Raw genomic sequence first — 40,924 nt, 5'->3', positions numbered from 1 at the left:
ACACTTGTAAAATCCTTATTTATAGTTGGCTTTCTCTTCATATAAGTAAATATAAAACCTGCATTATATAAAATTTTCTATGTCGTTAACTATAAACCTCAAATCATGTAAAAAGATGCTAGAAACATTCATTTCAGAGCGTCCTGAACTATGGAATGAGGATATTTGTTTACAATACTAAAATGATTGGTCATGATTTTTTTTACATTAAATTGATTATTTAAAATAACAGAAACAACAGATCAATAATTACAGATTATTCACTATTCAATAGACAAATATTCTGTAAGTTAGTCAAATGGAAAACCTGGGAAAATTAAATCTATGATGGAGGAATGAATAATGGTAAAATGGGGACCTGTAGTTGTGGGTTTTATTCTGGCAATAATTTTGGGTAATTTGTTTGGAATTTATGTGAATCAGTATTGGGGTGTCAACCTTGGTCTGTTCATAGCCGGATTTATAGTTGGATATTGGGTGCATGATGGCATTATAGGCGGTTTATGGAATGCTACAGTTGCCGGTGCCTTTGGATCCATAGTTCTGGCCATACTCCTGATTGTGGGAGGAACCATCTTTGGAGGAGTAGCTGGCCTTGCAACAGGAGTGGTGACTGGATTTACAATAGTAATTGTTTCACTAATTGTGAATATAGTTTTGATGGGTGTTGGCGGAGCTATAGGTGGTTTGTTAAGTGGAAGTGACTAAAAACAGATATAAAATCATTGAGATACTTATGATTAAAAAGTTCTAGAGATTTTCCAGACATTCGTCCATTAAAATCTGAGCATCTCCATTGTTGGGGTTAATGATAAGGACTTTCTTGAAACACAGAACAGCTTCTTCAAAACGGTTTAGTTCCATGAATGCCACTCCTTTATTACTTAAAAAAATTTCATTATCCGGTTCCATGGAAAGAGCTTTATCATAACACTCCACAGCTTCTTTGAAACGATTTAACTCCATTAACGCATTACCTTTGCGGTTCCAAGTGGAAGCATCAGGTTCATCTTCCAGGCAAAGCTCTAAAGAATGATCATAACATTCCAGAGCATCTTCTGCCCTGTCAATTTGGGATAAAAGGTTTCCTTTGGCATTCCATGCTTCTGGATCATTGGGGTTTAGATCCAAGATTTTATCATAACATTTAAGCGCATCATCAAAACGTCCTAACATCTCAAAAATAAAACCTCTCCAGTACAGAACAATTAAATTATTTTCATCAATCTCCATGGCATTATCACTGGCTTTTAAGGCATCTTCTGGCCGGTTAGAATTCAAAAGAGCTATTGCTTTATTATTCCAGATATATCCATTATCAGGTTCCATTCGCAGGGCCTGATCGTAACATTTAAGGGCTTCCTGAAAGTTTCCTAGTCGTGAAAGGTTGTCTCCTTTTTTGTTTAAAATGTAAACATCATCAGGATCAATTTTTAGGGCTGCAGAATAACATATCACAGATTTATCAAATTTCCCAACATCAAAAAGTATATCTGCTCTTTTAGTGATCATGGCTTTTTCATTGATTTGCGCTCCTTCCCATTCATTCATGGGGAGTTTATGGAATCTGATAACCTGAAAGAGCGACTCATCACTGGTATGCTCCGGATACATTTTCTTGAATTCGGATTCTAACTCGGAAGCATCATTAAACCCTTCTTCACAAGCCAACTCATCGTTTTTAACCAGATCAGCGAATTTGGTCACCTCCACATCGGTTACTTCCGCTTCAAAAAGCTTTTTTCGCTCCTTGGAAACTAGGTTCCAGTAACAATGCAGACGATCTCCCTGGGATAATGGTTTTTTCCATATCTTTCTGATGGTGGTAGTCTTTTCGCCAGTTATAAGGTCTAGGTGACGGCTTCCAAACAACAGGATAGGTATTTTACAACCTCCACTTGGTTATTAATATGATTAAAGACGTTACTTGACATATATTTGATTTATTTTTTTTATAACTAAATTTTTATAACTAATTCATCTAATAAAATAACTAATTATTTTTCACTCAAAATATCTCGTCACCAAATTCAGATGTTTTAACCTTTACTTTTCCCAAAATGGGCTTTATTTGTTTAGCAATTTTGTAAAGCTCCTTTGGAGAAGGATTGGGTGTTTTTTTTAGTTTTTCATCAAGGACGATCTTGTTTCTAAACTGTTGTAGGGTGTAAATATCACATTGGATGCTTTTAGCAATTTCTGTTATGTCTGATGGTTCCAGGAGTCCAGGGACATAGGTAGTTCTACATTCCAGGTAACAGTCAGAATCAAAAACCAGGTTCATACTTTCGGTTACTTTATCACCAATTTCTGCACCAATAACTTCCCCATACTTGTAGAAAGGAGCTTTAATATCCAGGGCAATGTAATCAACAGAGTCTATTATTTTGGAAATTCTTTCAGGGTAACATCCATTGGTGTCTAATTTTGTTTTCAATCCCTTTTTCTGAGAGTAGTTTAATAACCCACCAACTTCTTCTGCCTGCATTAAAGGTTCTCCTCCAGTGATAACCACTGCATCAATAAAGTCCAGAGCCTCATCAATCTCTTTTTTAACATTTAAGAGTGAAGCATTTTCTCCACCCTCAATGATCTCAGGGTTATGGCAGTAAGGACATCGTAACAGGCAACCACCAGTGAATATAACCAGGGACATTTTACTGGGGTATTCAAGTGAAGAAAATATTGTACCTCCAATAATCATGGAATCTTTCATTTTACCGTCCTAAAATATTTCCAAGAACACTAATAAACTTTTCATCCTCTTGTAGGGTTGCCACACTTACCCTTATCCAGTAATCATCTAATCCACGGAAAGAACTACAATCTCTAACTATAATGCCATTTTCCATAAGTTTTTCCGTGATTTGTTTGGAAGTCATCCCTGTATTACGTATATCAACCAGTATATAGTTGGCAAATGACTTTAATACATTTAATTCCGGAAATTTGGACATTTTGTTGTATAAAAAATCGCGACTTTCAATGGATAGTTGGGTGGATGTTTTAATATATTCTGTGTCATTTAGAGTGGCTAATGCTGAGATATATGAAAGTTTAGTGAGGCTAAAAACAGGTTTAACCCGGTGCATGTATTCAATAAAGTTTTCCTGACCTATTCCATAGCCGATCCTCATACCGGCAAGTCCCATTACTTTAGAGAAGGTTCTTAAGATAAAAAGATTATCATATTCATCAAGGAGATCCAGATTGTTGACACCAGAAAACTCCCAGTAAGCTTCATCAACCACTACCAAAGCATCAGTACTCTTTAAGATGGTTTTAATATCTTGGGTTTCGATTAATCCGCCGGTGGGGTTGTTAGGGTTGCACAAGAAGATTATTTTTGTCTTAGGAGAGATGGCTTCCAGCACAGAATCCACATCCAGACGATTTTCCTGAATATCCCAGCGGGCATAAACTGGCACTGCCCCGTGTATGTTGAATGTAAACTCATAGTACATGTAAGATGGGGGATGGACAATGTACTCATCACCAGGCTCAATCAATGTTTTGGCCAGAACATCCAATATTTCATCTGCACCATCTCCACCCACAATCACCTTTTCAGGACTGACATGTGCATACTCAGCAATACGACATTTTAAATCGTCGATGTTGGATTCAGGATAAGCGTTAATTAGGTGAAGATTTCTTTTAAGGACATCTATTGCCATGGGTGATGGTCCCACAGGATTTTCATTAGATCCCATTCTGATTATAGTTGTGGGATCCAGACCATAAGCACGAGCCAGATCTGCATTTGATCTGCCTGGAACGTAAGGATCAAGTTCTTTAACTGTCTTATTTATTTTAACCATTAAATCAATCCATCCTATTTCAATTTTCAATCCTAATTTTTTATTCAATCTTTATTCATCTTTATATTGAACCTATTTATTAATTTTAAACTCTTTTAAACTTCCATCCTGAAAATATTAGTCATCAACACCTTTTTTTAATCTATGGTTCTAATTTAAGATTGGAATAACGTACAGCATTGTCTTTGATCTTTTTAAATTCTTCTTCACTGAGTTTGCGCACTACCCTGGCAGGAACACCTATTATCAAGCTACCTTCAGGGAAAACTTTACTCTCGGTTACCACTGACCCGGCAGCAATGATACTGTTCTTTTTAACATGGCTACCATTTAGAAGTGTAGCATTCATTCCTATAATGCAATTATCATCCACTTTACAACCATGAAGCACTGCAGCATGTCCAACCGAGACGTAATCCCCTAATTTCATGGGAAAACCTTTTGAAGAGTGTAGTACGCAGTTATCTTGCACATTAGAAAAATCACCGATGGTTATGGATTCTATATCTCCCCTAATCACAGCATTATACCATATAGAAGAATTTTCACCAATGGAAACTTTGCCAATGGTATAGGCCCCTGGGAAAATTTGGACAGTAGGATGTATCATACCTAAACTTATGCATTTAATTCATAAAAACATTTCATAACAGGAAAAACTTATGTTGAAACTTAATTTGCAAATTACATCTATAAAATAATTGATGAGGGATGAGGGGTAAGTGATAAAAGATGATGGGAGCACTATTCCAGGCCAAGTCACTTTTTATCTTTCATCTCCTGCATTTGGTGATGTATAACCACTTTATTGTCAGGTATGTCCCGGTAGATTATGGCACCGGAACCCACTGATGAATTTAAACCAACAGTCACTCCTGGGTTGAAACTGGTGTTGATGCCTGTTTTAACTCCATCAGCGAATATAACACCCATTTTACGCCTTCCACTGTTGATTCTTTTCCCTTTAACTGTGACTTTAACACCTCCATCATCGAAACGGAGGTTGGCAATATTTGTACCTGCGGCAATGTTACAATCGGCCCCAATAATTGAGTCACCCACATAAGAAAGGTGGTTTACGTTGGTTCCGTCCATAATTATTGAATTTTTAATTTCAACAGCGTTACCAACGTTGACGTCATCACCAATTGAAGTGTGCTTACGGAGGAAGGTGTTGGGTCCAATATCACAGTTTTCCCCGATGTAAACTGGCCCCATTATGTAGGTGCCAGATCGGATAATACTCCCCTCTTTCAGTATGATGGGGCCGTGAATGGTAACACCATCTTCTATTTCCCCTTCAATCACAGATTCTGATTTTTCTAAATAATGTTCATTCAATTCTAAAAATTCCCAGGGACGCCCCACATCGATCCATTTATCATGGGATATGAGGCCTAAAACATTATCACCTTGACTGATCTGAATTTTAAGGGAATCTGTTATTTCATATTCTCCTCTTTCTGATTTTTCAGTCTTTTCTATTGCCTGGAATATGGTCTGATCAAAAAGGTAGATGCCGGCGTTAATCAGGTTACTGGGAGCCTCCCCAGGGGATGGTTTTTCCATTATATCTTTTATATGATCCTCCTCAATTTCTACAACGCCAAATGAAGAAGGATCATCCACTTCTGTTAAAACAAGAATTGATTGTGCTTGAGATTCATTATATTTGCCAATCAAACTTTTTATCAGGGAATTAGCAAGAATTATATCGCCATTGGTCACTATAATAGCATCATTATCAGTACTCACTGTCTCAGCCGCCTGTCCTATGGCGTGAGCCGTACCTAAACGTTTTTCTTGAGTTATATAACTAATATTAACTCCTAATCTGCTTCCGTCTTTGAAATATTCCTCTACAGACTCTTTTTGGTAACCAACCACCATGATAATGTCTTTTATTCCGGCTTCCCGCAAAGCTTCGACATTGTATTCTAAAAGTGGTTTTCCACCTACGGGGAGCATAGTTTTCGGCCTGGTGAGTGTTAATGGCCTCATTCTGGTCCCTTCACCTGCGGTAAGTATAACTGCCCTCATAAGAACTCCTCTTCTAATTTTTAAGAATTTTTTTTTGTTGTAATGGCCAACAGTCACATAAAAATATGATAGTCAGGAATATCTAAAAATAAAGTTCTATATGAACTTTTCTATGAATCTTGCGGATTTTTCATGTATTATCTGAGCTTTATCCTCTGTCATTCCCTCTAAAGTTATTCTGATGAATGATTCTGTCCCAGAAGGTCTAACAAGAACCCAACTTCCATCAGAAAAAGAAATTCTAACTCCGTCTTTAAGGTTGACATCCACCACATCATCAAAAAGTGAGGAAAGATCAGTTTCTGCCATTTGCATGATTTTTTCTTTCTGGTAGTCCTGACAATTTATTTTATCTCTAATTGTAGGATAACTTACTATATCATCCAGAAGCTTTGACAGGGGTCCTTTATTTTGAACCAGTTCTATAACCCGGAGGGCAGATAATATACCATCAGGACACATGCAAAACTGTGGATGTAACCATGTTCCAGATGGTTCGCCTCCAAAAGTTGCATTTATATCATGGATCATCTCTGCCACGTGCACATCACCCACTTTAGTCCTTTCCACGGTGCCCTCTACTTCTTTCATAGTACGGTCAATGCAGGCTGAGGCGTCCACGGTGGTAACCACACAACCACCTATTTCTGCTGATACCAGGGCTAAAAGTTTATCGAAATCTGCCATTCTACCCTCATCATCCACGGCCACCATTCGATCTGCATCACCATCATGAGCTATTCCCAAATCCGCTCCTGTGGCTTTCACTACTTTCATGAGTTCTTGCAGGTTGGCAGCGGAAGGTTCTGGTTTTCTCCCTGGGAAAAACCCATCTGGTTGTGCATTTAAACTGACTACTTGACAACCAGCTTTTCTAAGGATCAAAGGAGATAGATAAGAAGCAGCACCATTTGCACAATCAACAACTACCTTAAGACCTGGTGCAATATTCACTGAATCCAGCAGATCTTCAATATAATCATTGACTACAGCACTCACATCTCTAATCTTCCCAATATCTTGCCAGGATGCATTAAAAAACTTTTTTTCGTGGATTATCTTTTCAATAATTCTTTCCTGTTTTTGAAGATAAGCCATACCATCAGGATTCCACAGTTTAATTCCATTGTCTGGGGAAGGGTTGTGAGATGCAGTAATCATTACTCCAGCATTGGCTCCAAGTTTCATGGTGGCGTAACCTACTATTGGTGTGGGAACCATTCCCACACTCAAAACATTACACCCTCCTTGCAAGATACCAGCACTAACCGCTCTTTCCAGCATCAGATTTGAAGTTCTGGTGTCATATCCCATAACCACGTCATGTCCTATACCAAGATAGGTTGAAATGGCTCTTCCTACATTTAAAGCTAGTTCTGGAGTTATTTCGTCTCCTACTTTCCCCCTTATTCCAGAGGTGCCGAAGAGTTTTGGAATGTTAGGTTCCAATGTCTCACGCTCCGAATTTGCTGGATCGGTTCATGAGATCCATAAGTATGTTCATAATGTCACTACCCCTAATCCTGCACATACCCCCCTGGGTAGCAGCCCTCTCATTGAATTCATCAACTTGATCCACCCGGACATCTGGACCTTTAATTATCAGGGGAACCGGGTCTCCAGTGTGATCCATAACCGAAATTGGGGTGGAATGATCCGCAGTTAGGATGAAATAAAGATCTTCAACTTCCATTACTCGCCCTACAACATCATCCACTTTTTCCAGGAACTGAACTTTTTCATTTAGGTTTCCATCGTGCCCAGCTTCATCTGCCCCATCTATGTTGATAAGAATAAAATCATAATCAAGTGTTGCATTTTTAATAATGCTATCTGTGATATTGTCCAGATTGGTGTCCACTCCACCAGTGGCTCCTTCAACTTCTATGATGTCCATGCCCACAATATTTGCAATTCCCTGTATAAGTCCTGTTTCAGCAATACACGCGGATTTAAGGCCATATTTTTCATTAAAAGGTTCTGCTTCAGGAACTGCACCTGCACCACGAGGTAATATGATGTTGGCAGGGGGTTTTCCAGTTTCACTTCGCTTTACATTAATGGGATGGTCCTTTAGAAGATCATAAGACTTCTGGATTACTTTATTTAAGATGTTTGCAGTTCTATTGGCATCGGGGGAACCATCCAATCCCACCACTTCTTTCACTTTTTTACCATCATGTTTGGGATCAGCATCTGAAACCTGGTCAGATAAACCTTCACCCCTTAAAACTAGAACTGCACGGTGGCCGGTGGATTCCTTAAATATGACTTCAACGTCTTCTTCAAGTTCCATAGAATTAAGCGTGTTTGCTAAATCAGCTGTACCTTCCCTTATCCGCCCGGCTCTTCTATCAGTAATTATAACTTCTTCATTGGCAGTGGAAAAATTACATCGAAAGGCTATGTCTCCAGGAAGTACATTTACTCCGACTCCAGCCGCTTCAAATGGGCCTCGTCCAGTGTAAACCTTATAGGGATCATAACCAAGTATGGATAGGTGGGCTGTATCACTCCCAGGTCTTATTCCTGGTTTTATGGAGTCCATAATTCCATTAATCCCTAATTGAGCCATTCGATCCATGTTAGGAGTTTTTGCTGCTTCTAAAGGGGTTTTATTCCCTAATTCCTCCAGAGGACGATCTGCCATCCCATCGATTATCATTATAATTCCCTTCATTTTATCACCATACTATCCATACCATTAAATTACCCAATAAAGCTCCTGCTAAAGTGGCAAGGAGATTAACGTGTTCATTGTTAAGGTAACCTTTTATTTCCAGCCCAGCCCCAAGTATACTGTCAACAAAACAGCCAAAAGTTCCTGCTACCACTGCTATTGTCATGGTTCTCCATAAATCAGGATACACTCCTAACATGTAGGCGGCTAAACCGATTAATCCGGCTCCAAGGATTCCTGCTACAGTTCCAACCACTGAAATTCCTCCATCAGTGCCTGGAGGAACTTTTTTAAAGTTAGTTATAAGGCGTGGAGTTGTAACCACTCCTACTTCACTAGCCATGGTGTCAGCAGTGGCAGTGGCGATGGAACCTATAAATCCTGCATAATTACCAAAGGCAGCCATAACGAATGCGACAATGCCATTGGAGATCACGTTTTTAATGGTTCTGGTTCCTTCGCATACCCCGATCTCTTTTTTATAATCGTGTTTGTATCTGGTGAATCCAACTCCCAGAATTAAAAATAAAAATATTAAAAAAAGCCAGTTTGCACCGGCTGCGAAGATGATGATCACTCCCATTATGATCATGAAGATGGATCCCAGGAGATCCAGGGCTTTTTTAGCATAGGTAATAAGCCCTATGATCACCAGGAGAACTACATATTCCCAGATAATCATCTATCTCCCAGTTTATGCCTTTTGTTCGTCAACTACTTTGGTCTTGATAATTTCCACCCTTTTAAGCGGGTAGATCTTCTTGGTTTCATGGTAAACATAGGAGGCCAATTTTCCACCTATTATTTCTTCCACCAGTTCTACAAAGTTTTTCTCACTAGCAGCATCCTGTACTAGTTTTTCTATGGTTTCGCGGATGTAACGCTGCTGGGAGGATTTGGCCCTTTTGATGGTGATAGCCAGAACATGGATCTTCATTTTTTGCCCATCCTGGGTTTCCGCACTGACTATGGAATCTATCCGGCTGGTTCCTCTCCTGATCATGCTTCTGACATAGTCACTGGTGACCTGGTGACCTATAAAACGGGTGGTGGCAGTGTCTCCAGCCACTTCACTGATCTGGAATTTAAGTTTCACATACTGTTTACTAAAGTCACCGGTAAGCTCCCTCATAGTAGATTCAACCCTTCTTTTCAGGAGCATTTCAGGGTCCCGGGCAGGGGTGGTGCCTATATTGGCATCTCCAAATTCTTTAGGAGTAGTAATCGTGTACCATTGTTTATCTTTCCAAGTATCTCTAACTCTTCTACGTCTTGCTTTAGCCATACTAATCACTTTACTGTCGTACAATTGTAATACTCTATATAGAACTCATAGTTCTAGATATAATATGAAAAATCATAACCAATCTAAAAGTTTAGAATCATTTATTATAACTCTCATTCATGGTTTATAAATATTGTCAAAGGGAAGAAGGGGAAGAAAAAAAATCATTAGTTGGGGTGAGTTCTTACAGATGTTGTGTTTTCATATATTCTTTTGATAATTTTATTAGTATTATTATTTTTGTTGTAATCTCTTTTGGTAATTTCGTTTAATTCAATATTATTTAATAATTTAACCGACAATTCATCCACAGATGAGGTTTATCTATAACTTGAAGGTTATTTACAACCAGGAAGGTAAAATATTTTTGGTTAAGAGTTTTTTGAACCGTTCTTCACAGTTGTCTCGGGTTACATAATCTTTCACCAGAAGGTAACCTTCTGAGTAGATGGTCATATAGGATCTGAAAAGGGGCATCATCATCATTTCTACAGTAGATGATGCAGTGTCTCTGCTTACCAGGCCGTACTCCTGAAGATAATCAACTGCTTCTTTTTTATCTAGTTCTCCACTGTAATATTTAATGGCAGTGTTGGTCACAATGCTGAAGGAAAGGCCTGGTATCTGGAGTTTATCTACCGTTTTCAGGGCCTGGTAAAATGTTTCAAGTTCATCTGGTTTTGATAGAGGCATGTTCAGTTCAGGTAAAAGAAATTCTCCCATCCATTGATAAAGTTCATCATCTGAAAAAATGATTTCTGCTGCCAGATTAGCACTGCCTTCTGCAATTACATTCAGAGGAGATTGTAAAGTGCACACCGCTGCATCCAAATATCCTTTTTCTTTGTAAAGAATTTGTTCACGAAGCTGCAGGAGAAGATGATGCCCAGGATAAGTTTCATGGGCCAGGATACGGGGAATTTCAAAAGCATAATAGGAGTAGTCAACATTGACATCTATTTTAGAACGAGCATTGCCTAAAAAATAATTGTAAGCCTTCCAGGGCTGGTTTGAAACGTAGTTAATCTCAACATTTTCCCCTTCAACCAGTTCAAAAATTTCCTGAGATCGTTTTCTAACTTCTTCCAGGGTTAAATTAAATGTTTTAATCAATTCAGCTTCACTCAGGCGAAACTTTTCAACCCAGTTCATGTAATTTGAGTATAGGTCTGTATCATTTTTATCATCCTTTACAGGGGGAAGCAGTTCTTTAAGTGGTTCTGTTATTTGAAAAATCTCATTTTCACCCATAATTCTGGGGCTGATGTCGAAAATGCCTTCAATTTCATCGTAAAAATCAAATATTTCACCATCAAGCATCCTCAAGGTGAAATCAATGGATTGCAAATTCTTTTCCAGATATTTTCCCCTTTTACCATCTTCAGGGATCAAATTAACTAATTCATTAAGATCATCTTTTAAATTACAGATGGGCTTCTTTTTTGAGTTTTCAACCTTTTCCTTTATGGAAGGTGGGCCGAAATAGGAATCCACGTAACCTTCAAAGTGTTTATTTATCTCTAAAACCAGTGTAAGATATTTTTCTCCAAAGCATTCCATATCTGAACCACCTTTATTCCACAATTATTCATTTCACACTTATTCATTTCACAATATTTATCTTCACAACCTGATTTCAATAAATAATCGTGATTAATTATCTGTAAAAATGAAATATAAACCCAGTATTAAACCATTAATCTGGCCAACATGGGCTTTGGGGAAATGTTTTAGGTTATTGTATCAGTTATTAATCCCATCCTGGGATTTTAACGTCCTTAAATTTTTCTGAAGCAGGTATTCCGCCGATACCCCAATGCGATTGTGGCACTTCATGTATTAGGATTTCCACAGCGTCTGCTGGAATACCCAAATCTACAAAGACTTTAGTCAAATTTTCAATTAAATATGTGACATTTTCTTGTTTGAAACCTTTCCATACATTTACATGAACTGTAGGCATTTTTACCACCTTCCTATTTTCAACTCCAAATTATCTAAAAGTCTTACTGTAAATTATCTAAAATTCTAATATTTTATATGATCATTATTTCAATTAATAAAAAATAAAAATATTACAGATTATATGCATTGAATTGGCATAGGAAGTAGTTGAGGTAACTGAATAACTAATTTAACTTTGACTGAATCAGTAGCATGTCAATTAAAATAGACTCAAAACTTAGTGTAATTTTGGAAACTGTTAATTTAATATTAAATATATAAAAATTTTAGGTAATGGATTAATAACTGGTAAAATATCGATTATGAAGGTAGGGGGGAATGTAATGTGGAAAGTATCAAATAAAATCTGGATAATAACTACTGTTCCTATGCTGTTGGTTGGTGTGGGAATGATTGTTTATGGGATGATGGTATCTCCTGAAGCCCTTACTGATGATGGTTATCCACTCAATACTTTTTTATTTGTGATGGGTGGTGCATTCATAGTTTTTCCACTTTTGGGGGCCTTTGGAGTTTATTACTACTACAAAAGAATCAATGATCGGGAAACTTTCCTCATCAATGATGGTATAAAGGGCGAAGCAGAGATATTGAGCAGGGAACAGACTGGCACTTACATCAATGAGCAACCGGAGGTCAAATTCAAACTTTTAATAACCACTCCCTTTGATGAACCCTACGAATTGGAACATAAAGAAATCGTAAATCTGCTGGATATGGGTTCAATCCCAGTGGGTAGAAAAATCCAGGTTATGGTACATCCAGATAATCCTAAAGACATTATCCTGGTTTTATGATTGGAAAACATGTTCCTGGATTGATTTTTAATGGAATTATTGTTAAAATGTTGAGTATTGACTCAGATAGGTTTATTCATAAACATTTCATGATCTATGAAACGGTTTAGGACTTCTTCAACAGTTCCTTCATCCTCAACCAGCTTCAAATTAGCCTTTTTAATCCCATATTTGGCGGTCATTCCAGCTTGGGCGGCAATTACAACTTCACAATCTCCCAAAATACTGAGCCCCTGCTGCCACTGATGTTTGGCTTCAGGGTCGATGTTAGTTTCAATGTATTTGATATATTCTGGATCATCCCCACCCCACTGATATATGGTGAATCCTTTAGTTCTGCCGAAGTGATCGACATTGACATGGTCGGACGTTGCAACCGCAATTTTCATGATATGATTCCTCCTACATTTTGAGAAGTATGAAGATTTTTCTATCTTAAATAACTTATTTGAACAAATTAAACTACATATGAACTGCGTATTGAACTATTTTTTAATACTGACAAAAACAGGTCTTTCATCAGATTTTTTATCCCAGGGAAGATCATTGTAGCCATTGTAGATGTGATTTTCAAAACCAGTTTTTTCCAGGATCTTTGCAACTTCTGAAGTGGGAAAAACCCCAATCTGGTGCTGGTCAATTTCAAAATCCATTTTACCATCCTCTTTCACCAGGAAGACGAAGTTGGCATTGAAAACTCCATGATATAATCGACTTTGTGATATTCGGGCCAATTGCAGATCCCCTTGGACCACTGCATCCACCAACATCCTGCCTTCTTCCCAATTCTCTGTGCAAAAACCCAGATCAAATATGAGAACACCACCAGATTTCAGGTGCTCATAAAATCTTTTGAAAGTTCCCTCAAGCTCATCCATGGTTGTGTGGTAATTTATGGCTGAAAACAGGCAGAGGATAGAGTCAAATTTGTGGGGAAGATCCATTTTTTTCATATCTCCCTCTACAAATTCTATTCCTGGAAGTTTTTCCTGGGCAATTTCCAACATTTCATGGTTTATATCCAGCCCTACTATGTTAAAGGAATCCTGAAGGTATTGGGCATGGCCTCCGGTTCCACAGGCTACATCCAAAAGATCCATACCTTCAGAGGTTTTATAATCTTCAACAACCATTTTGATGAATTCTGATTCGCCCTCATAATCCATCCACTGGTAAATGAGATCATAATAATTGGCAAATTTACGGTAAAGTTCTTGTTCTGGCATTTTATCTATTTATCAATCAGGATATGATTCAATATTTAATTATTCATTTCAATCAATCATCATTTATTTTTTTAATGAGTTTCGCAACGTTATCTCCAAATCTACGGATGGTTTCGACACCTTCTAGGTCTTCTTCAACCTCTCCGGGTTCCAATCCAAAGGCCATGTTCCAGTAGGTGCTTCCCGGGACGATCATGTCGTTGATGAAGAAAAACATGAGCATTTCCTGTATTGTGGCAGTGTGTCCCCCTCTCCGGGCCACAGCAATTGGTCCTCCCACTTTCCATGATAGGAAGTTTCCGGATTTCATACTCACCATCCCAATCCTCTGCAGGGCTGACATCAGGTCTCCCCTGGCAGTTCCAAAGTATACGGGAGATCCGATAATGAAACCTTCTGATTCTTTAATCTTTTCGATGATATCATTAACACAGTCTTTAAGAGCACATTGATGTAATTCTGCGCATTTTCCACAGGCAATACAGGAACGGATCTTCTTCTGCCTTAAAGATATTATTTCGGTTTGAAGACCATTTTCTTCTATCTTCTTTGCACATTCTTCCAAAACATGCATGGTGTTACTCTCTTTTCGAGGACTGGCACATAACATCAGAACTTTATTCAAAAGATTACCTCCCATACCAACTTCTTCTGTAAACTTGTTTTAATAATGGTTTCTAATAATAGTTTTTTAAAATCACCAAGTTATTTTGTGTTGTGGTTATGATTTCATAATCGACTTGGTCTAAAAAGAATTCACTTACCCCTTTTTTATTCCTTATCAATGTTTCCCACTGGAGTTAAATAGATGGCAAATTCTTCTTTACCATCTAAATGTAATAAATCATCCAGGTATTCCTGATCATAGGCTCCTATAGCACATGTTCCTGCTCCAATTGCTTCACAGGCCAGATACATATTCTGCCCCACATGTCCGGCATCCATGGCTATCACTTTATGAGAGTCCAACCCATATCTCCATTCCATACGATAGGGGATAGCAGTCCATATGAAAGTCACTGCGGATTGTCCGACGAATGTTTGACCGAAAGTGGCTTTGATCATCTTTTCCTGAAGATGGTCTTTTTTGAATTCAAAAAGCAGTTCATGGGTTAAAGGTAGGTAACGATATATTCCTGGTTCAAATTTTTCTCCATTTTCAGTTTTTTCCACATTAAAAATCGCCAAATAAGTTTCCAGGGTATGACGACAACCAGCTGATGGAACATTGCGGAAAGCATAATCACCAACATGTTTGCGCACCCCTTGAGTTGCCCAGAGGAGAAATGATAGTTCAAAAAGTGTTAACGGGTGTTTTTTATATCTTCTGCGGCTTTCCCGATTTTTAATAGCTTCCGAAAGAGAAATGTTAAAATGTTTGCTCCAATCAGCGTTAACAAGACCGAATTTCTTCGAACCTGGAGAATAAGGTTTTTCAATGGGCGGAGCTTTGATTCCTTTGCTTTGATCTGTACTGGAGAAATCTATGGTTTTCCTTATGGAGTCCTTTAGAAAATAACGGTATTGTTCCAGATTCATTTTTCCTCTCCCCTATCTATTTTTAGCTTCTATCTCTTTAAGTTATATTTATGTCGTGATTTTATCAAATGATTATTTTTGTGGGACTTCTCCTGATATTTCCTTTATAAATTCACCTATGCTCCTCACAGGTTCGTCGGCTCCAGGTAGGTGGGAATAAAAAATCTGCCAGCAGTGAAACATGTCCTGCCAAACTTCCAGATTCACTTTCACATCTTTTTGGACTGCCAGGCCTTTGAAACGATTAATATCACAAAGTAGAAGTTCTCGACTCCCTGCCTGAAGCATAAGGGGTGGGAAACCATCTAAATCTCCGTAAATTGGTGAAGCAAGAGGATTAAATGGGCTTTGTTCCTGTAAATACAGTTCCTTAACTTTTTCAAGTCTTTCATGGTTAATCCAGTCTTTTACATCCTTCAAATGGTTGTAAACAACTGGAAATGTGAGGTCTACTGCAGGGGACATACAAACTAGGCAGAGTGGTAATTCTTCTTCTATTTTCTTCAATGCAATGATGGTGGAAAGAGCCAGGTTACCTCCGGCAGAAATTCCAGATATAACTATATCATGGGCCTTGAATCCTTCATCCAGTAGCCAGAGATAGGATCGGATGCAGTCTTCTACTGCCGCAGGAAAGGGATTTTCCGGTGCCAGACGATAATCAACACTGAAAACTGAGTAACCGGTGTGTTTGGATAATCTCTGGCAGAGGTCCTGATGGCCATGGGTGGAACCCATGTTAAAACCACCTCCATGGAAAAATAGAATAATTTTGTCATGACTGCTTTTAGGTGTAACAATCCAGTAGGAAGGTGCAGGGGACTCTTTTTCTTCTACTAGTTTTAGAGGGCCATTGGAACTGAAGGAAAGATAAAACTCATCAAATTCCCTGCGTAATACTCCCAGATCGTCCTCTTCAAGGTTAAACTGATTTTTTATAATTTTAAGAAGATCATCAGTGTTTTTGTTCAAATAAAAACCCACCTGGATTGCTGGTAAACATTTTCCTGTTATTATTTGTTTTTTGATCTTAATATTATAGTGCTGTATTAAACATAATTTTAATGATTTTATACATTTGGATGGTATTTCTACCAACCCACGATTTTTAAAGGGGTAAAAATTGATTTTTAAAATTTTTTTTGGATTTATAGTATTTTACAGTATAGTAATAGAATAACATACTTTACTTTTAGTAAAGTTTATATAACATAATGTTAAGTACTATTTACATGGGTGGAAATGAAATGGATATTAACTGAAATGGATATTTATAAAATAAACAAAAAAACAGTTTTCATTTTTTATGCTGTACTTTGCATCACACCTATACTACACCAGAAAATATTAAACCTCTAAAAAGACTATTAAGGTGATCTTATGAAAAATTATCAGATTTTAAGAATAATTGTTACCCTATTTGTGGCAATAATAGTGGGACTATCTGTTACTCTTGGAACCATCCTTCCAGCCATCCTGGCAATTGTAATTGGGACTATGATATCATATATCTACAAAAAAAGCACTGATGAGGTTTTGGAAGATGAAAGAATAATTAAAGTTAGTGAAAAGGCATCTCGAATTGCCATAGTTGTTTTTTCTATTTCTATAGCTTTTATTGGAATGTTTCTTATTATACTGAGAAATGAATATCCTGATTACACACAGGCAGGTTTTACTCTTTCTTACGCGGCAGTTGCCCTTTTAGCTATATACTACATTTTCTATGGATATTACAATAAAAAATATGGGTCCTGATTCACATGAAGAATAATCTCAAGGTATACAGGGCTGTGCAGGATTTAACTCAAGAGGAACTTGCCAAAAAATTGGGAGTAACCAGACAGACCATAATCGCCATAGAAAAAGAAAAATACGATCCTTCACTGATTTTAGCTTTTAAAATAGCTAAATTCTTTAAAATACAGATTGAAGATGTTTTCATTTATCAAGATTAACAAAGTTACTGTAAAAGTATCAGTTTATAATAAAACACCCAAAAATCTTCTAACATATTCATAGTATTGATAAAACTATGTAAAGGAGGAAATAAATGAACATGGAAAAAGTAGATGAGATGGAAAGATTTCAAAATGAGAAGTCAGCAGTTTATGCCTTTGTGTTTTATGATCTAGCCTTATTAGTCTGGGCACTGTTCGACTTTTTTAGTAAAGGTGAATTGGGTCTGCAGTTCACGATTTTGTTGGCAGGTAATGTGATTTTCTTAGGATCAAAGTTGATATGCAACAGAAAAATGAGATAAACTGCAGGATAAGTGCATAAATAGCAGATGTGCTTATCATTAACCTTTTTTTAAAATGGATTCTTTAAAGTATGGATTGAGGATATTTCGATTTATTAAATGATTAACACAAACAAAAACAAATAAACGAAATTTTATGGAACTATTTAGCACTATCAAAGACAGGAATAACTTTTTAAAGTTGGTTTTAAAAATTGTGGTTGTATTAGCTATTATACATGTTTCAAGAGTAGCCATTTTTGAATTTTTGTTCGTCACAGTAAAACCAGGTGCATCGTTATTCCTGATTTTAAGAGGATTAGACTTTATAATTGTAGGTATAATCCTACTTTTATACTTTAAACCATCGTTAGATGATCTTGGGCTTAGATGGAATAATATTCGACTAAAAAACAAGATAATTTATATTATGGGGTTTTCATTACTCACTATTCTCATATTAAGCCAGTTTGTCTTTGAATGGGAGTTTTATATTCTCATTTACCTGCTCTCATATGCCATCATAACTCCTGTATTTGAAGAACTAGTATTCAGAGGTTATATCTGGAGTAAGATACGTGCATCTGAAGGAATGATCAACCAGGATGGTTTAACATTCTTAACGGTTACACTACTTTTCAGTGTATGGCAACTGGGTTATGCTGATGTTTTAATCCGATATTCAAATTTGGGTTTGATCATGGCCTTAAAAATGATGGCTGGTCTGGTTTTAGGTCTTTTTGTAGGCTATCTGCGGTTAAAAACAGGCAAAACTTATGCTTCAATTATTTTCCATGGTCTATGGAATCTTTTTGAGCCATAAAAAACAAAAATGTCTTTTTAATATTCATTAATTTTTTAAAATTGGCTATTATTTTTTAGAGTCTAGAAAGATCCTCTCTTATCAGGATCCGTACTGCAGGAGCTTTTTGGTGCCAGTTTTTTGGCTTCTTTGAGTTTAACACCCATTTTTTCCAGAACTGCACGGCTATCCACTTTGGTATTAACACAACCATCTCTAAGGAGGGGCACGCCCTGACAGGAGAACTTAGAAAGTTCCATCATCCCCAAATTGAGGTCCTGGAAGCAAGCAACACCTATAACTCCCTTAAACTTGTTTTGTTCCACTATCTTCTTGAGGAAGGTTGAACCAGGGATTATGAACACTTTATAGCCCATTTCTTCCCCTTTAGTCTTTAAAACTCCGATTACGCAGCGGTTACAGTTTTCGCATACCAGGCCAGAAGTTTCCAATTTTGCCTCGCAATCCAGGTGTCGCAGGCAATGGGGTAAAACTATAATTGTATCTTTGGGTTGTATTTTTTGGAAAATTTTTTCATTAACCTTATTTCGGACTTCTACACCAATGTGGTCCACAATTTTCGCATCCACACCCACACTTTCTGAAAATTTTTTGAAAAGTCCGTAAAAAACATCCATAGTAAAAAGGAGTAATTTAGGAAAGATCAAACGGTCTTTTTCAATTAGCATGCGGCCTAGTATGAGGGTTACCGATAGCAGAACCAGTAGAAGGATTCCTGCCACGAAAACAACCTGGCCAAATATCTGGTAAAATTCAGCAATAGTCATGTTAATCATCTAATAAGTAGTAACACTTTTTTTATTAATATCTGGAATTCCTGGTTAAACTGAGAATATCCATCTGTTTTACCTTTATTTTAATGAGAATGTTAAGTGCGTATAATCTATATCATGTTATATATTAAAGTGGTTATTAAATTGCAACTTTTTTTTCATATAACTGTGTTGTGAAGATATCACTCCTGAAATTTCTCTATTTTAAAATCTTTGAGGGATCCGTGGATTTCTACCCCACCAGCAGTGGCTTTCATCAGGATTCCCGATAGATCTTCACAGGCGCATAGTATATTCTGTTCGGGATGAGTTCCTGGAGTTATGTTACAATCCAGACGTATTGTTTCCCCACAACTGGCTACCATTGGCAATCTTTTTGAAGTAGGGTGATCTTTAGGAAGGACCACTAAGGGAGTTCCCATATCTCTCAACAAAAAAATCAATGATTTTATCCCTTCTTCTGTTAAAGGACCAGAGTTAAGTGCTGAAACAGCAATGATATCATCTTTTTCAAGGAACATCACAACTTCTTCTTTATCAGGGGTGCCTATGAATATTTGTCCATTTTTTGCGAATTTGACCACACCAACAGTCCCTGATTTTCCTTTTAAAAAGATAATTTCATTATTTTCCAGGATAATTTTTTGAACCATGGGTTTACTCTAATTCTTCTACATTATCAGACTGACAGGATGGGCAGACTATTCTCCTTCCAATACCTTTAAACTCATTTTCACAATCTAAACAACGGTATCGTTTGGTTTTAAGTTTTTTCATTTTAAGATCAGCCATGGGGCCGCCTACAGAACACATTACATATCACCACTAACTTTTGTGTACGTGATATTATTTACTTTTTGGGGATTAAACTTGATACAAAATAGAAACTCTTGGGAATTCAAGAAGGTGATATATATGGATGCATTTTTGGATTAAATTTAATGATAAAATACCAATGAAAAGTGTTATTTGTTGATTAAGGATGGCACATTATTTATTCTATAAAAATCTATATAATAACACTTTTAAAAATCCATAAACTAAATTAGTAGGGACTATATTCCGATTGAGATGGTGAGACTATTGAAAAACTTGATTTTCCCATTTTCAGCTATTGTTGGTCAAGAAAGAGTTAAAAAAGCCCTGGTGTTAAATGCAATAAACCCATCTATAGGTGGGGTGTTGATTAAGGGTGATAAGGGAACTGGCAAGACCACGGCAGTACGTGCATTGGCAGATCTTTTACCTCCATTAAAAGTTGTAAAAGGATGTCCATTCAACTGCGATCCAGATGATCAGGGGTCTCTCTGTGAGTCATGTAAGACTGAAAAATCTGAGGATATCCAGGTCGAGGAAAAAAAGATGAGGGTGGTTGAGTTGCCGTTGGGAGCCACCGAAGACCGGGTGGTAGGATCTATTAACATAGAAAAGGCTCTTAAAGAGGGAATGAAATCATTAGAACCAGGTATCCTTGCAGATGCTAACCGTAACATACTTTATGTTGATGAAATTAACCTTCTGGATGATAATTTGGTGGATGTGCTATTGGATGCTGCTGCTTATGGAATAAACACTGTAGAAAGGGAAGGTATATCTTTAACTCACCCATCTAACTTTATATTGGTGGGAACCATGAATCCTGCTGAAGGAGAACTCAGACCCCAGTTATCTGATAGGATTGGATTGCAGATCTCAGTTGCAAGCATTATGGACATCGATGATCGTGTGAAGATCATGGAAAGAAGGGAAGCCTTTGAAAAGGATCCTTATTCTTTCCGAGAGAAATTCCAAGAATATCAGGACCAGATACTTGAAAATATTATCCAGGCCAGGGAACTTCTCGATAAAGTAGAAGTGTCAGAGGATATGATGAAAGTGATTGCCCATTTATGTGTTGATATGGGAGTTGATGGGCATCGGGCTGACATTGCTATTTTAAAAGCTTCAAAAACCCTTGCAGCGTACTATAAACATAATGCGGTTGAAAATATTGATGTGGAAGAGGCAGCTGCATTAGTACTGGGTGAAAGATTCCAGAAAAAATCATTAGATCAGGACAAAATTAAAAAACAAATACAAAATGCTGTAAATGAAATTTCACAGGAAAATAAGGAGGATGATAAAAAAAAGCCCCAAGTAAAATAGATGAAAACCAGAAAAAGAGGGGCATGAAACTTAAAACTCTCAAAAAGGATGAACAGAATGTTGAGGCCCAGGAAGAAGAGGTTGATGTGGAAAAACTTCTTAAGATGAAGGGGAAAAAGAAAAATCGTCTATATGGTAAAAGAGTCGATTCAAAGACACAAAAAGGACGTTATATTAAGAGTAAGCTTCCTAAAGACTCTTCGGGTGATGTTGCAATTGATGCAACCCTCCGAGCTGCTGCATTAAGTTCTAATGGAAAAATTAAAGTCAAAACTGAAGATTTACGTCATAAAGTCCGTAAACACGGTGCTAAAGCTTCTATAGTTATGTTGGTAGATATCAGTGGGTCAATGTTCTCTGATAAGAAAGCCAACAGATTAAAAGGGATATTACATAGTGTTATTCAAGACACAAATCGTCATCAGGACAGGATAAGTGTTGTTGGCTTTAAAGGAGAGAATGCAGAGATAATTATTCCTACTACTCGTAGGGCGACATCGTTCCGGGAGCAAATAGATAATATTCGTGTTGGAGGAACAACTCCCCTTGCAGCTGGAATGAAAAAAAGTTATGAAATTCTGAAAAAAGAGAAATTAAAGGATGAATTTGTGCCTTTATTGCTCATACTTTCTGATGGCATGCCTAATGTAGCTTTAGAGGAGGGTCCTATGAAAGATGCCCTCAATGTTGCTGAGAAAATTAAAGCTAAAGAGATTCACACCATAGTTGTTAACTTCGAACGATCAGTACGTTATGGTCATGAAGTGAACATGGAACTGGCCCTGGCTGCCGGGGGACGATATTACGATATAGAAGAGTTAAAAGATCCAGGCAGGGTTGTTTCTAAAATATTAGATTTTGAACGAGAAAATCTTTAAAATCTTATTACCTTTCACATTCAATTTTTTTGATGGTGTTATACCAAATATATACTGAGCCTATCTGAAGATATCGAACTTGATTTTCCACAGATTTATGGGCTTTAACTTGCACAAAATCTAGTAACTCAACGGGATGGTACTCTTACTTTGGATGTTGAGCATGAAACCGAGTTTACTAAGAAATTTAAGGAATTTAATATTTAAGAATTGACTTTAATTTTGTTACCTAAAAAGATTTTTCATGTACAAAGACTAAATACCAGTTATTTCAAAATACATAATTCAAGATGTGATGGTATTTTTAAAATAAATTTTGATTATATAAGTTAAAATCAAATGCAAGTAAAAATTGTTAATATCCATATAATAAAGTAAAACCTTTCCCTTTTGATTCTATGCCTCATAAAGTAATTGTATACCACGCCGAACAATGTGATCCCAAAAAATGCACTACCCGTAAACTGGCCAAGCTGAAGGAGATCAAAATGGTCACTCGCCTCAACCAAGTTCCAAGGGGTGGTTTAGTATTGGATCCATTCTCACCGAAGGCAGTGTCACCAGAAGACCATGATTTGGTAGTTGAAAAAGGAATTGTCGGGCTTGATTGTTCCTGGAAACGGATTGACAAGTCCTCTGCTATGTTCAGAGGCACAGAAACCCATCGTTCCCTTCCTTTCCTGGTGGCTGCCAACCCCACTAACTATGGGAAACCATGTATACTGTCCACTGCCGAAGCTGTGGCAGCAACCTTATATATAGTGGGGCTTAAAGATAATGCTATTCAGATTATGTCCCACTTCAAGTGGGGACCTCATTTTCTGGAGCTTAACCATGAGCTCTTAGAGGCATACTCCCGGGCTCGCAGTAGCAGGGAAGTTGTAGATATTCAGAATGAATTTATAGGAGGCTAAATAATGGCTAGATTTGAAGAAGCAGAGAATAGAATATTCAAGATCAAAGTTTGTCTCAAATGTAACGCTCGAAACCCCCCAACCGCTAAAACATGTCGTAAGTGCGGATACAAGGGTTTGAGATTCAAGGCCAAAGAGCCACGAGGATAAACATTTTTCTAATCCCTCCGATTTTTCGGAGGACCATAGAAGAAATTATTTTTTAAAATTTTTTTGTTGTTTTATGTTTTGATAAATTGGCAAAATTTTATTATAATTTATTTAATAGTGATTAAAATCGTTTTAGTTTAATTAAACAGGTGTTTCTGATGAAAGTTGAAGAATATCTAAAAGAAGCTCTTAAGCACGGAAAAGTTCACCTTACCCTTTTAGATCCCGAGGATCAAGATCCAGAAAAAGCCCTGGAAATTGCCACAGAAGCCGTTGCTGGAGGATCTGATGGTATTATGTTAGGAGGATCCACCACTGATTCCCAAGAACTTGATGAAACAGCTAAACTACTTCAAAAAAATCTGGATGTTCCAATTATTCTCTTTCCAGGTAACACCACTGGTGTAAGTGCCTATGCAGATGCCATATTTTTCATGAGTCTTTTAAACTCCAATAACCCTTACTGGATTATAGGTGCCCAGGCTTTAGGAGCCCCCAAAATCAAAAAAATTGGTATAGAAACTATCCCCATGGGATATCTGATTGTTGAACCCGGAGAAACGGCAGGATGGGTTGGAGATGCCAAGTTAATCCCTCGCAGGAAGCCAGATCTTGCAGTGGCCTATGCTATGGCAGCTGAATTCATGGGAATGAGACTATTTTATTTGGAAGCCGGTTCTGGAGCAGCAGAGATCATTCCTGCAGAGATGATTCAGAAGGTTAAGATGTACACCAATCACATGGTAATTGTGGGTGGGGGTATCAGAACTGGAGAAGCCGCTCAGAAGGTAGCTCAGGCTGGTGCTGATATCATTGTAACTGGTACTGTGGTGGAAAACACATCCCATATCAAAGAAAAGATCTCTGAGATTGTAGAAGGCATTAAATCAGTTCAATGATTATTCTTTTTTAAATTTTTATACTTTTCAAAATCCCTTTTTTATATTATATTGTTAGCAATTTTTATCAGAGGAATTATTTTATCAGAGGCATCATATTAAAATTATTTAGAAAATTATAATAGAAAAATTATATTTTAAATAAATCTATAACTTCATGTAAGAGGTGAATAGTATGTGTGATTCAAATGGATACGATTTCATAGCCAATAAATTAAAGGAACATTTAAATCTTGAAAAATCTCCGGTTGCCATAAAATTTGTTTTAAGGGAAGAAGATGTCCCTGAAGGTGTTGCGAAAATGGATGGAAAAATGCGACACTGTGAACTGGTACAAAAAGCTAGCCAGGGAGATATTTTTTATGCCACAGCTGAAGAACAGATGTGTAAAGGAGGATCTGCTGCTCTGGGTCTCGAAGAACCACCTGAAAAGATTAAAACAGGAGAATTCTACTATGGATTAGGACGTTTCTCCAGTGTGGGATCCGCTAGAACCACCATGAAAGCCATACCTAAAGTTGACACCAGGATGTATGCCTTGGTATACGCACCACTGGAAAAGGCTAATTTTGATCCAGATGTCATAGTTATCATCGCCAACCCGGCTCAGGCTATGATACTTTCACAAGCTCTGGTTTACACCATGGGTGGAAGAGTAGAGGTTGATTTTGCTGGAATCCAATCAATATGTGCAGATGCTGTTGCAGGGCCATTCACACGCCGTCAGCCTAACATCACCCTGGGATGCAGTGGTTCCAGACAATATGCTGATGTAAAAGATGATGAAGTTATCATCGGCCTTACTGGAGAAAATATTGGCTGTGTGGTTAATGCACTGGAGAATATGAGTTAAAACATATTTTCCATTTTTTTTATTCCATTTTATTAGTGTTATCCTAAATACATCCTAAAAATGAGTTATTTCAGTGTTATTTGTTTTTATATTTATTCCATTTTTTCTAAAACTTTAAGATAATCATCATAACGGTTGATATTAATTAATTCTAATTCATTTTGTCCATGTACTCCATAAAGTGACACTCCATCTGCAACCATCTTCCTGAGGATTGGGTTCAAATTATCATCTTCACCGTGGAGGTACTGTTCAAGCAGTAAACAATGACATGCAAAAGGCATTCCCAACCCTTTAGCACTATCCAAGTATCCAGTTTTTCCACGGGCAAGGATAGATACAGAATTCTCTGGTTCTGGACATCTTAAAAGTTGATTCACCAGGTTTTGCATAGTTTCCGTGGTTACTGTGGGTTGGTCCCCTGCCAAACAGAGACAGTAATCATATTTTGCATTTAAAACACCGTTAACTAGGGTTTGAGATAATTCCACATTAACGTCGGGATTTTCAATTATTTTGAGTCTTGGATCTTCTATATGTTCCAATGCAGAATATAATTCATCCATGAAATGTCCTAAAACAACCACACATTCTTTTATTTCTGTCTGAAGTGCTTTTTTAACAGTGTAATTTATGATATGTTCACCGTTGATTTTAAAAAGAAGTTTATGCTGAATATCCATCCCTTTACTTTGAAGATCTTCTCTCATCCGCCGATTTTTCCCGGCTGCAGTGACAATGCATGAAACATCTACATTATGAATTTTAATGGGCTTTTTCATAAGTTTATCTCCTAAAAAATGAAATGGGAAAATAAATAAAGAGCTAAGTAAGTTTAACCACTCTACCGTAGACTACCAGTCCGGCTCCGCTTCCTTCAGTCCACATCACAATTTTTATAGGATAATCATTGGTGTTGTATACTTTAACTCCCACAGTGGGGCTGGTATCATAAGCTACGGACAATTCTCCCCATAAAATTCCACTGGGTAAAGGTAAACCTGAACCGGTAGTAGCGCCTCGCAGTGCTCTGGCAGCTGGACAGACTCCATGGGTTGCATATCCGCCAGTGGCGTTAGGATCAGGGCAAGGATCGAAACCAATATTCTCTTTTCCACTAGATCCAGTTTTAGGAGGTATTATTGTACCATTCCATGCCATAGCGAATGCTTTAGCATTATAAGCCCGGGAATAATCTCCATATTCTGGATAAGAACCTAAAGATTGAGAATAAGTTATAGTAACGTTCTCAGTGTGGTTTCCCATATAAGCCATAACTGGAGATCCACCTGGATAATTTTTCATGTAGGTCACTACAGACTCTCCGAAAAAGGTTTCAATCTGGTCAGGGGTGACTTGGTTTCTACCATCATTGAATCCGGCGAGTGAATAATCTAAATAGATGTAATTTCCTACATTTGCTTTATTGTACCAATTCTTAAATGTGGTAATGGAAACATAATCCTGGGGGATGGTATTGTTGTTAATATCAGATTCAGCTACTTCCTTTATGACTTTTCCTGATGTTCCACCATTTCTTATTTCTACACCATTTTCAGTTTTCACCCCTACGGTGTATCCAGTTTTATAAGCCCATACAAATGTTTGTGGCGGGTTAACCACCAGTTGCTGACCCTTAACACTCAGAAAACCAGGGCCTTCAAATCCTTGGGCCACTCCCTGTGGGGATATGCTGCCACTGGCCATTTGAGAAATGGGGGTTTCCAAAGCTCCGGTTAATAGTCCGTTTATAATCGGTAGATATTTTTCTTCTTGGAACAAACTCATTAAATATTCTGGATGATATATGACCGGCACTTTCCTGATTTTAGCATCATCAATCACCTTCATACCGGTTAGCACTGTATCTCCAATGGACATAGATGTGATTTCTTCTGGTTTTTGTGCAGGAAAATAGTTATCGATGGTATTCCCAACATAATTAAAACTGATTATCAGTATTATCAAAACAACAAAGGCCAGTATCGGATTTAACAAAGATCTGCGCATTTTTTAATCCCCCATAATTTATTTTTTTTTTTATTTAGCCGAAATGGCCTCCTTTAAACTTTCAGTTATTTCTATAATTTTACGTTGACCATTACCACCAATGAATACATTTGGATACCTTTCTGAGCATTCAAGAGCAAATTTCACAACATCATCCACATCAGTCAGGACTAAAACCTTCCCTTTGTAATTTTCTTCTTCTAAGATTTTTTGCGCATCCTCAAGAGTATCATCAAGTCCAGGGAAAATGGCAATGATCTTAGATTTTCTTTTAGAAACTTCTCGGAAAATGTCTAAACGACATATTTCTCCCTTACGCGGAGTTCCCAGTATTATTACAGGGAATTCGGCCTCTTCAAGTACAGCTACTGTCGCATCAACGTTATCAGTTTTTCCAACCACTATTTTAGAGTGGGGAAAATCAATAATTGCTGATCTCCCGGGTAAAACATGGAACTGTTTAAGGGCCCTTTTGATGATTTCATCTGATATTCCTAATATTTCGGCTGTTTTTTTGGCTGCACCAGCATTTTTCAGATTGAATTTTCCGAATAAGTTCAATTCATAGGGAATTTTCGTAAAAAAATGAGTTTTCACTGTTTCGTCAATTAACTCGGTGAAAATTTCATCTTCCTGGTTTAAAACAAGTTTTTTTCCTTTAACAAACTTTGCAAGGGATTTCAAATAGTTTTCAAGTGATTGATGTACTTCCAGGTGATCTCTACCTATATTGGTCACCACAACCAAGTCAAAATCAAATGCATTTTGACAGAAATCCAGGGTCATATCGCAGACTTCTACCAGTAAAATGTCATAATTAGATGATTCAGCTTCTAGAATGACTTCAGTGTAACCTTTAAATCCTCCACCTGCATTTCCACCAGTGAGAACCTTCATACCAGCTTTTTGCAGTATACTTGAAATCATCATGGTGGTGGTAGTTTTACCATTGGTACCAGTTACCCCTATGGTGAACTGGGGTCGTTCTAGAGTAATAATATCAGATAATAGTTTTCCACTTGTTTTGAATTTCTGGAAATCATGATGATGCCATAAACCTGGGCTTAAAACAACTGCATCACAATTTTCTATTTTATCAAAATCATGAAATCCCAGATCAACATCCAGATTGTCATCAGACTCTAATTCAATATCATGATTAACATCAGAAGCATAAACAGCATAACCATGATTTAGAAGGGATCGAACGGCATTAATGCCTTCTACACCCAGCCCAATCACAGCAACCTTCATACTAACTACCATTACTCTTATTTCTAAACAGTATCATTTATTAACATGCTTAAAAATATTTTGACAATTTAGTATATAACTCTAACTCATGTATCTCCTTCACAGTTCAATAATCATTTTACTGTAATATATGGTCATTTTAGAGTAGATAGTACTTTAATTTCCCAATAAACATTTATAATAATGCATGATTTGAAAAAATTGTTACAAAATCATCAATTTTCCAGTTTATCTGTTGTATTACTACTTTTTTTGAAACTGACATTTTTTTAGGTAACCATCCCATAAAGCATATAACAATATAAACAATATCAACAATATCTTCAAATCAATAATAGGATAGGATAAAATCAGATATTAGAGAATAGATGGAATGTATGAAGTATTAAATTAGGTTGATGTTAAGTTTGATAGTTTGTTTAATCTATATCTAGTATAAGGTGGCGCTCATGAACACAATGAAAGATCTCTCTGAGAAAATAGTAAAACGCATAGAAGACATTGCCCAACCAGTAAAAATAATGCATGTATGTGGGTCACATGAACACACCATCATGCAGTATGGTTTAAGATCATTATTACCTAAAGAGGTGGAAGTAGTTGCCGGCCCAGGATGTCCGGTTTGCTGTGTTCCAGCACGTGAAGTAGAAGAATGTCTGGAACTGGCCAGACAAGGGGTTACCATAGCCACATTTGGTGACATGTTAAGGGTGCCTGGTGGAACAGGATCCCTGGCTGATGCAAAAGCCGAAGGAGCTGATGTTAGAATCGTTTACGGAGTTAATAATGCCGTAGAACTAGCTCAAAAAATTGATAATGAAGTGGTGTTCATGGCTGCAGGGTTCGAAACCACAGCACCCACTACCGCAGCAGAGTTAGTTTCAAATCCTCCCGAAAACTTCTCAGTCTTATCATGTCATCGGTTAATACCTCCAGCTCTGGAATTCCTTATAAAATCAGGAGAAGTGAATCTTAACGCCCTCATAGAGCCGGGACATGTCTCAACTATCATTGGAACCAAACCCTATAATATATTCTCAGAAAAATATGGAATTCCACAGGTTGTAACAGGTTTCAACCCTATGGATGTTCTCATAGCTGTTTACTTAATACTGAAACAACTTGACGAGGGCAAAGCCAAAGTTCAAAATGAATATAAACGTGCAGTCCGGGAAGAAGGTAATATAAAAGCCCAAGAACTCCTTAAAGAAGTTTTTTACATCACAACTAATGAATGGAGAGGATTCCCACCCATACCCAACTCAGTTATGGACATAAAAGATGAATTCTCCCATCACAATGCCAGAGAAAAATTTGACATTGAAGTTGGCACTATTCCAGAAGTAGTTACTGGCTGCATCTGCGGAGCCATACTAAGAGGAGTGGCTAGACCTGAAGATTGTAAACTATTCCGTAATGAATGTAACCCCACCAACCCTATAGGGGCATGTATGGTGAGTAAAGAAGGAACTTGTAACATAGCCCACCGTTATGGTTCCTTTTAATAGATTAAATCAATATTTATGTTTCATCAGAACCCATTAAAATTAAAATACAATTATTGGGGACCTATATTTGAATTTCCATCATATCTTCGATGGAATATTCCAGGGGAGTGGTGATAACTTGATTAAAGCGATAGCCGTGGATGTTGATGGTACCATAACTGATAGTAAGAGAAGGTTATGTTGCAGTGCATTGGAATCTCTTCGAAACGCCGAAGAAAAAGGCATTCCTGTTATAATAGTCACGGGAAACATTCTCCCAGTCACTAAAACTCTTTCCATATTTATTGGCACATCAGGAGGTTTAGTGGCAGAAAACGGAGGAGTCATTGAATCAACCAAGGGAAGGCAGATTCTGGGAGACATTGAAAAATGCAAAGTTGCCTATCAATTTTTAAAAGAAAAATATCCCCTTGAAAAAGTGGATTTTTCAGATCAAAGGGTTTCAGAAATAGCGATTTACCGAACCCTTCCTGTGACAACAGTAAAAGATCATCTCAAAGATTTTGATGTGAGTATATATGACACCAAATTTGCACTGCACATCACCGATCCAACAGTAAACAAAGGTTCATCCTTGATGCGCGTAGCTCGTGATATTGGTGTAAAACCACAGGAGATCATGGCTGTGGGTGATAGTGAAAATGACCTGGAATTTCTGAAGGTTGCAGGTTTGAAAGTGGCAGTGGCCAATGCAGAACCTGAACTTAAGGACATAGCAGACTATGTTACCAAAAAACCATATGGAAATGGAGTTAAAGAAGCATTAGAGAGGTTTTTATCATGATGAATGATTTAGCTAACCAGACACTGGATTATGCTCTGAAAAATGCTGATCAAGCTGAAATTTACATAGAAATTACGGAAAATGCGGATGCCACTATTCAGAATGACAGGGTGGACTTTGCCAAGGAAGCATACTCCCTGGGCGTGGGTATTCGGGTCATCTGTGATGATAAGATGGGTTTCGCATACACCACACAAACTAAACTGTTAGAAAAAACAGTCAAAAAGGCAGTTTCCAATGCACATGCCAACCAGGTTGATGAAAACTTTGACTTTGCCTCCAAATCAGAATACCCCACAATAAAGGGCATATATGACCCCAAATTTCAAAATCTGGAGTTGGAAGATACTATAAACCTCGGAAAATCCATGATTGCCACAGTCATTGATAACAAATGCCAACCAACATCTGGTGGAATTTCTGCTGGCTGTTATAAAACTTTACTCATCAATTCTGAGAGCACGCACTGTGAAGATGTTTCTACTTATTTTTCTGGTTTCATAGCTGTCAATGTACCTGACGGAGAGGGTGTTTCCACAGCCAGTGAATCTGACTCATCCAGGAAACTGGACATAGATCCGGAAAAAATAGCTAATAAAGCATGTGAAATAGCTTTAAATTCCAGGGGAGGAAAAACAGTTGAAACTGGAGATATGAAAGTTTTATTGGACCATCATGCTGCCTCAGGTCTCCTGTCCACATTTTCACAGGCCATCCATGGGGATAATGTGCAGAGGGGTAGATCTATATATGCTGACAGGATGGAAAAGGAAGTTTCATCCCACTCACTTAACATATACGACGATGGAACTATCAAGGGGGGTCTTAACTCTTCTAGTGGTGATGGAGAGGGAACACCCAGCCAGAAAACGGTTATCATAGAGGATGGAATTCTTAAAAACTTCATTTATGACATTCACACAGCCAACAAGGGAAAAATCCAGAGTACTGGTAATGGGATGCGAGCATCATTCACAGACATGCCAGCTGTAGGTCTTTCCAACCTGGTTGTGGATTTCAAAGAATGTGAAGAGCTTTCAGAAATAAAAAATGGAATATTAGTAACCGATGTTCTGGGGGCGCACACTGCCAACCCCATATCCGGAGATTTTTCAGTAGAAGCCATGAATGCCTTTAAAATTGAGAAAGGAGAAATAGCATACCCAGTAAAGAAGGCGATGCTTTCCGGGAATATATTTTCCATATTGAAAGATGCCACAGCAGCATCACAAAAAAAGAGACAATTAGGACCTTTTATCTTACCTTCCATAAATGCGTCCAATTTAAGAGTAGTGGGATAATAGTGGTATGATAAGTGGTGCACTGTTAAAGGTCATTTAAGTGGAAAAAATGACTAATCAAACCATCAAACATGTTCTTTCAAATTATCTGGCGGTAATGACTAACCAGCAACTATCAAGGTGTAAAGTAGCTTTTTTTATGGATGCAAAAGACAGTGATGATGAAGAACATCTTTGGAGGGAGCATGAACATCTAAAGAAGGATTTCAATCAATTTTATAAAGAACGGTCTTCTTTGGATCAACATGTTGTTGAAAAGATAGCAGACACCCTTAGATCTAATAAAACAGAACCTTTTTTCTCTTACCTTGATCTTAAAGTTAAACTCGCCGAGAAAATTTTTCATCACTGCAATTTCTGCGAAAAAGCATGTGAAGTGAACCGAAATCTTGAAAAAGGATGTTGTGGGGTGAAAAATCCTTTAATCGCATCTGAATTCCTGCATGTGGGTGAAGAACCAGTATTGGTACCCAGTCACACTGTATTCTTTGCAGGGTGCAATTTTAACTGTGTATACTGTCAAAATTGGGATATAAGCCAGCAACCAACCAGGGGCATCAGTGTGGAAGCTAAAAACCTTGCCCTGATCATTGAAAAGAGAATAAATGAAGGTTCTCGTAATGTCAATTTTGTGGGAGGTGACCCCACCCCCAACCTTCATTACATACTTCGCACCATGCAACTGGTAAGGAAGAACATCCCTGTAATTTGGAACAGTAACATGTATCTCTCTGAGGATGCCATGCACCTTCTGGATGGTTTTGCTGATCTTTACCTCACAGATTTCAAATATGGTAACAATGAATGTGCCCAGCGACTTTCCAGTATTCCTGATTATATGGAGGTGGTGGAAAGGAATCATAAAATGGCCTGGGAGGCAGGAGATATAATAATCAGACATTTAGTCCTGCCTAATCATGTGGAATGTTGTTCAAAACCTCTCCTAAGGTGGATATCTCAAAATTTGGGTCGAGAAGTGGTGTTGAACATTATGGGACAGTACCATCCTGTGTACCATGCTGATAAATATGAAGAGATCTCCAGACTCCCAACTTATGGTGAAGTTGGTGAAGTAATTGACTATGCTAAGGGTGTAGGGTTTAAAAATTTACTATAGTTAATATGCTGGTACATAAAATGTAAATAAAATTTTATTCATGAAATTAAATGAAGTTCTATTCCTGATCTAGGTTTACTCCTGTGGATTATTTTAGAATTTTAAAGAATAAATTTATTATTTGAGATAAGATGTGTTACAATATTAATGGTGTGTGATGTTTTATGGAAGAAAACAAGCAAAAATTGGCAGATGAGATTTTTAATGACATTAAACGAGATTATGGGGATGTGGAAAAGTTTGTTATGGAAGATGGGGATGAACCAGTTTTCTGTATCTATGCTGATGACGACCTTCTCTGGAAAATATTCGAAGACTGGATGGATGAGGTTTCCAGTATAGAGTTCAATGCCGGGGCAAATGAGGCACATTATCTGAGGGTTATACCTTAACCTTCAATTGAATTAATCCAGTCTAATTTTCATTTTAGTCTAATTTTCATTTTAGTCTAATTTTCATTTTGGTATAAATTTTATTCTAGCGTAGTTTTGCCTTTTTTTAATCTTAAAGGCCCTTAATAAATTCAATTATGGCGTTAATGGTCTGTTTTTGCTGTTCTTCCCGGGTGATGGTGCTGTTGTTATCACCGGCCTGAACTCCATAATCACCAAAATTGTAGTGATTACCTCCCTCAATGGTGATGAAAGTGGTGTTTTTTGGGAATTTATCAAGATTTCCTGAGATATCCTCTTCCAGGATTACATTATCCAGAGATCCTCTAATGGACAGAGCTTTGAAGGTGGCATTTGATGCATTTGATGGTGGATAGGCAGCTAAATAAATAACTCCTTTAATTTTATCCTGATGATTTACCGCATATTCAGATGCATAAACACCCCCCAGCGAATGACCCATCATTACCCATGAATCTATTTCTGTGTGATTTTCAATGACATCATCTGCTTTATCCGTACCAAAAAATGCTAAATTAAATGGCATTTTTGCAATTATAATGGTATAATCATTTTCCGCCAATTTAGAAGCTATTACAGAGTAAGATTCTGCTTGTACTTTGCCTCCTGGATAAAATATTATTCCAGTGGTGCTCTTGTTACCAGCCGGAGTGAATGTAATAAAATCACCTGTATTTTGTACACTGTAGGCTTCAGTTGAGTTTAATGCCGCTAAAGCATTTGCATCGGCATGATAATAATCGGAAACATAATAGATAAAAGCACTTGCTGTAATTACGGCAACTACTACGAGCGTGATTACGATTATTTTCTTTTTAGATGGGGATTCATTCATTTAAATGACCGTTTATAGATTTATTAAAAAAATAAGATTTTAATCTAGCCTTCTGCCAGATCATCCTTTCAATCTCCCAATCCTGGTGTCACGGTGCGAAAATTCCTATAAATGTTAGCCACGCCAGTGCAGTTTTTGCAATTAAACTGAGGATTATGTACACCCGTTCACCATAGAGGTAATCCTTCCATTTACCAACGCCTTTATACTGTAGAACCATGTTAATGGAGAAGGTGTTGAACATGATAAAGTATACGAGCAATATGGCGTAAACGAAATCTGGTGGATTTGTTTCGGTTGATCCCACTGCTGCTACGAAATAGGCTGCTAAAACAATCCATGGGGCGAATCCGGAAAGACATCCCACTAGATATGCGGACCAATCCGTTTTTTTGGTGTAATAGTTGATCTTCTCCATCAAAAAGCCGCACATGATCATCACGGCATTCAGGACAAAGATCATTACCAGAGACCATAAATCCCAAACACCTACGAAGGTCGCGATTATCACCAGCATAATGGAGCTGGAGAAGAAATATTCATACCAACGGTAGGGGTTCATACCCTTTTTCAGGTTCTCATTGTAGTTTTTGGTTTTTACAAAGGCAATAGCAAAATGGGCAATGGCGGAAATCAATAAGAATGAGGAAAGAATCACTCCTAGGTAGCTAACAGTAAATGCAACCGTTGGATCTGGAACGATCTGAGCTTCAAAAGGTTTTAATGATATTATTGTGAATTTAAGGTAGAAAGTGTAGATATCCTGGGTCCATGTCAACCATAAACCCAAGGCGATCATTATAATTCCCTGGATTAAGTGCAGTGAACCAGCAGCAATGTTAAGTTTTCTCAACCCTTCAAAACTAATAGGTGACTTGGCAATAAGTTCTTTTCTTAGTTCATTATTCATTATCATTCCCCCCTTGTTACTATAATATTTGTCCGATAGAGTTATTATATTGTAGAGATCTTGCAAATTGTTTGAAAAAAATAAGCTGGTACACATCTACATGAGTAGCGATCCACATTGGTATACTTTCAATGAAAATATTATTTTATCATATTTTCTTTATTTCTACTGGAAAACCATTTATGTAACTTTAGAGAAAATATTAATCAAATTATAGTATACAAAGGTAACAGGACCTTTAAAACAACCGCAAGCCAATCATGTTGTTGAAAAATAAAGGATATGATATGATCACAGTGGCATGTGATAGAAAAAGTTCCATAACATCCATGATGGCACACAATCCCTAGAAAAACATATCCATTAAATGGGAATATCTCCGTTTTTTTAAAAAAAGATGGGATTGTAGTAAAATGAAAAAACAGTTAGATTTATAGAATTATTAGTGATGGCTTTGTCATGATGAAATTGCACATGAATAGGTGGTTAATAATAGGAATTAGCAACGTAAATTTGATTATGCGGTGATCAAGCCGAGGTTCGCTATGAAATGTGAAAATTGTGGTACTAAAGTTCGTAAATGGGACACATATTGTCCTAAATGTGGAATGGAACTATCAACCTCTGAATACAAACCCTTGAAGAACAAGTATCTTAGGGGAGAATACCATGAGCAAAGGGAAGTTCCCACTGAACCATATGATCTAGATGAAGACTATTCTGCCGCCAAATATTATGATGATACCTATCAGAATGAGGATAATTATTCTGATAAGGACCATAATCAACAAAATCCTGATAACAATTACCAGTACAATCAGGACAGAGATTATAAGCAGGATAACCAGGATAACCCTTATAAAAAAAATAAATCTTATAAGAATAAACCTTATAAAGAGAAATATAATCAAAACAGAGATTATCAGCAGAACTATAATCCTAACGGATATAAAAAGAAAAAATACCGTGGTTATGATCTAGATGAGTATTATGGGACTGAAGAAAAAGGAAGTTCCATTTGGGGAACTATTTTCCTCTTACTGGTAATAGCACTCTTATTTGGTTTTGTAATTGGAATCATATTCTTTTCCACTAAAATATAGGCTTTTCTACAACATATAAAATATTAATAGCCATATAAATAGTAAAAACAATATGCAAACAGTGAAAACAAGTAGTATAAAAAAAGATTATAGTTAGGTTAACATTTACTTTTTTTATCTAAAACTATTCAAATTGTTAATATGAATATTCTTATAACTGGCCCTCCCGGTGTGGGTAAAACCACGGTTTTAGAAGAGATTAAAAAAACCTTAACTTCTAAAGGTTATTCTGTTGGGGGTATTTACTGTCCTGAAATAAGAGAAAAGGGTAAAAGAACTGGTTTTAATATTATTGACATTGCCTCGGGTAGAAAGGGAGTATTGGCCAGTACCCACCTTCATAACCATATTCAAGGCCCAAAAGTTGGTAAATACACTGTAAATCTGGATGATATTATAGAAATTGGTATAACTGCCATTGAAAATGCAATAGGGACGTTAAATTATATTTTCATTGATGAAATCGCACCTATGGAACTGAAAAGTGCAGATTTTCCTCAAGCTGTTTGGAAGGCAATGGATAGTCAAAAAACAGTAATTGCAGTAATTCATCAACGTTCCCAGCACCCATTTATTTTGAAGGTTAAAAATAGGGAAGATGTGAAAATTTTCCATATAACCTCAGAAAATAGGGATTCTATAACTGAAAAGATACTTGAATCCTTAGATAAATTGCCTTAGGGGAAATTATATCCTTAGGATATCATTAGGGGAAATTATATCCTTAGAATCCTAAGGATAGGATATGGGTATTAGGTGGACAGTACAAAATAAGTGAAAATTTCAGATATTTTAGGTTATCCAACAAAGGTTATCCAACGATAAATTCGCCATTTATAATCCTGTTTTTAAGTTCACGCGCCAGTTCACGGGCACGTTTAATATCCGACTGACGACAGATAACATCCAACGTTTTAATCTCACCTTTCCAATCCATGGAGACGGTACCGGTTTCCATCTGGAAAGAACTGAAGGGACAGGAATAAACACACATCCCACAGCCAAAGCACCGGACTTTATTCAGTTCATGGTTCTGGAAGGCTTTTGTAGGACATCTATCTTCAACCAGACAGGTTTCACACCTCTGACAAAGACTTTCTTCATAAGTAGGTCTTTCATCAACATCTCTCCACACACCATAATCGGTTTGGCTCAAAACGCTGTGACGTCCCCTTATATCCGCGATGGGAAGAGAAATGTCTTCATTTTTAACGAAGGTATGTTGGAGTATGTTATCATCCAGGACTGGTATGGCCGTGGCCACACTATTGTAAACCTCAGGACCAGCTCCGGTACGAAAACCACCAATATAATGGGGGTCCATTTCTTTCATATCTGCAGTTATCATCATATTTGGCTTTTCAGGACTGCTTCTTGTTCCAGTGCCAATGAACAATCCTTCAGAATTATTAATGAGTAATTTGCTGCCTTTATGGATGGAATTTAGTTGGGGATCGTTTTGTAAGGGGTTAAGCTCCCCGCAACCAGAGAATGTAATTCCTTTAAAGGGTCCATCCATTTTCACAGCATTGAATATGGATTTAACAGATTCAGGAGATGGATTTACAAAGGCAGTGTAATTCTTAAATGCAGAACGGGTTCCAATCAGTTGGGCAGTTCCAAAATCATTTAATGTGGCAGTTGATTTCATGATATTACCTTCAAAATCTTCTGCTTCAATTTCAATTTCTTTCCCACTAACCAGTTCCTTGAAGAGGAATCCTCCACCATACTGGGGGTCGTTTATGCTATGGGCAGTTCCATAAATCATCAAATCAACTGAACCCAACCATTCATTGGGACAGGGCCCAGGGAAGCCTGGAACGCCATTTAAAAGTATACTTTTGGCTTTCTTGAAAGTTCCTGGTTCTGCGACAGGGATGTGGAAGATGGCTGCGGTTCCAGACATTATACCACAGGTACCAGTGGTCACCACATCAACATCTTCGGCAGTGGGTTCATCACCCCCCATCACCAGCTGGGTTACTTCTTCAGCAGTGAGGATGTTGGCTTTGCCATCTTTGATTTTATGGTTAATCTGTTGGATTGTTTTTTTCAATTTATTTCACCAGATGTAAAAGATTTCCATTTTTAACTATTAAATAATTTAACTGTTAATCAATCACATTTAACTAAATCCATTAAGATTTTTCTGGGCTAACTTATCCTTCACAGTCTCACGCACAAATCTAAGGGCTTCCGGAAGTTTGTCTGCTTTTTGTCCAGCTCCTTGGGCCAGGTGAGGTTTTCCACCACCCCCACCGCCCATGATTTTAGCGGTTTCTTTGATGATTTCATTGATTTTTATGCCTCGATCAATGGCCTTGGATGATGCTGCACCTGCTATTTTCCCATCGGAATTCCCAAGGACAACCACATCCACACCACCATCATCAGTGAGTTGGGTGACCATTTTAACCAGTTCATCTATATCTGCATCAACCTCATCTGATAGGAAGGATAGTGAGTTAATAGTTTCAGTTTGGTCAGTTAATGAATCTGTTTTAAGTTTAGCTACCTGGGATTTCATTCGTTCAATCTCGTTTTTAAAGGCTTTCCACTCAGTGAAGAATCTTTCACTGGTTTTAGGCAGCTGGCTAGGTTCCACTTTAAACACAATAGCACTATCCTGAAGTAAAGCGTCATTGGTCTGCATGGATTCCACAGCAGCTTCACCCGCAGAGAATTCAAATCTTTCCACTCCATCCTGGATTCTTTCTGTTCTATTAATCTTTATAAGGCCAATCTGTCCTGTTTGATGGCAGTGTGTTCCGGCACAGGCCTGCACATCCACACCAGGAATCTGAACTACGCGGATGCTGCTTCCGGGGACCACTCCTCCCTGGTAAAGTATGAATCCGTATTTTTTCTCTGCTTCTGTACGATTCATCCACTCTACATTGACTGGAATGTTATCCATAACCCATCTATTGGCTATAAGTTCAATTTCATGGAGTTCTTCTTCACTAATACGCTGGTAGTGTGATAAATCGATCCTGGATTTTTTAACACCCTTCTGTGCTCCTGCCTGCCATATATGGTCCCCTAAAACCTTTCTGGCAGCTGCCACTAGGAGGTGAGTTGCAGTATGGTTACGTGCCAGAGAAATACGGCGGTTCCAGTCAATACTCCCCCGGAAAGAGGAACCAACCCGGTGTTTAAGTTTTTCCAGTTTCTCTTCTTTCACTTTGTGCAGAATGATTCCATCAAGCTTTTCAACATGCAGGATTCTGATCTTTTCTTCTCCAGTGTCTAAAAAGCCTACATCAGAGGGTTGTCCCCCTCCTTCAGGATAAAAGAGGGTACGATCTAGGATGATGTTATTTTCATACAATCCCAGAAATCGGGCACTGAATTCAGTTTCTTGGGGTTCATCATAGAATAATAGATCGGTTTCAGGGTAATCCAGTTCCACCGGTGCTTCCTCTTCAACCTCTTCTTCAGAATGTTGTTCTGCAACTAATGTGTAAAAGTTATCAGGTACTTTAACTGTGAAGTCCAGATCTCGGGCTATCTCTGCCACAGTATCTGGGGGAAGGCCCTGGGAATCGTAGAGTTTGACAAGTGTTTCCAGGGGCATTTCATCCTTTTTATCCTTTTTAAGATATTTGATGGTTTTTTTGACCATTTGCCGTCCTTTGCTGATGGTTTTTTGGTAACGTTTCTCTTCCAATTTGATGATTTTCAGAATGGACTCCTGATTATTCCTGATCTCAGGGTAGGTTTGGGAGAGGAAGTTAAGCTGGATATTCATTATATCCTCCAGGGACTCTTTGAGTCCTAATTTTTTAATAAAACGAATGGTCCTTCTGAGGATCAGCCTGGCCAGGTAACCTTCTTTAACGTTGGAGGGTATAACTCCGTCTGCCAGCATGAATGCCAGGCAACGGGTGTGGTCGGCAATAACGTAAATGGCTTCCATGGGTTCGGTGGCTTCTTTCAACTCTTTTAGGGTGATTCCCAGTCTTTCTGCCACTCTGGAACGCAGGGTTTTCAGATCAGCTATGTCTTCAATATCCATCATACCAGCTACTTGGGCATTTTCTCCCAGTATACGATGGTTGAGTTTGACTCCTGCCATTTCTTGGAGTTCTTTTATAACTGGTCCGAAGGATGCATCATAGGCAGTGGGTGTGCCCTGAGAAATCCAGGCAAACCTTTCTAATCCGTAACCAGTATCAACAATTTTTAAGGGGATTTCTTCCTTTTCTCCCCCTGGTAATGTACGGTATTGGATGAAAACCAGGGTGGCCAGTTCCACTCCTCTGACACAGACTTCATAACAGGGTCCTGCATTGCCTCCTCCTTCCCACCATGATTCAATGAAGGTAATTTCTTTTTCATCTATTCCCAGGTGGGTTATGAAGTCATGACAGTATTTAACAGTTTCATCTTGCCAGTAAACCTCGTTTTCAGAGGAATTAAAGGCATGGTGTCCTCCCATGGTGAAGCAAGTCATGTGCCTGCCTGTACGCCCAACATTATCCACATCGTTCAGGCGAATGGATGGTTGAGCCACTACAAGGGGATTGGCTGGTGGCTTAACCTGTCCGGATGTTACCCATGGCTGGAAATTGTAGATGGATGCACCTACCAGAAAAACGTCATCTCTCCATCTTTTAGCCAGGACAGGGTATCGTTTTATGGGGGTGTGACCTC

45 protein-coding genes (1 of these 45 only partly in view) are annotated in these 40,924 nt (G+C 37.8%); 19 read left to right on the top strand and 26 right to left on the bottom strand.

Going from position 1 to position 40,924, the window contains the following annotated elements:
• Nucleotides 1–342: 342 nt before the first annotated feature.
• Nucleotides 343–708: a DUF5518 domain-containing protein gene (locus tag J2743_RS07615; protein WP_209625974.1), complete on the top strand. Its 366-nt coding sequence runs from the start codon at nucleotides 343–345 to the stop codon at nucleotides 706–708.
• 42 nt (nucleotides 709–750) lie between these two features.
• Here J2743_RS07615 and J2743_RS07610 read toward each other — a convergent pair whose 3' ends face one another.
• From J2743_RS07610 to J2743_RS07560, 11 genes are all read right to left on the bottom strand, one after another.
• A complete protein-coding gene (locus tag J2743_RS07610) occupies nucleotides 751–1,884 on the bottom strand; it encodes a tetratricopeptide repeat protein (protein WP_209625990.1) in 1,134 nt (377 codons plus the stop codon).
• Between the two features lie 124 nt (nucleotides 1,885–2,008).
• Nucleotides 2,009–2,716, bottom strand: a complete 708-nt coding sequence (locus J2743_RS07605) for an anaerobic ribonucleoside-triphosphate reductase activating protein (RefSeq protein ID WP_245248137.1) — start codon at nucleotides 2,714–2,716, stop codon at nucleotides 2,009–2,011.
• Nucleotide 2,717: 1 nt separating this feature from the next.
• Nucleotides 2,718–3,821, bottom strand: a complete 1,104-nt coding sequence (hisC, locus tag J2743_RS07600; RefSeq protein ID WP_209625988.1) for a histidinol-phosphate transaminase — start codon at nucleotides 3,819–3,821, stop codon at nucleotides 2,718–2,720.
• Nucleotides 3,822–3,963: 142 nt separating this feature from the next.
• On the bottom strand, nucleotides 3,964–4,431 hold the full coding sequence (locus J2743_RS07595; RefSeq protein WP_209625973.1) for a gamma carbonic anhydrase family protein: 468 nt from the start codon (nucleotides 4,429–4,431) through the stop codon (nucleotides 3,964–3,966).
• Nucleotides 4,432–4,580: 149 nt separating this feature from the next.
• A complete protein-coding gene (glmU, locus tag J2743_RS07590) occupies nucleotides 4,581–5,861 on the bottom strand; it encodes a bifunctional sugar-1-phosphate nucleotidylyltransferase/acetyltransferase (RefSeq protein WP_209625972.1) in 1,281 nt (426 codons plus the stop codon).
• Between the two features lie 96 nt (nucleotides 5,862–5,957).
• A complete protein-coding gene (glmM, locus tag J2743_RS07585) occupies nucleotides 5,958–7,310 on the bottom strand; it encodes a phosphoglucosamine mutase (RefSeq protein ID WP_209625971.1) in 1,353 nt (450 codons plus the stop codon).
• 4 nt (nucleotides 7,311–7,314) lie between these two features.
• On the bottom strand, nucleotides 7,315–8,541 hold the full coding sequence (locus tag J2743_RS07580; RefSeq protein ID WP_209625970.1) for a 2,3-bisphosphoglycerate-independent phosphoglycerate mutase: 1,227 nt from the start codon (nucleotides 8,539–8,541) through the stop codon (nucleotides 7,315–7,317).
• A 4-nt stretch (nucleotides 8,542–8,545) separates the two neighbouring features.
• A complete protein-coding gene (locus tag J2743_RS07575) occupies nucleotides 8,546–9,223 on the bottom strand; it encodes a TIGR00297 family protein (protein WP_209625969.1) in 678 nt (225 codons plus the stop codon).
• Between the two features lie 12 nt (nucleotides 9,224–9,235).
• Nucleotides 9,236–9,826: a 30S ribosomal protein S3ae gene (locus J2743_RS07570; protein WP_209625968.1), complete on the bottom strand. Its 591-nt coding sequence runs from the start codon at nucleotides 9,824–9,826 to the stop codon at nucleotides 9,236–9,238.
• A 342-nt stretch (nucleotides 9,827–10,168) separates the two neighbouring features.
• The gene (locus tag J2743_RS07565; protein WP_209625967.1) at nucleotides 10,169–11,386 is read right to left on the bottom strand and encodes a hypothetical protein; all 1,218 of its coding nucleotides are present in this window, start codon (nucleotides 11,384–11,386) and stop codon (nucleotides 10,169–10,171) included.
• Between the two features lie 190 nt (nucleotides 11,387–11,576).
• Nucleotides 11,577–11,789: a tautomerase family protein gene (locus J2743_RS07560; RefSeq protein WP_209625966.1), complete on the bottom strand. Its 213-nt coding sequence runs from the start codon at nucleotides 11,787–11,789 to the stop codon at nucleotides 11,577–11,579.
• A gap of 325 nt (nucleotides 11,790–12,114) precedes the next feature.
• Between J2743_RS07560 and J2743_RS07555 the strand changes: the two genes are divergently transcribed.
• On the top strand, nucleotides 12,115–12,588 hold the full coding sequence (locus J2743_RS07555; RefSeq protein ID WP_209625965.1) for a hypothetical protein: 474 nt from the start codon (nucleotides 12,115–12,117) through the stop codon (nucleotides 12,586–12,588).
• A 62-nt stretch (nucleotides 12,589–12,650) separates the two neighbouring features.
• On the opposite strand, the gene J2743_RS07550 is transcribed toward J2743_RS07555, so the two are convergent.
• The 5 genes from J2743_RS07550 to J2743_RS07530 form a co-directional block, all read right to left on the bottom strand.
• The gene (locus J2743_RS07550; protein ID WP_209625964.1) at nucleotides 12,651–12,977 is read right to left on the bottom strand and encodes a NifB/NifX family molybdenum-iron cluster-binding protein; all 327 of its coding nucleotides are present in this window, start codon (nucleotides 12,975–12,977) and stop codon (nucleotides 12,651–12,653) included.
• A gap of 96 nt (nucleotides 12,978–13,073) precedes the next feature.
• On the bottom strand, nucleotides 13,074–13,814 hold the full coding sequence (locus J2743_RS07545) for a class I SAM-dependent DNA methyltransferase (RefSeq protein ID WP_209625963.1): 741 nt from the start codon (nucleotides 13,812–13,814) through the stop codon (nucleotides 13,074–13,076).
• Between the two features lie 52 nt (nucleotides 13,815–13,866).
• Nucleotides 13,867–14,439, bottom strand: coding sequence for a flavodoxin family protein (locus tag J2743_RS07540; RefSeq protein WP_209625962.1), 573 nt, complete (start codon nucleotides 14,437–14,439; stop codon nucleotides 13,867–13,869).
• Between the two features lie 146 nt (nucleotides 14,440–14,585).
• Entirely contained in the window at nucleotides 14,586–15,353 is a 768-nt protein-coding gene (locus tag J2743_RS07535) for a SagB/ThcOx family dehydrogenase (RefSeq protein WP_209625961.1), read from the bottom strand.
• A gap of 72 nt (nucleotides 15,354–15,425) precedes the next feature.
• The gene (locus J2743_RS07530) at nucleotides 15,426–16,325 is read right to left on the bottom strand and encodes an alpha/beta hydrolase (protein WP_209625960.1); all 900 of its coding nucleotides are present in this window, start codon (nucleotides 16,323–16,325) and stop codon (nucleotides 15,426–15,428) included.
• Between the two features lie 408 nt (nucleotides 16,326–16,733).
• On the opposite strand from J2743_RS07530, the gene J2743_RS07525 reads away from it, so the two are divergent.
• From J2743_RS07525 to J2743_RS07510, 4 genes are all read left to right on the top strand, one after another.
• Complete coding sequence (locus J2743_RS07525; RefSeq protein ID WP_209625959.1) at nucleotides 16,734–17,111, top strand: DUF2178 domain-containing protein; 378 nt, start codon at nucleotides 16,734–16,736, stop codon at nucleotides 17,109–17,111.
• A 5-nt stretch (nucleotides 17,112–17,116) separates the two neighbouring features.
• On the top strand, nucleotides 17,117–17,311 hold the full coding sequence (locus tag J2743_RS07520) for a helix-turn-helix transcriptional regulator (RefSeq protein ID WP_209625958.1): 195 nt from the start codon (nucleotides 17,117–17,119) through the stop codon (nucleotides 17,309–17,311).
• 95 nt (nucleotides 17,312–17,406) lie between these two features.
• Complete coding sequence (locus J2743_RS07515; RefSeq protein ID WP_209625957.1) at nucleotides 17,407–17,616, top strand: hypothetical protein; 210 nt, start codon at nucleotides 17,407–17,409, stop codon at nucleotides 17,614–17,616.
• Between the two features lie 136 nt (nucleotides 17,617–17,752).
• A complete protein-coding gene (locus J2743_RS07510; protein WP_209625956.1) occupies nucleotides 17,753–18,418 on the top strand; it encodes a CPBP family intramembrane glutamic endopeptidase in 666 nt (221 codons plus the stop codon).
• Nucleotides 18,419–18,480: 62 nt separating this feature from the next.
• On the opposite strand, the gene J2743_RS07505 is transcribed toward J2743_RS07510, so the two are convergent.
• The 3 genes from J2743_RS07505 to J2743_RS07495 form a co-directional block, all read right to left on the bottom strand.
• Nucleotides 18,481–19,185: a DUF116 domain-containing protein gene (locus J2743_RS07505; protein WP_209625955.1), complete on the bottom strand. Its 705-nt coding sequence runs from the start codon at nucleotides 19,183–19,185 to the stop codon at nucleotides 18,481–18,483.
• A 188-nt stretch (nucleotides 19,186–19,373) separates the two neighbouring features.
• Nucleotides 19,374–19,844, bottom strand: coding sequence for a hypothetical protein (locus J2743_RS07500; RefSeq protein ID WP_209625954.1), 471 nt, complete (start codon nucleotides 19,842–19,844; stop codon nucleotides 19,374–19,376).
• Nucleotides 19,845–19,848: 4 nt separating this feature from the next.
• Nucleotides 19,849–20,004, bottom strand: a complete 156-nt coding sequence (locus tag J2743_RS07495) for a hypothetical protein (protein ID WP_209625953.1) — start codon at nucleotides 20,002–20,004, stop codon at nucleotides 19,849–19,851.
• Between the two features lie 261 nt (nucleotides 20,005–20,265).
• Here J2743_RS07495 and J2743_RS07490 point away from each other — a divergent pair, with 261 nt between their 5' ends.
• From J2743_RS07490 to J2743_RS07465, 6 genes are all read left to right on the top strand, one after another.
• Nucleotides 20,266–21,336 carry a magnesium chelatase ATPase subunit I gene (locus J2743_RS07490; protein ID WP_342451638.1) on the top strand — a complete coding sequence of 357 codons (1,071 nt, stop codon included), beginning with the start codon at nucleotides 20,266–20,268 and terminating at the stop codon, nucleotides 21,334–21,336.
• Between the two features lie 23 nt (nucleotides 21,337–21,359).
• Nucleotides 21,360–22,214 carry a vWA domain-containing protein gene (locus tag J2743_RS07485; protein WP_209625951.1) on the top strand — a complete coding sequence of 285 codons (855 nt, stop codon included), beginning with the start codon at nucleotides 21,360–21,362 and terminating at the stop codon, nucleotides 22,212–22,214.
• 398 nt (nucleotides 22,215–22,612) lie between these two features.
• Nucleotides 22,613–23,128 (top strand): DUF367 family protein, encoded by a 516-nt coding sequence (locus tag J2743_RS07480; protein WP_209625950.1) that lies wholly within the window; start codon nucleotides 22,613–22,615, stop codon nucleotides 23,126–23,128.
• A 3-nt stretch (nucleotides 23,129–23,131) separates the two neighbouring features.
• Nucleotides 23,132–23,278 carry a 50S ribosomal protein L40e gene (locus J2743_RS07475; RefSeq protein ID WP_209625949.1) on the top strand — a complete coding sequence of 49 codons (147 nt, stop codon included), beginning with the start codon at nucleotides 23,132–23,134 and terminating at the stop codon, nucleotides 23,276–23,278.
• A 158-nt stretch (nucleotides 23,279–23,436) separates the two neighbouring features.
• Complete coding sequence (locus J2743_RS07470; protein ID WP_209625948.1) at nucleotides 23,437–24,177, top strand: phosphoglycerol geranylgeranyltransferase; 741 nt, start codon at nucleotides 23,437–23,439, stop codon at nucleotides 24,175–24,177.
• Nucleotides 24,178–24,352: 175 nt separating this feature from the next.
• The gene (locus J2743_RS07465) at nucleotides 24,353–25,030 is read left to right on the top strand and encodes a DUF169 domain-containing protein (RefSeq protein WP_209625947.1); all 678 of its coding nucleotides are present in this window, start codon (nucleotides 24,353–24,355) and stop codon (nucleotides 25,028–25,030) included.
• Nucleotides 25,031–25,122: 92 nt separating this feature from the next.
• On the opposite strand, the gene J2743_RS07460 is transcribed toward J2743_RS07465, so the two are convergent.
• From J2743_RS07460 to murD2, 3 genes are read right to left on the bottom strand one after another with little or no spacing between them, the layout of a single operon-like run.
• On the bottom strand, nucleotides 25,123–25,812 hold the full coding sequence (locus tag J2743_RS07460; protein WP_209625946.1) for an Mfer334 family nucleotidyltransferase: 690 nt from the start codon (nucleotides 25,810–25,812) through the stop codon (nucleotides 25,123–25,125).
• A 43-nt stretch (nucleotides 25,813–25,855) separates the two neighbouring features.
• Nucleotides 25,856–27,040, bottom strand: coding sequence for an Mfer335 family protein (locus tag J2743_RS07455; protein WP_209625945.1), 1,185 nt, complete (start codon nucleotides 27,038–27,040; stop codon nucleotides 25,856–25,858).
• Nucleotides 27,041–27,070: 30 nt separating this feature from the next.
• Nucleotides 27,071–28,294, bottom strand: a complete 1,224-nt coding sequence (gene murD2, locus J2743_RS07450; protein WP_209625944.1) for a pseudomurein biosynthesis peptide ligase pMurD2 — start codon at nucleotides 28,292–28,294, stop codon at nucleotides 27,071–27,073.
• A gap of 458 nt (nucleotides 28,295–28,752) precedes the next feature.
• Between murD2 and hypD the strand changes: the two genes are divergently transcribed.
• The 5 genes from hypD to J2743_RS07425 all read left to right on the top strand — a co-directional run bounded on the left by hypD (nucleotide 28,753) and on the right by J2743_RS07425 (nucleotide 33,396).
• On the top strand, nucleotides 28,753–29,799 hold the full coding sequence (gene hypD, locus J2743_RS07445) for a hydrogenase formation protein HypD (protein WP_209625987.1): 1,047 nt from the start codon (nucleotides 28,753–28,755) through the stop codon (nucleotides 29,797–29,799).
• 121 nt (nucleotides 29,800–29,920) lie between these two features.
• The gene (locus J2743_RS07440; RefSeq protein WP_209625943.1) at nucleotides 29,921–30,586 is read left to right on the top strand and encodes a phosphoglycolate phosphatase; all 666 of its coding nucleotides are present in this window, start codon (nucleotides 29,921–29,923) and stop codon (nucleotides 30,584–30,586) included.
• A complete protein-coding gene (locus J2743_RS07435) occupies nucleotides 30,583–31,887 on the top strand; it encodes a TldD/PmbA family protein (protein WP_209625942.1) in 1,305 nt (434 codons plus the stop codon). The genes J2743_RS07440 and J2743_RS07435 overlap by 4 nt, the downstream gene beginning before the upstream one ends.
• A gap of 49 nt (nucleotides 31,888–31,936) precedes the next feature.
• On the top strand, nucleotides 31,937–33,004 hold the full coding sequence (locus J2743_RS07430; protein WP_245248133.1) for a radical SAM protein: 1,068 nt from the start codon (nucleotides 31,937–31,939) through the stop codon (nucleotides 33,002–33,004).
• A gap of 164 nt (nucleotides 33,005–33,168) precedes the next feature.
• Nucleotides 33,169–33,396: a hypothetical protein gene (locus J2743_RS07425; RefSeq protein ID WP_209625941.1), complete on the top strand. Its 228-nt coding sequence runs from the start codon at nucleotides 33,169–33,171 to the stop codon at nucleotides 33,394–33,396.
• Nucleotides 33,397–33,508: 112 nt separating this feature from the next.
• Here J2743_RS07425 and J2743_RS07420 read toward each other — a convergent pair whose 3' ends face one another.
• A complete protein-coding gene (locus J2743_RS07420) occupies nucleotides 33,509–34,252 on the bottom strand; it encodes an alpha/beta fold hydrolase (RefSeq protein ID WP_209625940.1) in 744 nt (247 codons plus the stop codon).
• Between the two features lie 88 nt (nucleotides 34,253–34,340).
• Complete coding sequence (gene heR, locus J2743_RS07415; RefSeq protein ID WP_209625939.1) at nucleotides 34,341–35,162, bottom strand: heliorhodopsin HeR; 822 nt, start codon at nucleotides 35,160–35,162, stop codon at nucleotides 34,341–34,343.
• A 545-nt stretch (nucleotides 35,163–35,707) separates the two neighbouring features.
• Between heR and J2743_RS07410 the strand changes: the two genes are divergently transcribed.
• A complete protein-coding gene (locus J2743_RS07410) occupies nucleotides 35,708–36,265 on the top strand; it encodes a zinc ribbon domain-containing protein (RefSeq protein ID WP_209625938.1) in 558 nt (185 codons plus the stop codon).
• A gap of 141 nt (nucleotides 36,266–36,406) precedes the next feature.
• Nucleotides 36,407–36,946: an NTPase gene (locus tag J2743_RS07405; protein WP_209625937.1), complete on the top strand. Its 540-nt coding sequence runs from the start codon at nucleotides 36,407–36,409 to the stop codon at nucleotides 36,944–36,946.
• Between the two features lie 130 nt (nucleotides 36,947–37,076).
• On the opposite strand, the gene J2743_RS07400 is transcribed toward J2743_RS07405, so the two are convergent.
• A complete protein-coding gene (locus J2743_RS07400) occupies nucleotides 37,077–38,324 on the bottom strand; it encodes a methanogenesis marker 16 metalloprotein (RefSeq protein ID WP_209625936.1) in 1,248 nt (415 codons plus the stop codon).
• Nucleotides 38,325–38,393: 69 nt separating this feature from the next.
• On the bottom strand, nucleotides 38,394–40,924 hold the 3' portion of the coding sequence (alaS, locus tag J2743_RS07395) for an alanine--tRNA ligase (RefSeq protein ID WP_209625935.1). The gene runs 208 nt beyond the window's last position; 2,531 of the gene's 2,739 nt are visible here — the last part of the coding sequence; its start codon lies beyond the right edge, outside the window — the gene reads right to left on this strand; its stop codon occupies nucleotides 38,394–38,396.

The sequence above is a fragment of the Methanobacterium petrolearium genome (genome assembly GCF_017873625.1).
GTDB lineage: Archaea > Methanobacteriota > Methanobacteria > Methanobacteriales > Methanobacteriaceae > Methanobacterium > Methanobacterium petrolearium.
The sequence above is the reverse complement of the archived record's forward strand: the minus strand, read 5'-3'. Positions and strand labels throughout refer to the sequence as shown.

Coding starts and splice junctions, on each gene's coding strand:
- J2743_RS07575 (WP_209625969.1), bottom strand. CDS start 9,223: ATGATTATCTGGGAATATGTAGTTCTCCTGGTGATCATAGGGCTTATT.
- glmU (WP_209625972.1), bottom strand. CDS start 5,861: ATGAGGGCAGTTATACTTACCGCAGGTGAAGGGACCAGAATGAGGCCA.
- J2743_RS07520 (WP_209625958.1), top strand. CDS start 17,117: ATGAAGAATAATCTCAAGGTATACAGGGCTGTGCAGGATTTAACTCAA.
- J2743_RS07570 (WP_209625968.1), bottom strand. CDS start 9,826: ATGGCTAAAGCAAGACGTAGAAGAGTTAGAGATACTTGGAAAGATAAA.
- J2743_RS07495 (WP_209625953.1), bottom strand. CDS start 20,004: ATGTGTTCTGTAGGCGGCCCCATGGCTGATCTTAAAATGAAAAAACTT.
- hypD (WP_209625987.1), top strand. CDS start 28,753: ATGAAAGATCTCTCTGAGAAAATAGTAAAACGCATAGAAGACATTGCC.
- J2743_RS07510 (WP_209625956.1), top strand. CDS start 17,753: ATGGAACTATTTAGCACTATCAAAGACAGGAATAACTTTTTAAAGTTG.
- J2743_RS07435 (WP_209625942.1), top strand. CDS start 30,583: ATGATGAATGATTTAGCTAACCAGACACTGGATTATGCTCTGAAAAAT.
- J2743_RS07505 (WP_209625955.1), bottom strand. CDS start 19,185: ATGACTATTGCTGAATTTTACCAGATATTTGGCCAGGTTGTTTTCGTG.
- J2743_RS07515 (WP_209625957.1), top strand. CDS start 17,407: ATGAACATGGAAAAAGTAGATGAGATGGAAAGATTTCAAAATGAGAAG.
- J2743_RS07580 (WP_209625970.1), bottom strand. CDS start 8,541: ATGAAGGGAATTATAATGATAATCGATGGGATGGCAGATCGTCCTCTG.
- J2743_RS07615 (WP_209625974.1), top strand. CDS start 343: ATGGTAAAATGGGGACCTGTAGTTGTGGGTTTTATTCTGGCAATAATT.
- J2743_RS07550 (WP_209625964.1), bottom strand. CDS start 12,977: ATGAAAATTGCGGTTGCAACGTCCGACCATGTCAATGTCGATCACTTC.
- J2743_RS07460 (WP_209625946.1), bottom strand. CDS start 25,812: ATGAAAAAGCCCATTAAAATTCATAATGTAGATGTTTCATGCATTGTC.
- J2743_RS07475 (WP_209625949.1), top strand. CDS start 23,132: ATGGCTAGATTTGAAGAAGCAGAGAATAGAATATTCAAGATCAAAGTT.
- J2743_RS07405 (WP_209625937.1), top strand. CDS start 36,407: ATGAATATTCTTATAACTGGCCCTCCCGGTGTGGGTAAAACCACGGTT.
- J2743_RS07595 (WP_209625973.1), bottom strand. CDS start 4,431: ATGATACATCCTACTGTCCAAATTTTCCCAGGGGCCTATACCATTGGC.
- J2743_RS07545 (WP_209625963.1), bottom strand. CDS start 13,814: ATGCCAGAACAAGAACTTTACCGTAAATTTGCCAATTATTATGATCTC.
- J2743_RS07430 (WP_245248133.1), top strand. CDS start 31,937: ATGACTAATCAAACCATCAAACATGTTCTTTCAAATTATCTGGCGGTA.
- J2743_RS07525 (WP_209625959.1), top strand. CDS start 16,734: ATGAAAAATTATCAGATTTTAAGAATAATTGTTACCCTATTTGTGGCA.
- murD2 (WP_209625944.1), bottom strand. CDS start 28,294: ATGAAGGTTGCTGTGATTGGGCTGGGTGTAGAAGGCATTAATGCCGTT.
- J2743_RS07485 (WP_209625951.1), top strand. CDS start 21,360: ATGAAACTTAAAACTCTCAAAAAGGATGAACAGAATGTTGAGGCCCAG.
- J2743_RS07425 (WP_209625941.1), top strand. CDS start 33,169: ATGGAAGAAAACAAGCAAAAATTGGCAGATGAGATTTTTAATGACATT.
- J2743_RS07560 (WP_209625966.1), bottom strand. CDS start 11,789: ATGCCTACAGTTCATGTAAATGTATGGAAAGGTTTCAAACAAGAAAAT.
- J2743_RS07555 (WP_209625965.1), top strand. CDS start 12,115: ATGTGGAAAGTATCAAATAAAATCTGGATAATAACTACTGTTCCTATG.
- J2743_RS07535 (WP_209625961.1), bottom strand. CDS start 15,353: ATGAATCTGGAACAATACCGTTATTTTCTAAAGGACTCCATAAGGAAA.
- J2743_RS07420 (WP_209625940.1), bottom strand. CDS start 34,252: ATGAATGAATCCCCATCTAAAAAGAAAATAATCGTAATCACGCTCGTA.
- J2743_RS07470 (WP_209625948.1), top strand. CDS start 23,437: ATGAAAGTTGAAGAATATCTAAAAGAAGCTCTTAAGCACGGAAAAGTT.
- J2743_RS07500 (WP_209625954.1), bottom strand. CDS start 19,844: ATGGTTCAAAAAATTATCCTGGAAAATAATGAAATTATCTTTTTAAAA.
- J2743_RS07565 (WP_209625967.1), bottom strand. CDS start 11,386: ATGGAATGCTTTGGAGAAAAATATCTTACACTGGTTTTAGAGATAAAT.
- J2743_RS07605 (WP_245248137.1), bottom strand. CDS start 2,716: ATGAAAGATTCCATGATTATTGGAGGTACAATATTTTCTTCACTTGAA.
- hisC (WP_209625988.1), bottom strand. CDS start 3,821: ATGGTTAAAATAAATAAGACAGTTAAAGAACTTGATCCTTACGTTCCA.
- J2743_RS07480 (WP_209625950.1), top strand. CDS start 22,613: ATGCCTCATAAAGTAATTGTATACCACGCCGAACAATGTGATCCCAAA.
- J2743_RS07455 (WP_209625945.1), bottom strand. CDS start 27,040: ATGCGCAGATCTTTGTTAAATCCGATACTGGCCTTTGTTGTTTTGATA.
- heR (WP_209625939.1), bottom strand. CDS start 35,162: ATGAATAATGAACTAAGAAAAGAACTTATTGCCAAGTCACCTATTAGT.
- J2743_RS07465 (WP_209625947.1), top strand. CDS start 24,353: ATGTGTGATTCAAATGGATACGATTTCATAGCCAATAAATTAAAGGAA.
- J2743_RS07410 (WP_209625938.1), top strand. CDS start 35,708: ATGAAATGTGAAAATTGTGGTACTAAAGTTCGTAAATGGGACACATAT.